The organism is Cryptosporangium phraense (assembly GCF_006912135.1).
GTDB classification, from domain to species: domain Bacteria; phylum Actinomycetota; class Actinomycetes; order Mycobacteriales; family Cryptosporangiaceae; genus Cryptosporangium; species Cryptosporangium phraense.
Map to the genome: position 1 here is coordinate 1 of NZ_VIRS01000004.1, position 57,671 is coordinate 57,671.

The window sequence follows — 57,671 nt, forward strand, 5'->3', positions numbered from 1 at the left end:
CGGCCCCGGCCCGCCAGCCCAGCCCCGGCCGGCCGGTCGGCGAGGCTCAGTTCGGGCGCTCGGCTGCCCGGACCTCTTCGGCGAACTTCCGGGCCGTGGCCCGCAGAGCCGCCTCCGCGTCCACACCCGGCTCCCCACTGGCCGCGACCAGCGCGAACAACAACTCCCCCACCGCATCCTCGTCACCCGGCGCCACCAGCCCCGGCGGCAGGGCCGGCGGCGTCACCGGCACTCCGGCCCGGCGGGCCCGGCTCAGGTACTTCGCGGCCAGTGATAGCGCAGGCTGCGACTGCGCGACCCCGTCCAGCGCCGAATCGCGCTTCTTCTCGGCCTTCTTGATCGCTTCCCAGTTGGTATCGACCTCGTCCGCGCCCGACACCGCGCGGTCGGCGAACACGTGCGGGTGCCTGCGCACGAGTTTCGCCACCAGATCGCCGGCCACGTCGTCGATGTCGAACCCCTCGTCGGGGTTCTCGGACGCGACCCGGGAGTGGAACGCCACCTGCAACAGGACGTCGCCGAGTTCCTCGCGCAGGGCCTCGAGGTCACCGTCGAGCAGCGCGTCGTAGGCCTCGTACGCCTCCTCCAGCAGGTACGGCCGGAGCGACTCGTGCGTCTGCTCGGCGTCCCACGGGCACCCGCCCGGGGACCGCAGCCGGTCCATCACCGCGGCGACGTCCAGCAGCCGCGCGCCCGGCGGATCCCACGAGCCGTACAGAATCTCGACCTGGAAGTCGAGCGCCGGGTCGGTCACCAGCCGCTGCGCGAGCAGCGCGGGCACCCCACGGTCGGGCGTATCCCCGTCCCCGGCCAGCCACACAACGGCCCCACCGCCGCCAGCTCCACCACCGCCGGCCACCCCGCCACCAGCCGCCCCGCCGTCGTCGTCAGCACGCGCCGCCGCCTCCAGCAGCCGGCTCAGCGCGTCCTCGGCGTCGTCGCCGACCTCGGTCACCAGGACGCCCGCCGCGCGCAGCGGATCGGCCAGCGGCAGCCACCCGGCCGCGAACACCGGATGGGCCCGGACCGCGTCCCAGGCGTCGGCGGTCAGCAGACCAGCGGGGAGCCTCGGCGACGTGACCAGGACGACGACCCGGCTCAAGACTGGACCGATTTGACCGCGACGTCGGAGCTGACCATCTGCGGGGCCTTGTTGAGGTCGAACTTGCCGTACCGCGGGTTCACGGTGACCGGGTTGGCCTTCTCGGCGTCCTGCAGCGCCTGGGTGTACTTCTTCGCTGCGGAGTTCTGGTCGGCGACGCCCTCCTTGGCCCAATCGCCCAGCTTGCCCTGGTACGCCAGAATGTCGGCGAGCTGGTCGAGCGGCAGCAGCGCCAGCTCACCGGTGATCTGCTGCCGCTGCGGCTCGAGCTCGGCCTTGGCCGCGGAGACCTCGGCCGGCGTGACCGCGGCGCCGACCTTCTCGGTCGCCGAGTGCAGCAGCTGGATGAACACGAGCATGCTGACCAGGTTCGGCTTGGCCGCGCCCGGGTTCTGCTGGACCTGCTGAGCCGAGACCGGGTCGGCCACGGCTTTCGCGTAGTAGTCATCGATCTGGTCGATGCTGATCACGTCGTCGCCCACATAGGCCGCGACGGTCGGATCGGACTTGCACGACGACAGCCCGATCAGCAGGAGGGACGCCGCAACGGCGGCCAGCAGACGACGGAACACCACACGCTCACAAACGCTCGAGGTCGGGTCGGTCCGGATCGTTCGACACCTTAGTGCCCTCGGCCGACAGAACGATGATCCGACCCCGGTTACGGGTGTGTTCGCCGGGACGTGTCAACGCATGACAACCTTGAGGCGTGCTGAGCCCAGGATCTCGCCTCGCGACGTACGAGGTGCGCAAGCGTCTCGCCGTCGGCGGCATGGGCGAGGTCTACCTGTGCCGGCACCGTCTGCTCGACCGGGACGACGCGGTCAAGGTGCTCCGCCCCCACCTGGTCGCCGATCAGGCGTTCCGGCGCCGCTTCCTGCGCGAGGCGCTGTCCGCGGCCCGGCTGCGTCACCCGCACATCGTCACGGTCTACACCGCCGACGAGGTCGACAAGCAGCTCTACCTGGCGATGGAGTACATCCCGGGCGCCGACCTGGCTGCGATACTCGACCGCGAGCAGGTCCTCGAGCCCAAGCGCGCGGTCCGCCTGCTCGACCAGGTCGCCGACGCGCTGGACGCCGCCCACCGGCTCCAGATGACCCACCGCGACGTGAAGCCGAGCAACGTGCTGGTCGAGCGTCCGGGCTCGCCCGACCTCGAGCCCGGCGGTCCGCACGGCGGGCCCGAGCATGCTTACCTGGTGGACTTCGGCCTGTCCAAGAGCGCCCAGGCGATGGACCAGGACATCACGATGACCGGCCAGGTCCTCGGCACGGTCGCGTACATCGCGCCGGAGCAGTTGCAGGGCGCGGTCACCGACGGTCGCTGCGATCAGTACTCGCTCGGCTGCATGGCGTTCGAGGTCCTGACCGGCCAGTTGCCGTTCCCCCGCGACAACCAGGTCGCGGTGATCACCGCGCACCTCACCGCTCCGCCGCCGTCCGCGGTCGCGCTCCAGCCGTCGCTGCCCCGCGCGGTCGACCGCGTGCTCGCGATGGCGATGGCCAAGACCCCGCAGGAGCGGTTCGGCACCTGCAAGGAGTTCATCGACGCGCTGCGCTCGGCCGTCGAGACCGGCGAGACCACTGTGGTCCAGAAGCCGCCGCCGCGGCTCGACCGGCGCACCCCGAGCGGCGCCGAGGCCCGTCAGGAACACGCCTGGGCGAACCCGGCGAACCAGGGCGCGGCGGTCGTCGCCGACGGCGAGTCCCGCCGGTCCCGCCGGTCGGCCGACCGCACCCCGCCTCCGCCGCCGTCGGCTCCGGTCGGAGCGCCCGCGCCCCCGTCGCACAGCGACGCGCCGGACGACCCGCCGTCGGCGGCCAACCCTCTCGATCAGCCGTTGGCGGACGTAGAACCCGCGGCCGGAAAACACGGCGCGGACGCCGAGCAGGCCGGCAGCGGGGGCGGACGGCACGCCGCCGAGCCGAGCGTGCCCGTCGCCGAGGAGACCGAGGCGCCGCCGAAGCCGGTCAGCTCCGACCCGGCTGCCCCGCCCGGGTTCACGCTGCCCGACGACACCCCGTTCGGGCTCGGTCACCTGCAGGAACTGCCCCCGGAGCGGGGCGGCAACCCGTACGGCACCACGCGCAGGCCGACGCCGTCCGGGTCGGCGCCGGTCTCGCCGTCCGGCCCGGCGCCGGTCTCCGGCGGGGGCTACCGGCCGTACACCGCGACCTACCCGGCCGGGGCCCCGCTGCCGACCAGCGCGCCCCCCGCGGCCGGGCGCGCACCGGAGAGCCGGCTCTACCTCGCGGTCGTCGGCGGCCCGGACGCCGGGCGGTTGATACCGCTGCCCGACGGCGAGCGGACGGTCCCGATCGGCCGGGTCGCGATCGGCTTCACCGTGACCGGCTGGACCGTGCAGGTCGCCGGCGACGCCGACACCCAGATCAACGGCGAGCCGCTGCACGGCGTCCGGCAGTTGGCGCCAGGCGACCTGGTCACGGCCGGGCCGTCGCTGATGGAGGTCCGGTCGGCCCGCCACCTGGCCCGGCTGGCCCCGAACGCTCCCCCGCCCGACCCGGTGACGCTCGACCGCGTGGCCCGCGACCGGCTGGCCGGCGCGGTGCGCGGCCCGCAGCATCCGCAGACGCTGGTGACGCGGATCGGGTGGCTGGCCCGGCGTCCCCCGGTGCCGATCGCGGTGCCGGTGGGCAGCGCAGGCGGGATCGCGATCCGGGGGCCGTTGCCGGCCGCGGTGCCGCTGGTGCGCTGGATCCTGACCCAGGCCGCGGTGCTGCACGACGCCCGTGACCTGTCGATCGCGCTGGCCGCCGGGCCGACCGACGACGAGCGCTGGGCCTGGGTGCCGTCGCTGCCGCACGCCCGGCCGGCCACGCCCCCGCTGTCGGGCACGCATGTCGCGACGACGCGGGACGGCGCGCTCGACCTGACGACCCGGCTGCGACAGTTGGTCGAGGTGCGGCGGGCGGCCGCGGGTGACCCGCGGGCACGCCAGTTGCTCGCGCTGCCCCGGGTCGTGGCCGTGCTCGACGACCGGCTCGGCGGCCCGGACTCCGAGTTCGTGACCGCAGCGGGCGGGAGCCTCGGCGTGCACGTCGTCCGGCTGCTGCCGCCGGAGGCCCGGCCCCCGGCGAGCTGCCGGCTCTGCATCGACCTCGACCCGCGCGGCCAGACGCTGACCGTCTGGGTCGCCGGGCGCAACGGCGCTCAGAGCGGGGTCCCCGACGGCGTCAGCGCGCTGTACGTCCGGGAGGTGGCGGACCTGCTGGCCGACAGCTAGCCGGCGACCGCGAGGCGGGCCACCAGCAGGTCGGTCCGCCGCTCGACGTCTTCCGGACGCAACCGGCCCGCTCGGGTCAGCGTGACCAGTCCGTGCAGGGCGGCCCAGAACACCTCGGTGAACAGCCCCGGGTCGACGCCGTCCCCGGCGACCTCGCCCAGGCATTCGAGCAGGGCGGAGAACGCGTCTTTCAGCGGTTCCGGGGTGTCGTCGCGGGCGAACGCCAGGCCGCCGTCGAGCCGGAACATCGCGTCGTAGACGGCCGGGTTCCGGTCGGCGAAGTCGAGGTAGGCGCGGGCGAGCGCGGTGGCCCGGCCGCGCGGGTCGTCGGCGGCGGCGGTCGCGGCTCGTAGCTCTCCGGCCATCTCGGTGGCGCCCTCGAGGGTGACGGCGCCGATGATCTCGCGCTTGCCGCGGAAGTGGCTGTAGAGCACGGGCTGGCTGTATTCGATGCGCTCGGCGAGCAGCCGGGTGGTGACCGCGTCCCAGCCCTGTTGCTCGGCGAGTTCGCGGGCGGTCGCCACGATCAGGCGCTCGCGCTCCGCCCGTTCGCGCTGCTTGCGTTCCTGAACCGACATGCTCGGAATTCTAGCGCCGCTAGACAACCGAGCGACAGTAGGTCTAGCGTTGATTTATCCGCTAGCAACGCTAGGAACGAGGCACTGCCATGCTCGAGGCACTCGAGGTCGTCACGATCGTGCTCGTCGGCCTGATGGTGGGCGTAGAGCTCGCTGTCGCTTTTGTACTGAATCCGATCCTCTACGGACTGCCCGGCGACAGCGGGTTGATCGGTCGCGCCCACGGCGGCCGGATGCTCGGCGCGCTGATGCCGTTCTGGTACGTCGGCTCGCTCGTGCTGGCCGCGATCTGGGCGGTGGCGGCCTGGCGCGACCCCGGGATCGAGCTCGTCGTCGTCGCGGCCGGGTTACTGATCGTGAGCGTCGTGATGTCGGTGCTGCTGCTCGTTCCGATCAACAACCGGAGCAAGACGTGGACGCCGGAGAACCGGCCCGCGGACTGGAAAGAACAGTCGCAGCGCTGGGACCGCTTCCACTACGTGCGCGTCGCGGTCATCGTCGCCGCCTTCGCTCTGCTGGCGACAGCCCTCGCCTGAGCCGCCGCACTGGACCGTTCCTGCGGTGGCTCGCCGGGAAGCGTAAAAATCAGGCAGTCACCAGTGATTCGAGACGTTCGGCAACGGCGAGCGCGCTCGACGGGCGTTCCGTGCGGTCGGCGGCGATCGTCCAACGGACGATGTCGGCGAGGGTCTCGTCGAGGCCGGGCGCGATGGTCGGGGGCGAGGAGAGGACCTTGCGGAGCGCCAGGACCGGGTCGTGGTCCGGGAGCTCGCCGTGGAGGCCCTGCTGGGTGAGCGCATAGTGCAGCGTGACGCCGAGGGAGTACACGTCGCTGGCCCGGGACGGGGGCTCGCCGTGCAGCACGTCGGGGTCGACGAACTCGATCGAACCCAGGGAACCCATGCCGGTCAGCGTCATGCCGGGGGCGAGCACCTGGGAGAGGCCGAGGTCGGAGAGGCGACCGCCCTCGGGGTGCAGCAGGACGTTGCCGGGCTTGATGTCGCGGTGGACGATGCCGGCCTCGTGCAGCGCGTGCGCGGCCCGGGCCGCGTGGGCGACGGCCCGCAGGGTCGCGGACTCGTCGAGCAGGTACGCGGGCTCGGCCAGCGAGCCGTCGGGCAGGTACTCCATCGAGTAGTAGAAGACACCGCCCTGCTGGCCCGCGTCGTACAGCGTGACCAGGAACTCGGAGCGGACGGCGGCGAAGGCCGCGAGCTCGCGCGTGGCGCGGCGGAAGACCTCCTGAGTGGTCGAGCCGGACAGCACTTTCACGGCGACCAGTTCGGCCTCGACCGGAAGGCGGGACGGAGTCTTGGCGAGGAAGAACTCACCGTGGTTGCCGTCGCCCAGGGACCGGACGAACTCGTAATCGGCGATTCCTTCCACGTGCCTCTCCTTTAAGTCCGTTTCCCGACGAACCCTCACTTCGGTCGGTCGGCGATGTGAAACTACCGGCCGGAGCCCACTGGATAGGTCGGCTACCGGACTCAGGACAGGAGCGACGCCGGTGACTGCGCACGATGTCGGGCTGCTGATGCTCGATCTGGCCCTGATTCTCGTGCTCGCACGGGTCGGCGGCTGGCTGGCCAGGAAAGTCGGCCAGCCCCCGGTGATCGGCGAGATCATCGCCGGTATCGCCCTCGGCCCGACGATCATCGGCCCGCACCTCTCGACGTTACTGGTACCGGTCGATCTCCGAGTGCCGCTCTCGGCGTTGGCGAACGTCGGGCTGGTGCTGTTCATGTTCATCGTCGGCTACGAGCTGGACCACACGCTGATCCGCGGGCGGGAGCGGGTGGCGGTCAGCGTCTCGGTCGGATCGATCATCCTGCCGTCGGTTCTGGGGATCACGCTGGCGCTGTGGCTGGCTGACCGGCACGGGGTCTCGGCCGACGACCGGCTGCCGTTCGTGCTGTTCCTGGGCGCGGCGATGTCGATCACGGCGTTCCCGGTGCTGGCCCGGATCCTGACCGACCGGGGTATGCACCGCACCCGGCTGGGCGGGCTGGCGCTGGCCAGCGCCGCGGTCGACGACGTGATCGCGTGGTCGCTGCTGGCGGTCGTCGTGACGGTGGCCGGGGCGTCGGCCGAGGCGCAGTGGCACGTGCTGCTCGCGCTGCCGTTCGTCGCGCTGATGTTCTTCGTCGTGCGTCCGCTGCTGCGCCGGTTGCTGCCGGTGCACGCGCGGGCGGGCCGGCTGACGCCTCCGGTGCTCGCGGTGATCCTGATCGGGCTATTGCTCTCGGCGTACGCGGCCGAGTGGCTGGGCGTGCACGTGATCTTCGGGGCGTTCATCTTCGGCGCGGTGATGCCCCGGGAGGGCGGCGAGGCGCTCCGGCAAGACATCCTGGAGAAGCTCGAGCAGGTATCGGTCCTGCTGCTGCTCCCGGTGTTCTTCTTCGTCTCCGGCATCAAGGTGGACCTGCGGAACGTCGGGCTGTCCGGGCTCGGCGAGCTGGCGCTGATCCTGGTGGTGGCGATCAGCGGCAAGTTCGTCGGGGCGTTCGTCGGGGCCCGGCTGCAGCGGGTGCCCCTGCGTCAGTCGTTCGCGCTGGCCACGCTGATGAACACCCGTGGGCTGACCGAGATCGTGATCCTGACCGTCGGGCTGCAGCTGGGGATCCTGGACTCGTCGCTGTTCTCGCTGATGGTCGTGATGGCGATCGTGACGACGGTGATGGCCGGCCCGCTGCTCTCGGCGTTCTACTCGAAGCGCCGGATCGAGCGGGACATCGCCGAGGCCGAGCGGGCGTCGCTGGGGACGGTGGCGGCTCGTCGCGTGTTCGCGGTCGTGGACGACCCGGCGACGCAGAAGGCGGACGTCGAGTTGGCGGCGGCGCTGGTCGGGGCGCAGCGGCCGGCCGAGGTCGTGCTGTCGCGGCTGCTGCCGTACCGGTCGCCGGCGTTGGAGGTCGGAACCGGGCTGTCGGGGGAACTGGCCGAGATGGCGCGCTCGCTGGAGGAGACCGAGCGGTTGGCGGCGCGGGTCCGGCGGGACGATCTGCCGGTGCCGGTCCTGTCGCGGTTCTCGAGCGACGTGGAGCACGACCTGGCGCTGCAGATCGAGGCGTCGGGGCCGGACGTGGTGGTTTTTCGTTCGTCCCGGCCCGGGATGGGTCCGGTGGTGGCCGGTGAGCTGGTGACGGTGGCGTCCGGGTTGCCGGAGCGGCCTTCGGCGGTGGGGGTTGGGTGGGGCACCGATGCCGATTCGGTGGCCGCGTTGCGGGCGGCGGCGTTGATCGCGGCCGCGCGGCGGTTGCCGTTGGTGATCTCGGATTCCGGGCGGCGGGCCTCGGCGGCGGCGACGGAGTTGACCCGGCACGGGGTGGCGACGTCGGTGGGGGCGGTGCCGTCGGATGCGTTGGTCGTGGCAGGTGGGGTGGAGTTGGCGGAGGGGGAGCACGTGGCGGTTCGGGCGGCGCTGGACGCGGATGCCTCTCCGATCGGGGACTGGATCGGGATGGTGCCGGTGGAGGTGCCGGTTCCGGCCTGATTCCGGATCCGGTCGCCGGCTGGCTGCCGGAGGCGGGCTGATCGGTGGAAGCGTCGGGGGGACGCTCTATCGTTCGGGGCATGGCGGAATCGTCGCGGGCGCCGTTGTCGGCTCTTCTCCGGCCGGGAGAGCGGCTCGGCTGGATGTTCCGTGACCGCAAGCTGTTCCGCCGCCCGTTCGGGCAGCCGCCGCCGACGCTCACCGAGGTGCCGCCCGAGGTGGTGGCGTCGGCCCGGGCGGCGAACCCGCACTTCCTCCGGAACATCGCGATCGCGGTACCGGCCGCGCTGATCGCCAGCTTCATCGTCGTCTGTGGGCTGAGCCTCGTCGTCTTCCGTGGGAACGGGGGCGGCTGGGGCTTCCTGGTGATGATCGTGCTCGTGCTGGTGATCTTCGGGCTGGCCGCCGGGGGCGTCTGGCTCGGCGCGCAGAGCGCCCGCACGGCGGCGAACCGGCCGAACGCGATGGCCGCCGAGCAGCGCGCCCGCTACGACCGCGAACTGGCCGACTGGCACTCCCGCAAGGCCCAGTTCGAGCAGCAGGAGCAGCAGCGCAGCGAGCAGTTCCCGGAGTGGTCACCGGCCGCTCCCCCGCCGCAGACCCGTCGAATCGACATCGTCGGCGGCACGCTCTGGGGCTGGGAGGGGCTGCTCACGGTCTTCGGTTCGTCCACTCTGGCCGGCGGCGGCCAGCTCACCGTGCTCGACCTGACCGGCGAGGGCGTCGTCCGCGAGCTGGCCGAGGTGGCCGGCGAGGCCGGCCTCTCCACCGACGTGCAACTGTTCCCGGCCGACCTGGCCTCGGCCGACGTGCTGGCCGGCCTCGACGAGCGTCAGTTCGTCGACGTGCTGGTCGAGGCGGTCCACGGTGGAGAGGGTGGCGACCGGTTCGAGCGTTCGGCCGACGACCGCGTGCTCGGCGCCGTCTGCGCGGTGCTGGCGCCGGGCGGGCTGACGGTGGCCCGGGTGCTGGCGTCCCTGCAGGTGCTGCTCGGGGAGGCGGCTGATCTCCCGGCCGAGGAGCAGGCGCGCGTTCTCGGGGCCTTCTCGGAGCAGTACCGGCACGAGATCGGGCCGCGGTTGCGTCAACTGGAGTCGCTGCTGCACCCGCTGGCACCCCTCGGCAGCGCGGCCCAGCCCCGGCCGCCGGCCCAGCTGTCGTGCATCGCGACGCTGAGCACCGGCAGCACCGCGCGCGACGAGGTGCTGGGTGACCTGGTGGTGCAGCGGCTGACCCGGGGCGCGGCCACCGGCGAGGCCGGCGGTGCCCCGCGCACGATCGCCGTGGTCGGGGCCGACGAGATCGCCCGCCGGCACCTGGAACGGTTGTCGGACGTGTGCGAGCGACGGGGCATCCGGCTGCTGTACCTGTTCCGGCACCTGCGGGGGACGTCGCTGCAGGTGCTCGGGGCCGGGGCGGTCGGCGTGATGCGGCTCGGCAATCACCAGGAGGCGAACGAGGCCGCGGAGTTCATCGGCCGCCAGCAGCGGTTCGTGCTGAGCCGGTTGACCCGTCAGCTCGGCGGGGCCGAGACGCACACGACCGGCGAGTCGGAGACGCTGACCAGGGGTAGTCGTCCGATGCCGTCGGTGCGCCGGCCGTGGCAGGCGCTGTCCGGGCTGGTGGGCAACTCGTCGCGCTCGTGGCGGACGACCGAGGGGCACGCCGAGGGCACGAACTGGAACAACGCCGAGACCTACGAGCGGGCGTCGGAGTTCACGGTGGAGCCGCGGACCCTGCAGGGGTTGCCCGACTATGCGATGTTGCTGGTGACGGCCGGGCAGCAGGGGCCGGTGGTGACGGCGGTCGAGTGCAACCCCGACATCGTCTCGTTGCCCCGGGTGGCGATGGAGCCGCTGCCTTCTTCGGGGGGTGGGTCGCCGATCGGGCAGGTGGCGCCGCCGATGGCGCTGCCCCGGCCGCCGACCCCGCCTCGGGGGCCGGGAAGCCCGCCCGCGCCGTAGGGCGATCGGGCGGGCGTCGGCGGTTACGGGTTGCGGTGGGACTCGTAGCGGAAGCCCCGGCGGCCGAAGACCACCCGGGTGCCCGGGGTCAGCGTCACTTTCTGGTTCGGGTCCAGGCGGGTCCAGGACTCGCTGTTCGGGGGCGCTATGTGCGTCCCGTTGGCCGACGCCAGATCGATGACGTTGACGTCCCAGCCGTCGAGTTCGATCCTCGCGTGGATTCGCGAGACCACGCCCTTCGGGTCGTCGATCCGGAGGGCTCGGGCCCGGCCCTGGAGGACGGCCTCGTCGCGTTCCGGCTCGCGTCCGACGACGTAGTCGGTGTCGAGGCGGAACGTTGCTCCGTCGTCGAGGACCAGGAGGCCCAGCGGCGGACGGGGACCCGTGCGCGAGACGTGCGTGAGCTGCGCCATCGAGATGCCGCAGACCGCGCAGTACGGCACGCGCGGATCGTTGAAGTGGTCGTTCTTGCAGTAGATGCCCAGCACGATCGGGCGGGCGTCCGCCTCCTCGGCCCCGTCGGCGGGAACCGGGCCCGGCGGCGGCTGGACGTCGGCCGGCGGCAGGGGGCCGGACGTCTGCGTCGGCTCGGCGTCGTCGCCGATGAGCAGGACCGCCTCGAAGGGGGCGCCCGGGTCGAAACCGGCCGGTCGCGGCGCGGCCGGTGGGGCCGACGACGGCTGGAGGGCCGGGTCGGGGACCGGCTGGTCCGGAAGTACCGGTGAGGGTCCGGTGGGCGAGTACGCCCCCGGGGCCGGGGGCGCATCGAACGGTGGCGCGCTGGACGGCGCCGCGCTCGACGGCGGGGCGCTGAACGGGGCCGGGGGCGCGCTGAACGGAGCCGGGGGCGCGCTGAACGGGGCCGGGGGCGGGCCGTCGGGGGCCGGGGGCATGGGGCGGTCGCCGTACGGCGCGTCCCCGTACGGCGGAGGCGGCGGGAGCGCCGGGTCGCCGTAGGATGCCGGGCTTCCGAACGGGGCGGGAGGAGCGGGCGGCGCGTCGCCGAACGGCGCCGGCTCCCCGAACGGCGCCGGCGGCGCGGACGACGGGGAGACCCCGTACGGCGCTGGCGGCGCGTCCCCGAACGCCTGCGGCGCAGGCGGCGGCGATTCGTCGCCGAACGGCCGTGGCGCAGGCGGCGGTTCGTCGCCGAGCGGCCGCGGCGGAGCGGAGTCGCCGAACGGAGAAGGCGGCGCGGAGTCGCCGAACGGCGCGGCGGGCGGCCGGTCACCGTGCGGCTCGGAGTCCCCGAACGGCACCGGCGGCGCGGATGCCGGAGAGTCGCCGAACGGCGCCGGCGGCGCCGATGACGGTGAGTCGCCGAACGACGGCCGGTCACCGAACGGAGCAGGCGGCGCCGAAGCCGGCGAATCGCCGAACGGCGCGGGCGGCGCGGGCGGCGCGGAATCGTCAGCCGGCGGCAGCAGCGGAGCGGACTCCGCCGGAGCCGAGAACGACGCCGGCGGCTCGTAGCCACTCCGCGACACCGCCGCCGCCCCCCGAGGCGGCACCGCGTCCGACTCCACCGACCCCGGCCTCGGAACGAACTCCGAATCCCCGTCGAACGGCGTGAACGCCTCCGTCCGCTGCAACGGCTCGTCGTCAACGTCGTCGTCGTCATCCACCGCCACGAGCGACGGCCGCACCCCGGAAGACACCGCCGTCGCGGTGACCGAAGGCGCCGAAACCTCAGAAACCACCACCGGAGCCACAGCCGGCGCCGGAGCCACGGCCGGCGCCGGACCCGGAGCCACGGCCGACGGAGGCCCGAACACGAACCCACCCGCCCGGACGACCCCACCATCGAGCCGCAACCACGGGTCAGCCGAACCCGCCCCGAGCGCGTCGAGCTCACCGCGGATCACCCGAGCCGGCGCCGCGATCATCCGGTCGACCCACGTCAACGCGTCCCGGCCGTCGAGCACGATCTCGCCGTCGTCGGTCACGACCGCGACCTGCACGTCCCCGTGCAGGATCACCGCCACGCCGTCGCCGACCGGACCGAACGCGGCCAGCGCCGGGAACTCGTCGGCCGCCGAGATCAGCAGCGACGCCAACCGGCGCCCGAGACGACGCCCGTCGCCGCCGGCCGCCGACGCGATCACATCGAGGATCGACGCCGTCCGCTCGTCGTCGCCCTCGGGCGCCGCGTAGAGCAGCACGAGATCGCCGTACCGGGCCAGCAGGCCGGAGCCGGCGACCGGCGCGAGCGTCCGGTCGTCGGGCTTCTCATCGGTGTTACCTGTGGTCACACGAACCTCCCACCCCGGAACCGCCAGTGGATCGAGAACACCCTCATCGGGCCGTTCGCGAAGGCCCAGACTGCCATCCAAACCAGGATGAAGAGAATCCAGTAGGAAAGTGACTGCAATCCGGTGAGCCCGTCGATGCCCGGGACGACGCCCGACAGCAGCAGCGCCCAGACGAGCAGCCCCTCGTTCACCAGCGTCAGCAGGCCGAACAGCGTCGGCCAGTCCTTCTCCCACCGCCACTGCATGAGGAAGTGGTACAGCAGCTCCCAGAGCACGCCGACGACCGTCACGGTCACGATCACGGTGTAGGCGATCCGGTATTTACTGCCGAGAGCCACCCCGAGCGGCAGGAACGGCGTCACGACCAGCGCCACCAGCCCGCCGATGACCAGCGTGAACACGATCCGCGACTGGATCCGGCCCCATAACGTGGGCAACATGTGAACAATCCCCTCAGATCTGCTTGTTTCGTGCCCACTTGAGCCACTGACTCACCGATCGAGCCGGCCCGATGCGACGAGCGAAGCCCCGCCGTGCGAGGTCGTCGGCGATCTCCTGCGCGGCCACCTGCAGGCCGAGGAACGTGTCCACACCCGGGAAGTACCCGCCCAGCGTCGGCGACCCGGACGCGTACATCCGGCCCTCGCCGTTCGCCGTGCCCTTCAGCTCGAACGACCGCTCCACGTCCAGGCGCCCGACCGGGTTGCGGCCGACACCGCTGTGGTCCATCAGGTCGGCCAGCAGCCGGTGCTCGCGGATGTCGGCCTCCAGGCCGGTGCAGTCGATGATGAAGTCGGCGGCGATGTCGGTGAACTGTCCGTTCCCGAGCTTCACGCGACTCGTCGTGCGCCCGTCCGGGCCCACCGACACCGCCTCCGCCGTGCCTTCGAGCGTGTGGTACCAGTTCTGCGCCCGGCCGGCGTTCATCTGGGCCTGCCAGCGCCGCCGCCACGGGGTGTTGGTGCCTCCCATGTCCTTGTAGGCCTGAGCCCGGTCGGCGCCCTCCAACTTCCGGACGCGCGCCTTGAGCTGACCGCCCCACACCGACTTCGGGTAGTTGAAGCCCTGATAAGCGAAGCCGTTGCCGCCCTTGCGACGCAGCCACGGCCCCTTGCCGTGCGATCCGCGGATGTAGGTGCGGAACAGGTGCACGATCTGCGTCTGCAGGCCGTACCTCTCCCGGTCGTCCATCAACCGCTGGAGAACCCGCGACGCGACGATGCCACCCCCGCGCACCAGCACGGTTCCTGGTCGCGAGCGCAGGAACGTATAGACGTGCTCGTGGTCCTCGTACGCGTTGACCACGTGGTGGAAGTCCTGGTGCTTCGTCCGGAAGTCCTGTAGCTCGGGCAGGAACTTCAGGCCCGGGTAGCCGACGCCGACGTGCACGTACTGCGACCGGTAGGCGATGCGCTTGGTCGCGGTGGCGCCGTCGGGGGGCGTCAGGATCGTGAAGTAACCGCCACCGTGACGGCGGCGCACCATCCGCACCTGGCCCTTGACCAGCATCTCCCACCAGCGGATGCGCTTGGCCTCCCGCTCCAGGTTCTCGAACACCATCCCGGCCCGCGGGGTGTAGTAGTCCGCGAACAGCGGCTCGACCAGGACTTGCCAGGCCGCCTTGAGCGATTTGTCGCGGAGGGTCTCCTCCATCGCGTACGACGGAAAGCCCCAGATGTTGTCGGGCCGCGACGCCGAGTCGGACCGGATGCGCTCCGGGCGGGGGATCTGCGAGACCCGGGTCAGGTACTCGTAGGTCTGCCACGGGGTGTCGATGTTGGACAGGATGCGGATCTGCTCGGTCGGGACGCCGGCGATGCGCAGGTAGTCCACCGTGACGAACGACCCGATACCCCCACCGATCGTGATGAACGGAACATCGACGATCGGGATGCCGGCCGCGGCCACCATCTGGTCCGACCAGATGCTGGTCTCGAGTAACTGCGGAGTGAGGTCGCCCCCGCCGGTCGGGGGGACCGACCTCGGCGGTGCGGCAACGGGGCCGGCCGCGTACCCGGGCCCCACACCGGGCGTCTGACCGGGATACGGACTGCTCATGACCCCTCACCATCTCGTTCGCAGCAACAAGAACCGCAGCGGGCAGGAGCCCGCTGCGGTCGGAACGCTAGGGGACGGAAGTCGCTCCCCGCCTGCTGTGACGCCTATGCGACTGGACCTTTGCTAGACCTTGGCCGGCTCCGGCGTCATCGCATCGAGAAAATCGGACGCCCAGTCAAGCAGAGCCGTGTCACGCAGCGGCTGGCCCCCCACCCGGGCGGTCGCCGGCCGGGGCACCAGCACCGCGTCCACCGCCTGCTTGTACATCGCGCCGGGGTAGAGCCGCTGCAGCCGCATGACCTTCGACTCCGGCAGCCGGAGCGGCGCGAACCGCACCTGCCGCCCCTGCAGCGACACCTCGGTCACCGAGGCCAGCCGGGCGCGCACCCGGAATGCGGCCACCGCGAACAGGTTCTCCACCGCCTCCGGCGGGTTGCCGTACCGGTCGCGGATCTCGTCACGCACGGCTTCCAGCTCCGACGCCGTCGTCACGCCGGCCAGCTTCCGGTAGGCCTCGAGCCGCAGCCGCTCCCCCGGGATGTAGTCGTGCGGCAGGTGGGCGTCGACCGGCAGGTCGACCTTCACCTCGGACTCGATCTCCGGCTTCTCGCCCTTGTACTCGGCGACCGCCTCGCCGACCAGCCGGACGTAGAGGTCGAAACCGACGTTCGCGATGTGCCCGGACTGCTCGCCGCCGAGCAGGTTGCCCGACCCGCGGATCTCCAGGTCTTTCATCGCGACGGCCATGCCGGCGCCGAGGTCGGAGTTCTGCGCGATCGTGGCCAGCCGGTCGTGCGCGGTCTCGGTGAGCGGCCGCTCCGGCGGGTACAGGAAGTACGCGTAGGCCCGCTCGCGCCCACGCCCGACCCGGCCCCGGATCTGGTGCAGCTGGGAGAGGCCCAGCACGTCGGCCCGCTCGACGATCAGCGTGTTCGCGTTCGGGATGTCCAGACCGGACTCGACGATCGTGGTCGAAACCAGGACGTCGTACTCCTTCTCGTCGAAACCGAGCATCACGCGTTCGAGCGCGTCCTCGTTCATCTGCCCGTGGGCCACCGCCACCCGGGCCTCGGGCACCAGCGACCGCAGCCGGGCCGCCGCCCGCTCGATCGACTCCACCCGGTTGTGCAGGTAGAACACCTGACCGTCGCGGAGCAGCTCGCGGCGCACGGCCGCACCGATCTGCTTCTCCTCGTACGGGCCGACGAACGTCAGCACCGGGTGCCGCTCCTCCGGCGGCGTGAGGATCGTCGACATCTCGCGGATGCCGGTCAGCGACATCTCCAGCGTCCGCGGGATCGGCGTCGCCGACATCGTCAGCACGTCGACGGCCGTCCGCATCTGCTTGAGCTGTTCCTTGTGCTCGACGCCGAACCGCTGTTCCTCGTCGACGATGACCAGCCCGAGGTCCTTGAACCGGGTCGAGGGCTGCAGCAGCCGGTGGGTGCCGACCACGATGTCGACTTCGCCCGACGCCAGCTTCGCCACCGTTTCGGAGGCCTCGGCGTCGGTCTGGAAACGGGAGAGCTGCGCAATGGAAACAGGGAACTGCGCCATCCGCTCGGAGAACGTCGTGAAGTGCTGCTTGGCCAGGATCGTGGTCGGGACCAGCACCGCGACCTGCTTGCCGTCCTGCACGGCCTTGAAGGCCGCCCGGACCGCGATCTCGGTCTTGCCGTAGCCGACGTCGCCACAGATCACGCGGTCCATCGGGTAGGGCTTCTCCATGTCGCCCTTGACCTCGTTGATCGCCTCCAGCTGGTCGGGCGTCTCCACGTACGGGAACGCGTCTTCCAGCTCGCGCTGCCAGGGCGTGTCGGCGTTGAACGCGAAGCCCTTCGTGCTGGTGCGGGCCGCGTAGAGACGGATCAGCTCACCGGCGATCTCCTTGACCGCCTTGCGGGCCCGGCCCTTGGCCTTCTGCCAGTCGGCCCCGCCCATCTTGTGCAGCGCGGGCTGCTCGCCGCCGACGTAGCGGGTCAGCTGCTCCAGCGCGTCGGTGGGCACGAACAGCCGGTCGCCCGGCTGCCCCCGCTTGCTCGGCGCGTACTCCAGGACCAGGTACTCACGCTCGCCGCCGTTGATCGTCCGTTTGATCATTTCGACGTAGCGCCCGACGCCGTGCTGCTCGTGCACGACGTAATCGCCCGGCTGGAGCTGCAGCGGGTCGACCGCGTTGCGCCGGCGCGAGGGCATGCGGCCCCGCTCGCGCCCGGAGCCGGCCCGGGCGCCGGTGAGGTCGGACTCGGTGAAGAGCAGCAGCCGGGCGCTCTCCAGCACGAACCCGCCGGCCAACTGCCCGGTGGTCACCAGTACCGACTGCGCCGACGGCTCGGCGTCGACGTCGGAGACCAGTTGCGCGCCGATCTCGGCCTCGCGCAGCGTCTCGGCGGCCCGCTGCGCGGACCCCGGCCCCTCGAAGACCAGCGCGACCCGCCAGCCTTCGGAGCTGCGCCTGCGCACCTCTTCGATGGCCCGCGCCGTGTCTCCGCGGAACGCGTCGACCGGCTTCGCGTCGATGGCCAGCGACTCCCGGGCTGCGCCCGGATCGTCCACCGTGGGGATCTGCACGTCGGTCGCGTCGTCCGCGTCGAACGATTCGGACGCGACGGGAGCCGCGGCCGTGCCGAACGGCGCCACGGTCCACCAGGGCAACCCACGACCGACGGCGGCCGAGCGCACGTCGGCGAGGCTGCGGAACGCGGCCGCGCCGAGATCGATCGGAGCCTCGCCACCACCGGCCGCGGCGGCCCACGAGGCGGCCAGGAACTCGGCGCTGGTCGCGACCAGGTCGCGGGCCCGAGCGCGGATGCGCTCGGGGTCGCAGAGCAGCACGTGGGTGCCGCCCGGCATCGCCTCGACCAGCAGCTGGAGCTGGCCCGAGCCTTCGAGCAGCGCCGGGGTCAGCGACTCCATGCCCTCGACCGGAATGCCGTCGGCCACCTTGTCGAGCATCTCGGCCAGCGCCGGGTGGTCCTTGGCCAGCTGGACCGCCCGCTCCCGGACCTCCGGGGTGAGCAGCAGCTCGCGGCAGGGCGGCGCCCAGAGGCCGTGGGTGGCGATCTCCAGCGAGCGCTGGTCGGCCACCGCGAAGTACCGCACCTCCTCGACCTCGTCGCCCCAGAACTCGACCCGGACCGGGTGCTCCTCGGTCGGCGGGAACACGTCGAGGATGCCGCCGCGGACCGCGAACTCGCCCCGCTTCTCGACCAGGTCGACCCGGGCGTAGGCGATGGCGACCAGCCGCTCGACGACCTCGTCGAGCGGAGCGGTGTCACCGGCCTGCAGGCCGACCGGTTCGAGGTCGCCCAGGCCGGAGAGCTGCGGCTGCAGGACGCTGCGGACCGGGGCGATCACGACGTCGAGCGGGCCGGTGGTCGGGTCGTCCTTCGACGGGTGCGCGAGCCGGCGCAGCACGGCGAGCCGACGGCCGATCGTGTCGGCGCGCGGCGAGAGCTTCTCGTGCGGCAGCGTCTCCCAGGCCGGGTACACCGCGATCCGGTCGGGCGGCAGCAGGCAGGTGAGGGCCGCGGCCAGGTCGTCGGCTTCGCGGCCGGTCGCGGTGACGGCCAGCACCGGCGCGCCGGCCGCGGCCCGGGCCTCGGCCAGCGCGGCGACGACGAACGGGCGCAGCGACTCGGGAGCGGTGAGGTCGAGCTCCCCGGCGTCGGGCCCGGCGGCGCGGGCGGCGGCCTGGGAAAGAGCGGGATCGGAGCGGGCAGCGGTGAGCAGACCACTGAGGCTCATGCAGATGCCTTCCAATTGCTAATGGACAGCACGAAGCCCCCGATCAGGAGAATCGGGAGGCGTGCCGTGCGTCTACAAGCCTACGCCGAGCGTCCGACAAAACGGATGGCCACGGGTCGGTCGCTGTGACCACGACCATCGTTTCCACCCGGGGTAGCCGGGCACCTGCGTAAGCGTGACGGAATGGCGGTCGTACGTGCGTCCGGGCCTGCTCATGGTGGGCGCGTTGGGCATCCAGCTGGCGTTCATCCTGTCGTACGTCGGCGCCTGGCACGCCCCGGAGGCCGACGGGTTACCGGTCGCGACCGTGTCGTCGGCCGCCGTCGAGGACTTCCAGGCCCAGGTCGACGCGAAGAGCGACGCGGTCGCCGCCCACGCGTACTCCCGCCGCGCCGACGCGATCGCCGCACTGAACGACCAGGACGTCTACGCGGTGCTGCTCTCCGGCCGGGACGGGCTCGAACTGCACCTCGCCTCGGCGAGCAACGGCGCGGCCGCGGAGGCGCTCACCCAGGTCTACGGCCGGGTCTCGACCGTAACCGGCACCGCGGTCAGCGTGTACGACGACCGCCCGCTGCCGGCCACCGACAACCGCGGGATCTCGCCGTTCTACCTGGTCGTCGGCTGGGTCGTCGGCGGGTACCTGGTGTCGACGCTGCTCTCGTTCATCGCCGGCGCGCATCCGGCCGCGCAGCGGGGCCGGATCCGGGTGCTGGCGCTGCTGCTCTACGCGGTGGCGTCGGGCGTCGGCGGCGCGGTGGTCGTCGGGCCGGTGCTCGGGATCTGGCACTCCAACCTGGTGCCGCTGGCCACGCTCGGGATCGTCGTGGTGTTCGGCGCCTCGATCACCTCGGCCGCGCTGTCGGCGCTGCTCGGCGCGGTCGGGACCGGGCTGACGATCCTTCTGCTGGTCGTGCTGGGCAACCCGGGGTCGGGCGGCCCGTTCGCGCCGGAGATGCTGCCCGGGCCGTTCCGCGAGCTGCACACCTGGCTGCTCACCGGCGCGGCCACCCAGGCGACCAGGGCCGTCGTCTACTTCTCCGGCCGCGGTCTGGCCGCCGACTACCTCGTGCTGTTGCTCTGGTGCGGGATCGGGACGCTGCTGTACCTGCTCGCGATCACCGTCCGCGGTCGTCGGCGTCCCACTACTTGATCGATGCGGGGTCGACCCCTCAAATCGTCGGATCCAGCCTCTAGGCTGGGTGAACACAGGACACCGCCGTCCTGCGCCAATCCCTCCAGAGAGCCGGGGAGCCGTCATGTCCGAAGCCGAGGCCGTGCCGTCCGACCTGTGGGGTCTGGGCAGCGTGACGCCCGACGCGGCGAACGAGGCCGATCGGGTGCTGCGGGCCGACATCCGGCGCATCGGCAACCTGCTCGGCGAGACGCTCGTCCGCCAGGAGGGGCCCGACCTGCTGGAGCTGGTCGAGAAGGTCCGGGCCGCGGCCCGCACCGACGCGGCGGCCGCCGCCGACGCGCTGTCGGGCACCGACATCCCGACCGCGATCCGGCTGGTCCGTGCGTTCGCGACCTACTTCCACCTGGCCAACATCACCGAGCAGGCGCACCGCGGCCGTGATCTGCGCCGCCGCCGGGTGACGCAGGGCGGCTGGCTCGACGGCGCGGCCCGCCGCATCAAGGACCGCGGGCTCACCGCCGACGAGATCGCGAACGGCGCCGAGCAGCTGGCGATCCGGCCGGTCTTCACCGCGCACCCCACCGAGGCGGCCCGCCGGTCGACGCTGGCCAAGCTTCGCCGCGTCGCCGACCTGCTCGACGCCGAGGCCACCGAGGCCGCGGTGTCCGGCCTGCCCGAGGGCACGGTCAGCGCCCAGACCAACCGCGAGCTCGCCGAGGTCGTCGACCTGCTCTGGCAGACCGACGAGCTGCGGCTGGAGAAGCCCGAGCCCACCGACGAGGCCCGCAACGCGATCTACTACCTGAACGACCTGCACGCCGACGCGGCGCCCGCGGTGCTCACCAAGCTCGCCGACATCCTGGGCGACCTCGGCGCCGAGGTGCCCCCCACCGCCACCCCGCTGACGTTCGGCAGCTGGATCGGCGGCGACCGCGACGGCAACCCGTTCGTGACGCCGCAGGTCACCCGGGACGTACTGAAGCTCCAGTACGAGTACGGCATCCGCGACACCGACGCCGATCTGGCCGCGCTGGTCGAGGAGCTGTCGATCTCCGACCACGTGGTCGACGTCTCCCCCGCCCTGCTCGAGAGCGTCGATCAAGACCTCGCGAACCTCCCCGAGCTGGAGGGGCGGTACCGGCGGGTCAACGGCGCCGAGCCCTACCGGCTGAAGATCCGGCTCATGCGGGCCAAGCTGGCCAACACCCGCACCCGGCTGGCCCGGAACACCCCGCACCAGCCCGGGCGCGACTACCTGGGCACCACCGACCTGCTGGCCGATCTCGAGCTGATGCGCCGCTCGCTGCTCGAGCACCGGGGCGAGCTGATCGCGAACGGCCGGCTCACCCAGCTGATCCGCACGGTGGCCGCGTTCGGCCTGCACCTGGCCACGCTCGACGTCCGCGAGCACGCCGAAGCGCACCACCAGGCGCTGGCGCAGTTCGTCGACCGGGTGGGCGAGCTGTACGAGCCGTACGCCAACCTGAGCCGCGAGGCCCGCACCGAGTACCTGGCCCGCGAGCTGGCCGGGCGCCGTCCGCTGGGCGGTCCGGATGCGCAGCTCGACGCGGCCGGCGCTAAGACGTTCGGCGTGTTCGGGGCGATCCGCGACATCCTCGACCAGTTCGGCCCCGAGGTGATCGAGTCCTACATCATCTCGATGACCGAGGGCGTCGACGACGTGCTGGCCGCGGCCGTGCTGGCCCGCGAGGCCGGGCTGGTCGACGTCCCCGGCGGCACCGCCCGCATCGGGTTCGTGCCGCTGCTCGAGCAGGTCGCTGAGCTCAACGTCGCGGGCGAGATCCTCGACCGGCTGCTCTCGATCCCGGCCTACCGGGCGATCGTCACCTCGCGTGGCGACGTTCAGGAGGTCATGCTCGGGTACTCCGACTCGAACAAGGACGCCGGCATCACGTCCAGCCAGTGGCAGATCCACCGGGCCCAGCGGGCGCTGCGTGACGTCGCCCAGCGCCACGGCGTCCGCCTGCGGCTGTTCCACGGCCGCGGAGGGACCGTCGGCCGCGGCGGCGGCCCGACGCACGAGGCCATCCTGGCCCAGCCGTACGGCACGCTCGACGGCGCGATCAAGGTGACCGAGCAGGGCGAGGTCATCTCCGACAAGTACGCGGTGCCGTCGCTGGCCCGGGAGAACCTCGAGCTCACGGTGGCCGCCGTGCTGCAGGCGACGCTGCTGCACACGACGCCCCGGCAGCCACAGGAAGACCTCGATCGCTGGTCGGACCTGATGGACCGGGTCGCCGCACCGGCGCAGCAGGCCTACCGCGACCTGATCCACGACCCCGACCTGCCCCGCTACTTCTGGGCCTCGACGCCGGCCGAGCTGCTCGGCGCGCTGAACATCGGGTCGCGGCCGTCGAAGCGGCCCGACACCGGGTCGGGGCTGGCCGGGCTGCGGGCGATCCCGTGGGTGTTCGGCTGGACGCAGTCCCGGCAGATCGTGCCGGGCTGGTACGGGGTGGGCACCGGGCTGGCCGCGGCCCGCGAGGCCGGGTTCGACGACCTGCTGGCCGACGCCTACGAGCGCTGGCACTTCTTCCGGGCGTTCGTATCGAACGTCGAGATGACGCTGGTCAAGACCGACCTGTCGATCGCCCGCCGGTACGTGGAGCGGCTGGTCGACCCGGGGCTGCGGCACATCTTCGACCTGATCGTCGCCGAGCACGAGCGCACGGTCGCGCAGATCCTGCAGGTCACCGGGGAAACCGCGCTGCTCGACGCGCAGCCGGTGCTGCAGCGGACGCTGGCCGTGCGCGACACGTACCTGCAGCCGTTGCACCACCTGCAGATCGAGCTGCTGGCCCGGTACCGGGCCAACGAGGAGGACCCGCAGCTCCAGCGGGCCCTCCTGCTCACGATCAACGGCGTAGCCGCCGGCATGCGCAACACCGGCTGAAAACTCTGTGTTAACAGGCCTCCGCAGGCGATCGGTTCGCCGATCGCCTGCGTAGGGTCGAATAACCCCCGTTCGGTCAGTGGCGATCGTGCGGTCCCCGTCCGGCCCGACGGAGGACAGCTCATGAGATCGAGACAACTCGGTGCCGACGGCCCGAACGTCAGCGCGGTCGGGCTCGGCTGCCTGGCCCTGAGCTGGACCCAGGACGACGACGTGTCGATCGCCGTGATCCGCTCGGCACTCGACCACGGCGTCACGTTCTTCGACACGGCCGACGTGTACGGCTCAGGGCACAACGAGGAGATCGTCGGGCGGGCGTTACGGCGGCACCGCTCCGAGGTGACGCTGGCCAGCAAGGTCGGGTTGCTGCCCGACCCGATGCGCACCGAGGGCTCCCCGCAGCACATCGAGACCGCGATCGACGCCAGCCTCTACCGGCTCGGCGACGACGTCATCGACCTCTACTACCTGCACCGGGTCGACCCGCTGGTCCCGCTGGCGGAGACCTGGGGCGCGCTGGCCGACCTGGTCGAGAAGGGCAAGGTCCGGCACCTCGGCCTGTGCGAGGTCACGCCCGAGCAGGCGGCCGAGGCGCACGCGATCCACCCGGTCTCCGCGGTCCAGTCCGAGTTCTCGCTGTGGATGCGCGATCCGCTCGACAGCGGCGTGATCGACTGGTGCGCCCGCCACGGCGCCGCCTTCGTGCCGTACGCGCCGCTCGGCCGCGGGCCGCTGACCGGCGCGGTCACCGCGGCCGACACCGACGACGGCGCGCTGAGCGCGATCCGGCTGGTGGCCGCGCGGCACCGCGCCACCCCGGCCCAGGTCGCGATCGCCTGGGCGCTGGCCCAGGGCGAGCACGTGATCCCGATCCCGGGCACCAAGCACCGCCGCTACCTGCAGGAGAACGTCGGGGCGGCCCGGCTCGCGCTCGAGCCCGACGACCTACACGCGCTGGAACCCCTGCTCCACCGCTGACCGGCGGAAGTACCCCAGGGCCAGCACCGCGAGGATCCCCAGGCAGAGCGCGCCGACTCCGCCGACCAGGTACAGCAGCGTCCGCGGCGGTCCGCTCGGCGCCACCGGCACCATCGCGGGCACGATCAGCTCGGCGACGACCTGGGGATCGTCGACGCTCTGGCGCACCCCGGCCCGGGCCAGCGCGTTGGCGACGTCGGCGCCGGCCTCGGCGTCCGGACCGCTCACCACGACCCGGATGTTCACGGTGGCCGGCTGCTGGGCCACCGTGGTGCTCTTGGCGACCGCGGACGGACGCTCGCCCAGCACCGTGGCGACGTCGTCGAGCGTCGCCGGGGCGGACAGGTACGCCACGTACCGGCTGGTCGCAAGCGTCAGGTCGTCGGAGCCGACCTCGCCGGGGTCGCGCGGCGAGAGGCTGAGCACGGCCGTGCTCGTGTACATGTCGGGCTGCGCGCGCACGTAGCCGACGGTCGTCGCGGCCAGGCACAGGATCAGCGCGACGACCAGCGCGAACGGTGACCCCCGGTTCATCGCGCGACCGCCCCCTCCAGAGGCCGCTCCACGGCGTCGGCCGGTGGCGCCTCCGGTGGGGAGGCCGGGCGCCGACGGCGGGCCGCCACCAGCCCGATGGCCGCCACCAGCAGCGCACTCACGCCGGCCCCGGCCAGCACCAGGGGCGGGAACACCGGCCCGAACACCGGGGCCGCGCCCGGCCGCCGGGTCACCGCCACCGACCCGAGCGGCGTCGGCACCTGTTCACCGGCCGTGAGCAGCGCCGACCCGTCGTCGGAGTAGGTGATCGCCTCGCCCTGCGGGGCGCGGCCGAGCGCGAGCCGCCGCGGAACGCCGTTACGCAGGGCCTGGACCACGTCCCCGTCGGGCGCGTCCCACTCCAGCGCCGCGCCGTGGGTCCGCACGACGAACCGGACGCCGTCCGGCGAGACCGCGCCGCCGGTGATCGCGAGCGCGGCGCCGGTGCGGCCGGGCAGCCACGGGCGGAGGTCGAGCGAGCCGGCCCGGCGCAGCGTCGTGACCGGCTGCAGCGGGGCGTCGGCCTCGTAGACCGGCGCGACCCCGGAGGTCGTCTTGCCGATCAGGACGATCTGCCCGGTCAGCGTCACCAGCATCGCCTCGACGTCGTGGGTGCCGTCCGGGTAGCGCAGGTCGTACCGGCTGACCGCGTTGACGGTCGGGATCGGGTTCTGGCGGGTCACCGGGATGCCGGCCCGGGCCGAGTCGAGCGTCCGCCCCGGTACCCAGCGGTAGAGCGAGACGGCCAGGCGCGGGCTGGTGTTGCCGCCGATGTCGCCGAGCCAGAGCGCGCCGTCGGCGGCCACTCCGACGTCCTCGAGGTCGACGGCCTTCTCGCCGTACCCGCGCAGGGTGGCGGCGGGATCGTGCGCGGCGGGCAGCGTGAGGATCGTCTGCCGGATCGCCCGGCACTGCGCGTCGAGCTGCCAGACCGTGACCGGCGCGGTGTCGTTGACGACGAACAGCGCGCCGCGGCTGGCCGCCATCCCGCTGATCTGGTCGAGCCGGGGATCGGTGACCGTGCAGCGCGTCGCGGGCCGGCCGTACGTCGTGTGCGTGTCGTCGGCGTGGGCCGGGGCCGGCAGCAGAGCCGGCAGGGCCATCAGCGAGGCGGCGACGAGCGACGTCAGGCGCCTTCCCGGAACGACCATCCGCGCGTTGCCTCCACGTGCCCGCGCCGGGCACGCCCGGCTACCCCTGGTGCGCCGCCAGGCTACCGTCTTCAGCCGTTTAGTGTTGCCCCGTACCTAAAAACGTATTTATGCGTTTGACTGTCCGAGTAGTACCAGTTCGTCACGTTTTGCGGCGGGGGGACGGATGATCGACCGGGGCGTCCGCAGGTCCAGCTGTGCCGAGGTGAAGCCGGGAGTCGGCAGATGACCGCTGAGCAGGTCACCGACACCCTCGTACTCTCCAGAATCGCGGAATCGCTCGATGCTCCATCGGTCGCCATCGCCGCCGACCGCCAAGACGCTCTGCGGCGGGCCGCGGTCGCGGCCTGCGACGCCGCCGCCGCCGTGGCCACCGCGCTGGTGCTGGGTTGGCTCGTCGACTCGCTGCCGCTGCGCGAGGCGCTGGCCGTGCCGGCCGCGTGGACGCTCACGGCCTGGTCGATCGGCGCGTACCACCGCCGTCGACTGAAGATCCGGCTGTCCGACGTGCGGGCGCTGCTGCTCACGACCGTGGTCCTGTGGGCGCTGATCGGCGTCTGCTCGGCCGCGCTGCCGCTGACCGGCACGCGTCCGCTGATGCTGATCGCCGTCCCGGTGACCGCGCTCGGGGTCGGCGTCGGCCGGACCGCCCTGACCCGGCTGACGCCGGTCGGGAGCGCTCTCGCGGCCGCGCCGGTCGTCGTCTACGGCCCGCAGGAGGCGGTCGGCCGGTACTGCGCGGCGGTCAGCCGCGACCCGCGGGCACCGATCGTCGCGGCCGCCTGCGTGACCGACCGGGAGTGGGGATCGCTCCCGCCCGGCCTGCCGGCCATCGACGTGGACCCCGATCGAGCGGTCGACGCCGTCGTGGAGGCGGTCCGGTCGACCGGCGCCGACACCGTCGTGGTGGCCGGCGCCTGCGATCCGGACGCTCTGCGCCGGCTCTCCTGGCGGCTCGAGGAGCACGCGGTCGGCCTCGCCGTCACCCCGCTGTGGCCGGTCAGCCCCGATCGGGTGACCGTCCGGGCCTACGGGGACGCCACGCTGGTCGAGGTCGCACCGCCCCGGTACGACGGAGCCCGGCTGGCCGTGCGCTCGCTCGCCGACCGGCTGATCGCCGCGACCGCCCTGATCGCGCTCTCGCCGCTGATCCTGGGCCTGGCCGCGACCGTGAAGCTGACCAGCCCGGGGCCGGTCTTCTTCAGCCAGCTGCGCACCGGCCGGGGCGGCCGCCGCTTCCGGCTGCTCAAGTTCCGGACGATGGTCGCGGAGGCCGAGCAGCTCAAGGACGCGCTGGCGGACGCCAACCAGTACACCGCCGGGACGCTGTTCAAGGTGCGCGACGACCCCCGGGTGACCCCGATCGGCACCGTGCTGCGGGCGCTCTCCCTGGACGAACTCCCGCAGCTGGTGAACGTCGTCCGGGGCGAGATGGCGCTGGTCGGGCCCCGGCCCACGGCGACACCGCCGGAGCAGATGCCGTCGGACTACCGGCGCCGGATGCTGGTGAAGCCCGGGCTGACCGGGCTGTGGCAGGTCAGCGGGCGGTCGAACCTGCCTTGGGAGGAAGCCGTCCGGCTCGACCTGCGCTACGTCGAGAACCGGTCGCTGGCGATGGACTTCGACATCGCCTGCCGGACGCTTCCGGCCGTGCTGTCCCGGGACGGGGCGTACTAGCGGCTGCTCGGGGAGATCGACCGGGCGATGACCGCGGCCGGGTCGAACGGCACGGTCACCTCGTCGTCGAAGGGGTCGTCCAACGACGCCATCTCGACCGTGTCCTCGGGCGGGATCGGCCGGGGCAGTGCGGCCGTCGCCAGCAGGGTGCCCGGCATCGAGCCGGGCATCGGCCGGGGCCCCGCCACCGGCGCCGGAGCGGCCGGATACCGGCGACGGACGTACCAGCGCACCCCGGCCGCGGCCAGCAGCCCGACCACGATCGCCGCCACCGCGGCCCCGCCGAGCAGCGTCGCCTGGCTCGGCCCGGCCGGGCTGGTCGGCACCGTCGCCCTGGCCAGCATCCGCCCGGCCAGCACCGGGTCGGCCGACGCCCGCTCGATCACCAGCGCCGCGATCCGGTTGGCGGCCTGCGCCGCGGTCGCCGCAGCCGTCGAGGAGACCGTGATCGCGACGTTCGCGGTCGTCGCCGGCATCGTCACGCTCAGGCCGTTCTGCAGGTCGGTGGAGGGCACCCCGGCCGTCGCCGCGGCCTGGCGCACCACGTACGGCGACGCCGCGTACGCGACGTAACGGGGCACCATCAGCGTCACCGACGTCGCACTGACCGGCCGCTCCCCCACCGGGACGAACGCGATGACCGCCTGGGCCGACCAGGCCACCGGCCTGGTCACCACGTGCGCGGCCGACCCGGCCAGCACGGCCAGGGCGGCGACCAGGAAGAACAGCCAGCCGCGCAGCAGGAGCGGCGGATGGGGGTGGGGCACGTCAGCGGTCCTCTCGGTAATCGAGACTCGATGTCCCTTTTACGCCTTTTCAGTAGTTTGACTCATCTTTGTCATTTAGGCTGCCGACCCGTGGCACCGTTCCTCTCGTCCGGGACCGCTGGATCGGTCACAACGTCGGATCTCCCCGTGGCTGCGCTGGATGCGCTGGCCGGCCTGGGCGTCCGGCCGGAGTCGCTCGCGCCGGGCACGTTCGCCGGGCCGCAGCGCCCGCTCCGGCGCTTCCTCGGCGCCGGGCTCGTGCTGGAGGTGGCGACCGGCGAGTCCGGGCGGCTCCGCCTGGCCCGGGAGCTCTGGGGCCGCGGCTGGGCCCGCCAGGTCGGCGTCCCGACCGTTCCGGTGCTCGACGCCGGCGAGGACGGCAGCTGGCTGATCGCGGAGTGGTGGAAGCCGTCGCCACCATCCGGCGAGGACTTCCTCGACGAGGCGCTGACGGCCGCGCTCCGGATCGCCGGGTCGCCGCCGCCGGAGCCCGGTCCGCCGCAGGCGCTCTGGGTCTCCGACCGGCGGGCCGCTCCGATCCGGCTGGCCCGCGGGGTGATCGGCGGGGTTCCGACCCGGCCCTGGCTGGCCGCCCGGCGGGCCGCCGCCGCGCTGCCGACCGTGCCGGTCGCGCACGGCGACTTCTACCACCGCAACGCGCTCTGGTGCCCCGAGCGCGGCGGGCTGCACGTCGTCGACTGGGAGTACCTCGGGCCCGGGCCGCGCCACGGCGACCTGGTACGGCTCTGGACGCTGCTGCCCAGCCGGTCCGACCGGGACGCGCTGCTGACCCGGATCCTGGCGCTGGCGCCGGAGGCCGAGCACCGCGAGATCGGCGTGCTGGCGCTGTACCTGGCCCTCCGGCTGCTGGGCGAGAACGTCAAGGGGCCGCGCCGGGACCGGCACCGCGCGGACATCGACCATGCCCGCGCGATCCAGCCCGAGGCCCGGGCCCTTCACAACGCGCTGAGCTGCAGCACCTCGCCGTAAAGATCGAGCAGCCGGGACGCCGAGTCGTCGCCGATCGTCAGCGACGCCCGGCGGCGGCCGGCGTCGGCGGCGGCGCGGGCCGCCTCGGTGTCGCTGAGCACGGTCACGACCGCGCCGGCCAGCGCGGCCGGGTCCTCCGGCGGCACGATCCAGCCGGTGCCCGGCGGCACCGCCTCGGCCATCCCGTCCACGGCCGTGACGACGAGCGGCCGGCCCAGCGCCATCGCCTCCAGCGGCACCAGCGACATGCCCTCCCAGCGCGACGGGCAGACGACCACGTCGGACGCGTACATCCAGCTCAGCGCCGTCTCCCGGTCCACCGGGCCGGTGAACTGGACGCCCTCGGCACCGGCCCGCTCGACCGCCGCCTCCAGGGCCGGGCGGGCCACCCCGTCGCCGACCAGCACGAGCCGCGCGCCCGGCACCGCGGCCCGGACCGCCGGCCAGGCGTCGATCAGCACGTCCTGGCCCTTCTGCCGGGCCAGCCGGGCCGCGCACACCGCCACCGGAACGCCGTTCTCCAGGCCGAGTTCTTCGCGCACGGAAACACGCGGCCGGGCCCGGATCGGCTCCACCGACCCCGGCAGCACCGCGTTCGGCAGCACCTCCATCCGGCCGCTCAGGCCGTGCGCGATGCCCGTGTCCCGCTCCGCCGCGCTGACGCACACGACGACGTCGGTCCAGCGCAGCGCGTACCGCTCCCAGGCCAGCACCGCGCGCCGCAGGGCCCCGTCGACGGCCTGGAACGACCAGGCGTGCGGGCTGAACACGGTCGGCACCCGGCCGCGCAGCACCATCCGGCCGATCAGCCCGGCCTTCGCGCAGTGCAGGTGGACGACGTCGGGGCGGACGTCCTCGAGGATCCGCCGGAACTGCTGCGCCTCGGCGAGCATCCCCGGGCCCGGGCCGCGGACCGCCCGCCAGGTGACCACGTCGGCGCCCCGCGCGCCGGCGAGCGCGGCCAGGCGCCCGCCCGGACACGCCACCGTCACGTGGACGCCGTGCTTGGCCTGGTAGTCGACGTAGTCCCCCACGCAGTGGGCCAACCCGGTGTTCACCGCATGGGACACATGAAGAACCTGGACGGACGACACTAATAACCCTCCAGAGCACACAATGAGGTCGTTCTTGCTTTTATCAGCGTAAAGAGACTAAAACGACCCAGGCGACCCTGCCGGGAGGACAACACGATGGCGCTTTCCGCGATCACCCCGCCGCTGCGAGCTCTGGTCGTCACGCCCAGCGGCGTCCTCGGTGGAGCGGAGTCGTGGTTGCTGGCGATGCTCGACCACACCGAGCGGCTGGCCCCGTGGGTGGTGATGCTGGCCGACGGCCCGCTCCGCACCGAGCTGCTCGACCGGCGCGTCCCGACGATCGTCCGGCCGACCGGGCGCACCCCGGGCGCGCTGGCGACCGGCGCGGTCTGGCTGGCCCGCACGCTGCGCGAGCTCGATCCCGACGTCGTGGTCGGCAACGGCGTGAAGGCCCAGTGCGTCGTGGCACCGGCCGCGCACGCGGTCGGCGTCCCGTCGGTGTGGGTCAAGCACGACTACAGCTACGACCGGCGGCTGGCGCGCTGGCTGGCCAAGGCGTCCGGCCGGGTGGTGGCGACCGCCGAGGACGTCGCGGTCGCGGCCGGGCGGCCGGACACCGTCGTGATCACGCCGCCGCGCCCGGCCGACCCGGTCCCCCGGGCCGAGGCGGTCGACCACCTGCGCTCGCTCGACGTGCCGGCCGGCGACCGGTTGCTGCTGGCCATGCCGACGCGGCTGGTGCCGTACAAGGGCGTCGACACCGCGATCCGGGCCCTGGCGCAGCCGAACGCGGCCGGCTGGGACCTGCTCGCGGTCGGCCCGGACGACCCGACCCGCCCGGACGAGCGCGAGCGGCTGGCCTCGCTGGCGGCCGACTGGGGCGTCGCCGACCGGGTGCACCTGCGCCGGAGCATCCCGGCCGTCGGCCGGCTCCTCACCGGCGCGGACGCGGTCGCGGTGCTCACCCGCCCGGACGGTCCGCGGACCCCCGGGCGCGAGGGATTCGGCCTCACCGCGCTGGAAGCCCAGCTCAGTGGCGTCCCCGTGGTGGCCGTGGACGACGGGGGGCCGGTCGCCCGGCGGATCGGACCGCAGCCGGTCGGCACGGTCAGCGCGGTCAGCTCCTCGGCCGGGCTCCTGGTGCCGCCGGCCGATCCGACCGCGGTCGCGGGCGCGCTGGCCGCGCTGTCCGATCCGGCGATCCGGAAGGCGCTCGGCGCCGAGGGTCACCGGCGCTCGGCCGACCACCCCGACGCCGCCACCCAGGCGGCCCGGTTCGCCGCGCTGCTGGCCCAGGTCGCGCACCGGCCCGGCGCCGGGCTCGGCAGCCCCCCACCGATCAGCGTGGTCAGCCCGGTGCTCGACGAGGCCCGGGTGATCGACGGCCTGATCGGGACGATGGCCGCCCAGCTCGGCCCGGACGACGAGTACGTGCTGGTCGACGGCGGGTCGGTGGACGGCACCGCGGAGCGGATCGCGGCCTGGGGCGCCGACGACCGGCGGATCCGGCTGGTCCGGCACGGCGGCGGGACCATCGGGCACTCGCGCAACGTCGGGGTCGCCGCCGCCCGCCACTCGTTCATCGCCTGCACGGACGCCGGCTGCACGCCGTCGGCGAGCTGGCTGAACGGGTTCCGGGCGGCCGCGGCCGAGACCGCGGCCTCGGCGCAGCGCCTGCGTTCCGACGGCACCACGTACCCGAGCGAGCTGCCGATCGAGCTGTACGTCGGGGTGTACTCGGCCGCGGTCCGGCCGGGGTCCTGGTTCGAGCCCGCGATGGCCGCGATGAACTGGCCCGACCCGGTCGAGCTGCGTCGCCGGACCGCGCTGCGCGCGCTCTACGGACGGCTGTTCGGGCGCGCGTTCTCGGCCGCCCGGGTCGACGGCCGGTCGGTCGGGTTCACCCGGGACGTCTGGGCCGCCGCGGGCGGCTTCCCCGAGCACCTGCGGACGGCCGAGGACGAGGCGTTCGGCCGGGCAGTGCGGGAGATCGGGGCCCGGACCGCGCTCACTCTGGACGCCGCGGTGACGTGGTACCAGCGGCAATCGCTGCCGGCCGCGTTCGCGCAGTTCCGGGGCTACGGCCGGGGCGGCGGCACCGGCGGGTCGGGCTGGCTGCTGCGCCGGGACGCGATCCGGCTGGCCGGCTACGTCGGCGGGGCGGCCGCGGTGACGTGGGGTGGCCGGCCCGGGCGGGTGCTGACCGCGGTGGGGGCGGCCGCGTACTTCTCGCTGCCGCTGGCGCGGGTGGTTCGTCGGCGGCAGTCGCTGTTGGTGGTGCCGCTGGTGCCGGTGGCCGCGCTGGTCAAGGACGGCGCCAAGCTCGTCGGCACGGCCGAGGCGCTGGCCGCCCGGTTGCTGCGGCGCCCGCCGATCGCGCGGTTGCTGGGACGCCCGCCGGCCGCCTGGTTGGGAGGGAGCCCGGTGACCGCGCGGTTGCTGGGGCGCCCGCCGGCCGCGTCCGATCGCGGGGAGACCCCGCCGCCGGGGTACCGCGCCCGCCACCGGGCGCACGGGCCGCGGCTGGCCGCGCTTCCGGCCAAGCCGATCTCGAGCGTGGGGCCGATCTCGAGCGGGGGGCCGATCTCGAGCGGGGGGCCGATCGTGCACGGTGCGCCGATCGCCTCCGACGGATCCGTTTCGCACGGCGGGCCGATCTCCCACGGCCCCGGGCCGGACGGCCGGATTCCCGCCGCGGCCGGGCGGATCATCGAGGCCGAGCCGTGAGCCTGCTGTCGAAGTTCCGGGCCGATCACCTGCCGATCGCGGCGGTCGCGCTGGTGTTCGCGGCCCCGGCGGTCGGCGATCGGCCGATTCCCGGGGGCGGCGGCGAACTGCAGGTCGTCCACGTCGTCTGCGTGTCGGCGATCGCGGTCACCGGGCTGTGGGTGCTGGCCGGCCGGCTGCCGATCCGGTCGGCGCTGCGCCGGCCCGAGATCCGGCCCCCGCTCTGGTTCGGCGCCGGGCTCGTCGCCGCGGCCGCCGCGTCCACGTCGATGGCCGCGGACCCGGTCCGCGGTCTCAAGGTCACCGCGACCTATGCCGCCGGGTGGCTGGTGCTACTCGCGATCCTGCTCGTCGCCAAGTCCCTCGGGCGTCTGCGGACGCTCGTGGGCGCGGCGGTCGTGGGGTCGCTGGCCGTGACGCTCCCGATTCTGAGCCAGGCCGAGCGGTTGAAGCCGGTCTACGGCGGCGCGGTCGTGCGTAATCGCGCCCAGTCGATCTTCGCCGACCCCAACCAGTTCGGGTGCTACGCGGCGCTGATCGTGCTGCTCGCGGTCGGGTGGTTCCTGGCCGCGTCGCAGCGGTGGGAACGGGTGCTCGCGGTGGCCGGTGGGTCCGGGGCGCTGGCCGCGCTGGTGCTCTCGTTGAGCCGCGGGGCCTGGCTCGGTACCGCGGCCGGGCTGGTCACGGTCGCGGTGCTGCACCCGGGGGTACGGCGGGCGCTGGTGGCCGCGGTGGCGGTGAGCGCGACGCTGCTCGCGGCCGGGCTGCTCGTCTCGCTGACCGCGCCGGCCGAGGTGCGGGGTGGGCCGGCGGCCGGGCTCGTCGAGGTGGTCGTGGATCGGCTCGCGGTGATCGACGACCGGGCCGCCAACCCGCACGACGTCCGGCCGATCACCTGGCGGGAGGCCGTGCGTCAGTTCCGCGAGCGGCCGGTGCTGGGGAACGGGCCGGGGTCGTTCAGCCGGCTCGCGGCCGAGTCGCCGTCGGTTCTCCAGTTCGCGCCCCGGCTGCACGCCCACAACGTGTTGCTGCAGCTCGGGGCCGAGACCGGGGTGGTCGGGCTGGCGGCCGGGGTCTCGTTCGCCGGTAGTTGCGGCCTGGCCGCGCTGGCCGCCGCCCGCGAACTCCGCCGCCGCGCGGATGGCCGAACGCTCGGGCTCGTGGCCGGCGCCACCGGCGCCCTGGTGGCCCTGTCGGTGCACCTGATGGTCGACTACCCGATCCGGAACCCGGTGCTGATGATCTTCGCCTGGTCGGTCGCCGCCCTGCTCCTCGCGGCCCACGCGGGCGTTTGCCGCCAAGAGCCCGCTTCAGCCGGCCATTTGACGTTGACTTCTCGGCAAACGGCGGACGCATGACGGCCACCCTGCCCACGGACGATCTCCGCGGGATCGCGCGGGCCGGGTCGATCAGCCTGGTCGGGTCCGGGGCCTCGGCCGTGCTCGGGTTCCTGCTCGTCGTGCAGGTCAGCCGGGGGCTCGGGGCGGCCGGGGCCGGGGCGTTCTCGGTCGTCGTCGCGGTGGCGATGACGCTGGCGGTCGCCGGGCGGTTCGGCACCGACACCGCGCTGGTCCGGATGGCCCCGCGGCTGCGGGCGCTGGGCCGCACCCGCGACATCGGCGCGGCCGCCGTGGCCGCGCTCGCGCCGGTGTTCGCGGGCACCACGCTGCTGGCCGTGATCGCCTGGTGGGCGGCACCGCACCTGGTCGGCGTCGTGTTCGAGCACCCGGCGCCGCCGGCCGCGGTCTGGCTGATCCGGATCGCGGTGGCCACGGTCCCGCTCGGCGCGACCGGGTTCGTCGCGCTCTCGCTCACCCGGGGGCTCGGCAGCGTCGTCCCGCTGACCGTCGTCGAGAGCATCGCCAAGCCGACGCTGCGCTGCGCGTTCGTCGCGGCCGCGCTGGCGATCGCGCACTGGAAGTGGCCCGGCGCGACCGCCGGCCCGGTGATCTGGACGACGGTCGCCTGGGCGGTCCCGACCCTGATCGGCGGCGTCTGGTCGGCCGTGCTCGCGTACCGGGCACTGAAGCCGGTCTGGGCCGAGCCCCCGGTGCCCCCGTCGGACGAGGCCGGCGTGGCGGCGACCTGGCGGGAGCTGTGGCAGTTCGCGACTCCCCGGGCGGCGGCCAGCGCCTGCGAGATCGCCGGCATGCACGCCGGGATCGTGCTGGTCAGCGCACTCGCCGGGGTCGCCGACGCCGGCGTCTACAACGCGGCGCTCCGGCTCGCGCTGGCCGGCACGCTGGCCCTCCAGGCGCTCCGGCTGGCCATCGCCCCCACGCTGGCGCGCCTCCTCACGGTCGGCGACCTGGCCGGCGTCGAGCATCTGCACCGGACCGCCTCGGTCTGGATCACGGTCGTCTCGTTCCCCCTCTACCTGGTGTTCGTGGCCTGGCCCGGCGAGGTCCTGCGCCTGTTCGGCCCCGGCTTCTCGGCCGGCGCCGTCGCGCTGGCCATCCTGGCCGGCGCGACGCTGGTCAACCTGGCCACCGGCCCGGTCTCCACGCTCCTGTTGATGAGCGGGCGCTCCACGCTGACCCTCGCGGTCACGCTCACGTCGCTGAGCGGCAGCGTCGCGCTCGCCGCCGCGCTGATCCCGCACTTCGGCGTCACCGGGGCCGCGCTCGCCAAGGGTGCGGCCGTCGTCGGCGAGAACATCGCGGTCACGGTCATCGTCCGCCGGACGGTCGGCGTCCGGACGCTGTCCCGTCCGCTGTGGCTGGCCGCGGCGGGCGGCGCCGGCTGCTTCGTCGTCCCCGTAGTGCTGTTCGACGTGGTGAACGGACACGCCGCACCCGACTTCGGCGCGGCGGCCGTCCTGGTGCCGCTGGGCACCGTCGCCTACCTCGGCCTGCTCTGGCGGTGGCGTCGAACGCTCGCGCTGGCCGAACTGGCCGAAGCGCTCCCCCGGAAGTTCCGCCGGACCGCAGCTACCCCCGAGGAGTCCCCGTGAACAGCATCCTGCGCCACGTCGAGGTGCCGGATCCGGTACGCGCCGCCAAGAAACGGATCCCGCGGCCGGTGAAGCGGGCCGTGCGCCGGGCCGTCCGCCGGTACGGCGAGCACACCGCGGACGCCCGGACGCTGCCGGACTTCCTGATCATCGGGACGAAACGCGGCGGGACGACGTCGGTCTGGAACTGGTTGGTGCGGCACCCGAACGTCGCCCCGATGTTCCCGGCCCTCCAGCAGATCAAGAGCCCGCACTACTTCGACGTGCACTACCAGCGCGGCGAGCGCTGGTACCGGTCGCACTTCCCCACCGAGGCCGCGCTCGAACGGGCCGCGCAGCGCACCGGGATCCGGCCGCTGACCGGCGAGGCGAGCCCGTACTACCTGTTCCACCCGCTGGCTCCGGAGCGGGTGCAGCACACGGTGCCGAAGGCGCGGCTGATCGTCCTGCTGCGCAACCCGGTCGACCGGGCCTACTCGAACTACTGGGAACGGCGCGGCTCGAACGCCGAGCCCCTCCCGACGTTCGAGGCGGCGATCGACGCCGAGGAGGAGCGGCTGGCCGGCGAGACCGAGCGGATCCTCACCGAACCCGGCTACCGCTCGTACCACCACGACTGGCACAGCTACCTGGCCCGGGGCCGTTACGTCGAGCAGCTCACCGGCTGGCTCGACCGGTTCGGCCGGGACCAGGTGCTGGTGCTGCCGTTCGACGACCTGCGCCGGGACGCGAACGGCGCCTACCGGGTGGTCCAGGAGTTTCTCAGCCTGCCGGTGGTGGAGCCACCGCGGCTGGCGCATCACAACAAGCTCCCGGTGCCCCCGATGGCCCCGGCGACCAGGGCGCGGCTCGTCGAGTACTTCCGCCCCTGGAACGCCCGTCTGACCGAATTGCTCGAGACCCCCTTCGACTGGGATCGCTGAGCCATCCCCCATAGGAGAAAAGTGCGTCCTCCCTCTGCCAGAACCCGCCGCGCGCTCGCCGCGCTCGCGCTCGTCGGGGCCCTGTTCCCGACCGCGCACCCGGCTGTGGCCGCCGGTACGGCCGCCACCAAGGTCTTCACGGCCGACGCCCAACCGACCTGGCAGACCAACGGCACGGTCTGGGCGGTCACGATCGTCGGCGGGGTGGTCTACATCGGCGGCAACTTCTCGGCCGTGCGTCCGCCCGGCGCGCCCGCGGGCACCCGCGAGGTGGCCCGGGACAACCTGGCCGCCTTCGACGCCCGCACCGGCAACCTGCTGCCGCTCTCGCACACGTTCGCGTCGCCGCGCTACGCGTTCAGCGTCTCGAAGCCGGACGTGTCCTGCGACGTCGACTGGGATTCCGAGTACTACAGCTGCGACACGATCTACCGGATCAAGGCCTCGCCGGACGGGTCGAAGATCTACGTCTCGGGCGACTTCAGCAGCGTCGACGGGCAGGCCAGGAGCAAGGTCGCGGCCTTCCCGACCGCGGGCGCGGCCAGCGCCAACCTGCCGCTCGACCGCACGTTCGCCCCGAGTGGCATCAACTCCCGGGTGCGGGCGTTGGCGGTCGGGGCGAACTCGGTCTACGTCGGCGGGATCTTCACCCAGGTGGGCGGTCAGTCCCGGGAGCGGCTCGCGGCGCTGAGCGCGCGCACCGGCGTCGTCCTGCCGTTCGCCGCCCGCGCGGACGGCGAGGTGCTCGCGCTGTCGCTGGCCGCGAACGGTCACCGGCTGGTCGTCGGCGGTAACTACGACACGCTCAACGGCGTCGCCCAGCACGCGCTGGGGGCGGTCGACCCGGCCACCGGGGCGAGCACGGCCTGGGCCTGGCGGGGCGTCCCCCGGACGTCGTACATCACCGACATGGCGGTGGACCGCAACGCGGTCTACGTCTCGTCCAACGGCGAGGGCACCTGGGACGGCCGGGCCGCGGTGGATCCGCTGACCGGGGTCCTCAAGTGGTTCGACAGCTGCCTGGGGGCGACCTGGGCGCTGGCGCTGCACGGGGACCTGCTCTACAGCGGGTCGCACGCGCACAACTGCAACGACACCGCCGGGGGCTTCCCCGAGCAGGCGACCGACCTGCCCGAGCCGCGCTACTACCGGCTGATGGCGCAGACCACCCGCGGGAGCCGCACGACGATCCAGTACTGGTTCCCGTCGACCAACGGAGGTGACCCGAACGTTCCGGCGACCCGGTCTCCGTCGAAGCTCGGCCCGCGGGCGATGGCCAGCGACGGGCGGTCGCTGTGGGTCGGTGGTCAGTTCACGACCGTCAACAACGTGCCGCAGCAGGGCCTGACCCGCTTCACGACGACCGCGACGTCCAAGGCCCCCTCGACGCCGCTCGCGCCGACGATCGCCAACAGCGGCGCCAACGCGGTGACCGTGACCTGGCGCGGAGTCGAGGACCTGGACGACCCGGTCGTGACGTACGAGATCTACCGCGGCTCGTCGATGGTGTACCGCGGGCGGGCGTCGGCCAAGCCGTGGGAGACGTCGAAGAGCTACCAGTTCACCGACCGGGGCCTGACCGCCGGGACGAGCGTGCAGTACCGGGTGCGGGCCGTCGACGGACGGAACACCGCCGGGGCGTTCTCGCCGATCGCCACCGCCACCGTCGGCCAGAGCGCCGAGCCGGCCGAGACCTGGCCGAACGACCCCTGGACCAACACCGGCTGGCAGCCCCGCCAGCGCGATTCGTGGTTCGACTGGGGCGGCTGGTAGAAGCCCTAGCCCCTGCTGGCAGCGATTGCTGCTAGCAGGGGTTCGGACAGCTCGGGGCGACAGATCAGCAGGTCGGGCTGGTACGGGTTCGGGCGGTTGTAGGACAGCGGCGAGCCGTCGACCCGGGACGTGTGCAGGCCGGCCGCCCGGGCCACCACCACCGGGGCAGCCGAGTCCCACTCGTACTGGCCGCCGTCGTGCAGGTAGGCCTCGGCCTGGCCGCGGAGCACCGCCATCGCCTTCGCGCCGGCCGAGCCCATCGGCACCAGCTCGGCGTCGAGCTTCTCGGCCACCGCCTCGGCGTAGGCCGGCGGGCGGCTGCGGCTGACCAGGATCCGCGGCCGGGCCGGCGCCGGACGCAACGCGGGCGGGTTCTCGCTGCTCAGCGTCGGCCCCAGACCGGGCAGCGCGACCGCGCCGGCGGCCAGCTCGCCGTCTTCCCAGAGCGCGACGTGGATGGCCCAGTCGTCGCGGTCGATCTCGGAGTACTCGCGGGTGCCGTCGAGCGGATCGACGATCCAGACCCGCCGGGCCGTCAGCCGGGCCTCGTCGTCCGTGCCTTCTTCGGAGAGCACCGCGTCGCCGGGGCGGAGCTTGGCCAGTGCGGCGGCCAGGAAGTCGTGCGAGCGACGGTCACCCTCGGCCTTCAGCCGGCTGGCCGGAACCGGCCGCCGGGTACGCAGACGGAGCAGGATCACGCCCGCGTGCGTCGCCAGGAGCCGCGCTAACTCGACGTCGGAGTCGCACGTCATTCGCTCCGCGACCGTATCCGCGTCAGTGCTCACCTGCGAAACCCCCTGACCGGCGCCGTTGGCTCGACCACCCCGAGGCTAGCGGCTGGATCAGCCCGTGAACACCGGGTGGTTCTCCACCGGACGGTTGAGATCACAACCGGACCCACGACGTCTGCAGCGGCTTGGCCTGCGGCGAGCGCAGGGGCCGGAGCACCAGGCTGAACAGCCCGATCGGGACGTCGAACTCGGCGTGACCGTCGTCGTCGGTGGTGACCGTGAACGTCGAGCCGGTACAGCGCACCTCGGCCGAGGCCCGCTGGGCCGGGAGCACCTCGAGGCTGACCCGGCGCCCGTCGCCGGAGTCGGTGACCCGGAGGTCGGCCCCGCCGTTCCGGTGGCCGAACCGCATCGTGCGGACGGTCGGGTCGGCGGCGGCCCGCCGGTCGTGGTCGAGCACCGAGTCGAACATCAGGTCCGCGACGAGCGTGTCGACCGGACGGGCCTCGAATGCACGACGCGCTGCCGCGCGCACCGAATCCGGCACGACGTTCACGGGCCCTCCCTCGTCCACCCGGACGTCCCACGGGCGGGCGTGCTCCTCGGCGGAGTGGGCCCTGCGCAACGGTTCCGGTGACACTGCTACCTCCTAGGAAGAGCCGGCAGCAGCCGGATTGATACCTGCGTCCTCGACGATCGCCCGGAGTTTCTCCAGGCAGCGGCCTCGAGTGGGGCCGATGCTGCCGATCGGGATGTCGAGTGCGGCCGAGATCTCGTCGTAGCTCGGGGCCGGGTCGAGCAGCAGCAGCTGCAGCAGTTCGCGGCAGCGCGGGGTCAGCCGGCCGAACGCGGTCCGCATCTCGGCGTCGCGCTCGGCGGCCAGCAGCGCGGCGTCGGCCTCGGGGGTGGCGAGCCGGAGCCGGTCGGAGCCGGGGTCGAGCTCCTCGCCGGAGAGCACCGTGCGCTTGGACCGGCCGAGCAGCCGCAGGCACTCGCGGCGGGCGGTGGTCGCGAGCCAGGCGCCGACCCGGCTGGGCTCGCTGAGCCGGTCGATGTTCTCCACCAGCCGGAGCCAGGTCGTCTGGCTGACGTCACCGGCGTCGCCGGGGCTCAGGCGGTGGTTGCGGGCCACGGTCCAGATCAGGCCACCGTAGGCGTCGACCAGCGCGTCCCAGGCCGCGTGGTCGCCCCCGGCCGCCGCGCCGACCAGCATCGCGGCCTCGTCGGGCGTCAGCGTGATGCGTCGGCCGGGGATGCGGACCGGGGGTGCGTCCTCGTCGGCGGCGGGTTCGTCCATCAGGTCGGTCAGGCCGGCGACCTCGTCCGGCTCGAGGATCGGCGGGAGCTCAGCGGGGTCGTCGTCCGGCAGCGTCGCCGGGCCGATCCGGGAGACCGGCCGGGTCATCGGGTGGGGCCGGCCGAGTCGGCCGGAGCGAAGCCCGGGGCGAGTCGGACGACGCCTCCGTCGGCGAACAGGGACTCGCGGCCGCGGCGCTGCTCGTCGCGGACCCAGGCGTCGACCTCGGAGCGGGCGGTGTGCAGGATCCACTCGTCGACCTGGGTGGTCGGCTGCTCGACCGGGTGGCGGGCCGGGTCCTTCGCGTTGGCCAGCGCGCGGACGGTGGGCCAGCGCTCGGCCATCCGGAGCCAGGTCAGCTGCGAGACGACCGCCGCTTCGGTCCGCTCCAGGCCGGCGGTGGTCGCGATGCCCCAGATGCTGTCCATGTGCTCGTCGACCAGCACGTCCCAGAGCTCGTCCCCCGACATAAGGGACAATATAGCTGTTACTTGGCGTGGAAAGTGTTCTGCGCAGTGGCTAGGTCATTGCTGAACAGCGCTTCCACGGCGTCGGCGGCAGTGTCGACCAGGAACGGCAGATCCTTGCGCTCGACCGTGCTGAAGTCACGGAGCACGAAGTCGGCCGGATCCTGCCGGCCGGGCGGGCGGCCGATGCCGACCCGCACCCGGAGGTAGTCCTTCGAACCCAGCGAGCTGGAGATCGAGCGCAGCCCGTTGTGTCCGTTGTCGCCACCGCCCTGCTTGAGGCGCACGGTGTCGAACGGGATGTCCAGCTCGTCGTGGACGACGATCGTCCGCTCGGGCGGGATGCGGTAGTAGCTGCGCAGTCCGGCGACCGGGCCGCCGGACTCGTTCATGTACGAGAGCGGCTTGGCCAGGATCACCCGGTGGCCGCTCAGGCGGCCTTCGACGACCTCGGAGCGGGACTTGTGCTTGGCGAAGCGTCCGCCGGCCCGCTCGGCGAGCAGGTCGACGACCATCTGGCCGACGTTGTGCCGGTTGCCGGCGTATTTCGGGCCGGGGTTGCCCAGCCCGACGACGAGCCACGGGTCGTCGGCCATGTGCCCTTCCCTCGAGACGAGTCCGGCCGGAGCCCGTGCGGGCCCCGGCCGGATCTACAGCTGATTACTAGGCGTCGGCGGTCTGCTTCTCGTCGCGGACGACGCCGGCCTCGGCCTCGGCCGCCTCGATCTCGGCCTCGGCCTGCGCGGCGCTCTGCTGGGCGACGACGCCGACGACCGCGGCCTCGGGGTCGGTGACCAGCGTGACGCCCTTGGGCAGGGCCACGTCCTTGGCCAGCAGCTGCTTGCCGATCTCCAGACCGTCGATGTTGACCTCGACGCCGTCCGGGATGTTGGTGGCCTCGGCCTCGACCAGGAGCGCGTTCAGGTCCTGGTTGACCAGGCCGCCCCGCTCGACCTCGCCGACCAGGACGATCGGGAGCTCCACGTTCACCTTCTCGCCCTTGCGGACGAGCAGCAGGTCGACGTGGTCGATGGTGGACTTGATCGGGTCGCGCTGGACGGCCTTGGGGAGCGCGAGCTCCTTGCCGCCATCGATCTCGATCGTGAGCAGGGTGTTCGCACCGTGCTTGATGGCGTTGGTGAACTCCCGCGCCGGCAGTGCGATGTGCCGAGGCGCCTGCCCGTGCCCGTACAGCACGGCGGGGATTTTCCCGGCCCGGCGCGTGCGGCGTGCGCCGCCCTTGCCGAACTCAGTGCGCGGCTCGGCGGCGATTCGGACCTCGGACACGACTTAACTCCTCGAACGCAAGCGTGAATGTCGATTGGCGTGCTGGGCGAGGGGCCGTGTCGTGGGCACCGCAGACGACGCAACCACGAATCAGCGCGTCGATCACGGAGCCTGCGACACAGCCCCCTCGCCGGGCAACCTGACTATCGTAACGCGACCGGCCACCTTACGACGAACCCGGGGGGCTAGCTAGCACCACCGAATAGGGAAGTGACCGAGCCGTCGTCGAAGACTTCGCGGATCGCCCGGGCGATCAGCGGGGCGATCGACAGCACCGTGAGCTTGTCGAGCTCCTTCTCCGGCGGGATCGGCAGCGTGTTGGTGAGGATGACCTCGCTGATCGGGCCGTTCTTCAGCCGCTCGGTCGCCGGGTCGGACAGCACCCCGTGCGTCGCCGCGACCACGACGTCGGCCGCGCCCTCGGCCTTGAGCGCATCCGCGGCCTTGGCGATCGTGCCGCCGGTGTCGATCATGTCGTCGACGAGGATGCAGGTACGGCCCTCGACCTCACCCACGACCCGGTTCATGACGACCTGGTTCGGCACCAGCGGGTCCCGCGTCTTGTGGATGAACGCCAGCGGCGTCCCGCCGAGGACGTCGGTCCACCGCTCGGCCACCCGCACCCGCCCGGAGTCCGGGGCGACGACGGTCAGCTCCCGGCCCGCGTACCGCTCCTTGACGTAGTCGGCCAGGAGCGACAGCGCGAACAGGTGATCGACCGGGCCGTCGAAGAAGCCCTGGATCTGGGCGGTGTGCAGGTCCACGGTGAGGATCCGGTCGGCGCCCGCGGTCTTGAGCAGGTCGGCGACCAGCCGGGCCGAGATCGGTTCGCGGCCCTGGTGCTTCTTGTCCTGCCGCGCGTACGGATAGAACGGCACGACGACCGTGATCCGCTTCGCCGAGCCGCGCTTGGCCGCGTCCAGCATCAGCAGCAGTTCCATCAGGTGGTGGTTCACCGGCGCGCACATGCTCTGGACGATGAACGCGTCCGAACCGCGGACGGACTCCTCGAACCGGACGAACAGCTCGCCCGATGCGAACTCCACGGCCCGGGTCGGCGTCACCTCGGTTTCGAGATCGACAGCGATCTCCGCGGCCAGCTCCGGAGCTGCCCGACCGCTCAGGAGCACCAAGCTCTTCCGGCTCTTGGCGTGAATTGCCATCGGTTCTGCGTCGCTTTCAGTGCGCCGGGCGGCAGCGGTCCGACCGGTGAGGGGGACGTTCCGGAAATCTAGTGGTCGCTGCCCGTTCCGGGGATTTCGGTCGTGGCAGGAGGTATCGACGATTCGACGGTACCCTCCTCGGACGCGACGCGCCGAGCAGCCGCCGCCGCTTCCGCCGCGGGCGTGCCGGGACGGCGCCGCTCGACCCAACCTTCGATGTTCCGCTGCCGGGACCGGGCCACCGCCATCGCGCCCGGAGGCACGTCTTCGGTGATCACCGAGCCGGCCGCGGTGTAGGCGCCGTCGCCCACGCTCACCGGAGCGACGAACATCGTGTCGGACCCGGTCCTGGCGTGGTCGCCGATCACGGTGTGGTACTTCTTCACGCCGTCGTAGTTGACGAAGACGCTCGAGGCGCCGATGTTCGACTGCTCGCCGATCGTGGCGTCCCCCACGTACGTGAGATGCGGCACCTTCGAGCCTTCGCCGATCGTCGCGTTCTTCGTTTCGACGTACGTCCCGACCTTGGCCTTGCGGGCGAGGACCGACCCGGGCCGGAGGTAGGCGTACGGGCCGACGGAGGCCTCCGGGCCGATCTCGGCCTGGAGCGCGTGCGCGCGGACGACCGACGCGCCGGTGCCGACGCGGGTGTCGACGAGCGTGGTGTCCGGGCCGACCTCGGCGCGGTCCTCGATCACGGTCGCGCCGCGCAGCTGCACGTTGGGGTGCACGACGACGTCCCGGCCGAGCCGCACGTCGACGTCGAACCAGACGCTGGCCGGGTCGACGACCGTCGCACCGGCGCGCATCGCCGCGGTGACCAGCCGGTCGCGGAGCAGCGCGCGCAGGCCGGCCAGCTCGACCCGGTCGTTGCAGCCGAGCGTCTCGCGGTAGTCGGGCGCGACCATCGCGGCGACCGGGTGGCCGTCTTCGACGAGCAGCCCGAGCACGTCGGTCAGGTACTCCTGGCCCTGGTCGTTGTCGGTCGTGAGCCGGTCGAGCATCGCGTGCAGGTGCTTGGCGTCGAACGCGAACATGCCCGAGTTGATCTCGGCGATCGTCCGCTCCTCGGGCGTCGCGTCGCGGTGCTCGACGATGCGGCGCACGTGCCCGTCGGCGTCCCGGACGATCCGGCCCAGGCCGGTGGGGTCGGGCACCGACGCGGTGAGCACGGTGGCCGCGTTGCCTTTTTCGACGTGGGTGGCGACCAGGGCCTGCAGCGTCTCGCCGGTGAGCAGCGGGGTGTCGCCGTTCAGCACGACGACCGGACCGTCCAGGTCGGGCAGTTCGGCCAGCGCGCAGCGGACCGCGTGACCGGTGCCGAGCTGCTGGTCCTGGACCGCGGTGACGACCCGCGGATCCTGCTCGGTGACGTGCGCGGCGACGCGGTCACGCTGGTAGCCGACGACGACCGCGAGGTGGGCCGGCTCGAGCGCACCGGCGGCCGCGAGCACGTGCCCCACCAGGCTGCGTCCGCACAGCTCGTGGAGGACCTTGGGGGTGTCGGACTTCATCCGGGTTCCCTCGCCGGCGGCGAGGATCACGACGGCAGCCGGGCGGGCCGGGCTCGTCACAACGGTCTCCTGAGGAATAGGCGGGTGCGTACCTGCCGCATGTTAATGAGGCATCCGCAGAAGAGGAAAAGCTCGGCCGCCAGGACTCGAACCCGGACAAGCGACACCAAAAGACGCTGTGCTGCCTATTACACCACGGCCGAAGACAGTTCGATTCTTCCACAAGCGCGCTCGCGCAATCCTTCCGCGCGGAGACTTGCCAAACTTACGGGTGCGTAGGTTACGCTTCCGTAAGCGTCGGTTTCATCGACGCGACCCGATGCTGAAGGGATGATCCATGACTCCGACGACCGCCGCGGCCGCGGAAGCGGCGACTCCGGCCCCGGAGACCCCGGACACCAAACGTGCCGGGCAGCGCCCGATCACGTTCGGGCGTAAGGGCAACATCGAGATCGCGTTCCTGTGGTTCTTCGTCGTCGTCCCGTTCGTCGCGGTGATCGCCGCCGTGCCGTGGGCCTGGGGCTGGGGCCTCACCTGGGTCGACGTGGCGCTGTTCGCCGTCTTCTACGTCGTCACCGGCTTCGGGGTGACCGTGGGCTTCCACCGGTACCTCACGCACGGTGCGTTCAAGGCCAAGCGCTGGCTGCGGATCGCGCTGACGGTCGCGGGCACGATGTCGGTCGAGGGTGCGCCGATCCGCTGGGTCGCCGACCACCGCCGGCACCACCAGTACTCCGACCAGGAGGGTGACCCGCACTCGCCGTGGCGTTTCGGCGAGTCGACCAAGGGGCTGTTCAAGGGCCTGGTCTGGGCGCACGTCGGCTGGCTGTTCGAGCGCGACAACTCCAACGCGCGCCGGTTCGCGCCCGACCTGATCCGCGACAAGGACATCCGCCGGATCCAGCAGAACTTCGTGCCGATCATGCTGTTCTCGCTGTTCGGCCCGGCCGTCATCGGCGGGCTGGTCACCTGGTCGTGGTGGGGCGCGCTGACCGCGTACTTCTGGGCCGGGCTGGTGCGGGTCGCGCTGGTGCACCACGTCACCTGGGCGGTGAACTCGGTCTGCCACGTGGTGGGTGAGCAGCCGTACCGCTCGAACGACAAGGCCCACAACTTCTGGCCGCTGGCGATCCTGAGCTTCGGCGAGTCGTGGCACAACTCCCACCACGCCGACCCGACCTGCGCGCGGCACGGCGTCGACAAGGGTCAGATCGACACGTCGGCCCGGCTGATCTGGCTGTTCGAGAAGGCCGGCTGGGTCTGGGACGTCCGCTGGCCCAAGCGCGAGCGCTTCGAGGCGCGACGCGTCGAGAAGGTCGCCGCCTGACGTTCCTGAACGGCCCCCGCCACGGCGGGGGCCGTTTCTGTGACGGTGCGCGCGGTCCGTATGACTCGCTGGGCGATCCTGACAGGATGCAAAGGTGAGTGACGACGAACGCAGGCCCTCCGGCCGCGGATCCCGGGTCCGGATGACCGGCAAGGAGCGCCGCGAACAGCTGCTCGCGATCGCCCGCAAGCTCTTCGCCGACCGGGGTTTCGAAGCCACGTCGATCGAGGAGATCGCCACCAGAGCGAGCGTCAGCAAGCCGGTGGTCTACGAGCATTTCGGCGGCAAGGAGGGCCTGTACGCCGTCGTCGTCGACCGCGAGATGCGCCACCTGCTCGACAGCATCACGAACGCGCTCACCGGCGGCCACCCGCGCGTCCTGCTGGAACAGGCCGCGCTGGCGCTGCTCACCTACATCGAGGACGAGACCGACGGCTTCCGGATCCTCGTCCGGGACTCCCCCGTCGCCACCTCGGCCGGCACGTTCTCGAGCCTGATCAGCGACATCGCCAGCCAGGCCGAGTACATCCTGGCCGGTGAGTTCAAGCGCCGGGGCTACGAGAGCAAACTCGCCGGGCTGTACTCGCAGGCACTCGTCGGCATGGTCGCACTGACCGGTCAGTGGTGGCTGGAGGCGCGGAAGCCCAACAAGGAAGAGGTCGCCGCGCACCTGGTGAACCTGGCCTGGAACGGGTTGTCCAACCTCGAGACCAAACCGCGGATCCGCGGCAAGGAATGACGAAGGCCCGGCTCTTCCGAGCCGGGCCTTCGAGAAGGTTCAGTGCGCGGCCGCGACCTTCTCCTTGGTGGAGTCGGACGACGACGGGCGAGCCACCGGCGTCGCCGTGCTCACCGAGCTGTACAGGCCGCCGGTGAACCAGAGCGTGCCCAGCAGGTACATCGCGCAGACGCTGGTCACCGAGAACGCGAGGAAGTTGTCGCCGTTCCGGATCAGGATCAGGCCGACGGTGCCGACCACCCAGAGCACCGGCCCGACGACCACGTTGATCTTGGCATCGACGTTGCGGCCGATCAGCGAGGTCAGCACGACGATCGCGCCGACGACGATCCAGAAGACGCCCTGCGCCGGGTTGGCCGTCATCAGGCCCCAGACCTTCTCGCCGACGTTGTCGGTGAAGCCGTTGCCCGACGTCGTGGCGAGCGCGGTGCCGCCGAACGCGATGCACGCGGCGCCGGTGACGATCGTCAGGCCCCGGTACAGGCCACGAAGAGGATGGTCGACCGGTAGGTGGGACATTGGGGGGCCTCCCTGTGATACGGCCGAACGGTCGTCGGCCAGATTCTGCCCGAACACATCGGCGGACCGACGACCAGGTGTCGACAATCCGGTGAACCCGTGCGGTGGATCACACCTGTTCGGAGAGCTCCAGCCAGGATTCTTCGGCGGCTTCCCGCTCAGATTGAACGGTACGCAGCTCGGAGTCCAGCTCAGCGACCTTCGCGAAGTCCGTGGCATTGGCCGCGAGCTGGTCGTGCAGTGTCTTCTCCCGGCCTTCCAGCTTGGCGATCTGCCGTTCGAGCCGGGTCAGTTCCTTCTTCGCCGCCCGCGCGTCGGCGGCCGACAATCCGCTCTCGGTGGGCGTCGCGCCGACTGCCGGGGAGACGGCCGGGGCGCGTTCGGCGGTCGCCGCCGCCCGGCGGGCCAGGTACTCGTCGATGCCGCCGGTCAGCATCCGTAGCGCACCGTCGCCGAACAGCGCGTACACCTGGTCGGTGACCCGCTCGACCAGGTAGCGGTCGTGGCTGACCACCACCAGCGTCCCCGGCCAGCTGTCGAGGAGGTCCTCCAGCGACTGGAGAGTGTCGATGTCGAGGTCGTTCGTCGGCTCGTCCAGGAGCAGCACGTTCGGCCCGGTCATCAGCAGCCGCAGGAGCTGCAGCCGCCGCCGCTCCCCGCCCGAGAGGTCGCCCACCGGCGTCCACTGCCGGGTCGAGGAGAATCCGAACATCTCGGCCAGCTGGGACGCGGTCAGGTCGCGGTCGCCGACGGTCAGCCGCTGCGCGACCTCCTGCACCGCCTCCAGCACCCGCTTGGTGGGCGGCAGCTCGGTGACCTCCTGGGAGAGGTAGGCCGCCTTCACGGTCTTGCCGACCTTCACCTCGCCCGCGTCGGGGTGCCCTTGCTCGGCGAGCAGCCGGAGGAGGGTGGTTTTGCCGGCCCCGTTGACGCCGACCAGCGCGTACCGGTCGCCGGGGCCGATCCGCCAGGTGACCCGGTCGAGGATCTTCCGGTCGCCGAAGCTCAACGACACGTTCTCGACGTCGTAGACCTGCTTGCCGATCCGGGTGCCGGCCAGCCGCTTGAGCGAGACCGTGTCGCGCGGCTCGGGGACATCGGCGATCAGCGCGTTGGCCGCCTCGATCCGGAACCGGGGCTTGCTGGTGCGGGCCGGCGCACCGCGGCGCAGCCAGGCCAGCTCCTTGCGCATCAGGTTCTGCCTGCGCTCCTCGGACGCGGCCGCCTGGCGCGACCGCTCGGCCCGAGCCAGCACCCAGGCCGCGTAGCCGCCGTCGTACTGCTCGACCTGACCGTCGGTGACCTCCCAGGTCCGGGTGCACACCGCGTCGAGGAACCAGCGGTCGTGGGTGACGACCAGCAGCCCACCGCGCCGGTCGACCAGGTACCCGGCCAGCCAGGCGACGCCCTCGACGTCCAGATGGTTAGTCGGCTCGTCGAGGACCAGCAGGTCGGAGTCGCGGATCAGCAGCGCGGCCAGCGCCACCCGGCGGCGCTCGCCACCCGACAGCGGCTTCACCGGAGCGTCCAGACCGATCGTGTGCAGGCCGAGGCCGTCGAGGACGGCGCGGATCCCGGCGTCGCCGGCCCATTCGTGCTCGGCGCCGAAGGCGTCGCCCAGGACGATGTCGCGGACGACCGCGTCGTCGGGGAAGGTGACCGTCTGGGTCAGGTGACCCAGACGGAGACCACCGCGGTGGGTGACCCGACCGGAGTCGGGTTCCTCCTCCTTCGTGAGGACGCGGAGGAGGGTCGACTTGCCCGCGCCGTTGAGTCCGACGACGCCGATCCGCATGCCTTCGCCGAGGCCGAGCGAGACCTGGTCGAGCAGGGTGCGGGTGCCGAACGTGACGCTGACGTTCTCGACGTTGACGAGGTTCACGGACACAAGCGTGCGCCTTCTACCGAGCCGTGCGCGACGCGGACGGCGCTGACGCCGGGCACTTCGGCGATCCGGAGCCGGTTGGCGATGTGTTCCGCGCGCTCCGGGTCGGGGGCGAGGAACGCGCAGGTCGGGCCGGAGCCGGAGACGATGCCCTGGAGCGCGCCGGCTTGTTTTCCGGCTTTCAGGACCTGCTGCAATCCGGGACGGAGCGAGAGTGCGGCGTCCTGCAGGTCGTTGGTGAGCGCGTCGGCCAGCGCGTTCGGGTCGGGGTCGTCGAGCGCCTTGATGACCGCGGCCGGGTCGGAGGCGGTCGTCCTTCCGCCGCGGTCGAACTCGGCATAGACGGCCGGGGTCGACAGTCCCTCGCGGGCGGTGGCCAGCACCCAGTGGCGGCGGTAGGGGTGGGTGAGCGGGGTCAGCTGCTCGCCCCGGCCGAGGCCGAGCGCGTCGCCGCCGTGGAGCGCGAACGGCACGTCGGAGCCGAGTCGGGCCGCGAGCGCGTGGAGCGTCTCGGGCGGGAGCGCGAGGTTCCAGAGCGCGTCGCCGGCGACCAGCGCCGCGGCCGCGTCGGCGGAGCCACCGGCCATGCCGCCGGCCACCGGGATGCCCTTGCGCAGCCGGATCGTGACCGCGGGCTCGATGTTGACGTGGTCGGCCAGCATCTGGACAGCCCTTGCCGCCAAGTTCGTGCGGTCGACGGGGACGCCGGTGTGGGGTTGCTCGAGGATCAGCCGGATGCCGGGCGGGCCGGGCTCCAGGGTCAGCTCGTCGACGAGTGACACCGCGTGGAAGACGGACGCCACATCGTGGAAGTTGTCATCGCGGAGCGGCCCGACGCCCAAGTGCAGGTTGATCTTGGCCGGGACCCGCACGCGAACCGCGGAACGGGACGAAACGGTCAGCGGAACACTCCTCCATCAAACGAACGCACGCCCCCAGGCTACCGAAAGGCGCTGCACGCTAGTTGCCGGGAAGTCGCCGGGTCCAATGGGGTGGCACCCGACAGCGTCCCGGCGGTCCGCGCGCCTGTGGATGACCGGAGCGGCTCCGGCGCCGCGGAGACCATCCTCGCGATCATGAGGGCAACGATCGCGCCCGAGCTCCGCGGGCGGGTGTTCCGGGGCTCGGACGCCGTCCGCGCCGGGGTGGCGACCCCCGGCCGTCTACGGAGCAAGGCCTACCGCCGTCTCTACCGCGACATCTATGCGGACGCAGCGCTGCTGGACACGCACAAGCTGCGCAGTGAAGGCGCGATTCTCCTGGGAGATCGCGCGCGAGCCGGATCTCGTCGAGTCGGTGGCCGCGCTGGACGTGCTGCTGAGGCATCGGCACGTTCGGGCGGGGATGCTTCGCGCCCTGGCCGCCGAGCACCCGCGCAGCCGGGCCTCGACGGCGATCCGGCTGGCCGACGGACGGGCGGAGTCCCCGTGTTGCACGCGACGGCCGCAGATCTGGCCGATCCGACGGCGTTCGAGCGGCTGGTCGGGCAGCTCCGCGGCGCACTCGGCGCGAAGTGACGGGAAGTCGTCGGGTGGCACCGCGGTGAACCCGACTGCTTCCCGGTAAGACGTGAACGGGGCCCACCCCCAAGAGGGTGGGCCCCGCGTGGACTAGCTCAGCGTCGTTTCATCAACGAGGCAGCGGCCAGTCGCCGGTCTTGCCGAACTGCACGGTGTCCATCTCCGCGAAGTACCACTTGTTCTCCGAGGGACGGAAGAGGGCCAGGTCGTTCTGGCCGTCACCGTCGAAGTCACCGGCGAGCGGGATGTCGGAGCCACGGCCCCAACGGACGCTCTTGCCGCCGTAGAAGTACCAGGTGGCGTTCGACGGACGGAACACGACCATGTCGTCGTTCCCGTCGCCGTTCCAGTCGCCCCGCAGGACGATGTCACCCTTGGCACCCCACTTGAAGCTGCCGACGCCCTTCACGTACCAGGTGGTGTTCGACGGACGCCAGACCGCGAAGTCGTCCTTGCCGTCACCGTTGTAGTCGGCCACGACCGGGACGTCGCCCGCCGCGCCGTACTGGACGCCGGCCGCCGGGCCGCCCTTCCAGTACCAGGTGCCGTTCGACGAACGGAAGACCGCGATGTCGGTCTTGCCGTCACCGTCGAAGTCGCCCGAGACCGGAGTGTCGGTCGACTTGCCGAACGCGACCGCAGCCTCGTGGTCGATCACCCAGGTGTTGCCCCGGACGACGGCCATGTCGGACGCCTTGTCGTCGTCGAAGTTGCCGACGATCGCGCGGTCACCGGCCTTGCCGAACATCTCCTGCTTGCTCATCCAGTTGAACGAGCCGTCGGAGGGCCGGAAGGTCGCGATGTCCGACTTGCCGTCACCGTCGTAGTCGGCCCAGGCGACGTTCGTCGGAGTCGGGTGGCCGGCCACCTTCACCGTGAGCTTGGCCTTCGTCGAATACTCGACGTTGTTGGCGGCGTCGGTGATCTTCACCTGGAAGACGGTCCCGTCCTGGGACGCCTTGGCGTCGTGCAACGTGTACGACGCGCTGGTCGCACCCGGGATCGACTCGAACGAGGCGTCGGCGCCGGTCTTGCTCCACTGCCACTGGTAGGACAGCGCGCTGTTGCCGGTCGCCATCACCGCGAAGGTGGCGTTGCCACCCTCGTCGACGGTCTGGTCCTCAGGCTGCTTGGTGACGTTGATGACCTGCGGCGTGACGGTCAGCGTGGCGACGTTGCTGGTCGCCGTGCCGTTGGAGTTCGTCAGCACCGCACGGTACTGGTAACCGCTCATGTCGAGCATCGGCTTCGGGACGGTCAGCGTGGCCTTCGTCGCGTCCGGGATGTTGGTCCAGGTCGCGCCGCTGGCCGGGCTGAGTCCCTGCCACTGGACGGTAGCGTCCGGCTCACCGGCCCAGGCCACGGTGAACGACACCGGGCTGTTCACCGAAACCGTCTTGCTGTCCGGGTTCGTCGTGACGACCGGGGCGCCCGCATAAACGGTCACGACCGTGGTCGGCGTGCTGGTCGCGCTCTGCCCGTAGGCGTTGGTCACGACCGCCCGGTACTGGTAACCGGACCGCGCCAGCGAGGCCCGGAACTGGTAGGTCGATGCCGTCGCGTCCGGGATGTTGGTGAAGTTGGTGCCGTTGTAGGGCGCCCACTGCCACTGCACGGTCGGGGCAGGCACGCCGCCGATCGTCGCCGTCAGCGTGACCGACGTACCGGAGGTCACGGCGCTCGAGCTCGACGCGACCGTCACCGTCGGCGCCGTCGGCACGACGGCTTGACCGCTGGAGACGTCGGTTCCACTGGTGTTCCAGGCACCGAAGTTCAGGCCGGTGGCGGACGCCATCAGCGGCCGCGCGTTGACCGGAATGTCCGGCGACCAGACCGCCGATCCGTTGTTGAACGTCGTGTCCGCGAGACCGTTGACGCCGTACCGGACGAACTCCGGCTTGCTGCCCGCGCAGGTCCGGTCGACCGCGAGGTAGTACCGCGTCGGCGTCGTGGCATTGTCCAGCGCGATCTGCGGTGCCCCACTGGCGCACGATGCCGTCACCGGCTGGCCGATGCCCTGGGTACCGAACGTGGTGTCCAGTGTGGTGGCCGTGTTCGCGCCGACCCGGGTCAGGAAGTAGCTCGAGCTGGTCCGACCGGCGACCAGGAACTGGGCGCTGCCGGTGCCCGCACCGAGCTCGACGATGTCGCTCAGCATTTCATTCGACATGCCCGCCGTGTCCGACGCGGTCTCGAATGACGTGACCGGGTAGGCGGTGACACCGGTCGGCGCAGCCGCGACGGGGCTGACCTGGAACAGCTGCGACTGGGTGTCGGCGCCGGTCGTGTTCTCCGGAGCCAGCGTCATCGTTCCGACGATGCCGGTCGGGTTCACCGTGTCGGTGGTCCCGCGGACGACGATGCCGCCGACCATCGTTGCCGGTGTCGCGCCGCTCATCACCTGCCAACGACCCGCCGTGCCGAAGTTCGTGTCGAGGTTGCCGGCTGTCGTGGTGCCGGTGGCCCGTAGCAGCCAGGCGGTGTTCGTCGTCGTCGTGCCGGAGACCGTGGTCACGTTGATCGCGACGACGACACCGTTCGCGTCGTCGGCCGCCGCGCCGGTACCGCCGGTCGCCGCGTCCGAGCCCAGCGACGAGTGGAGCTTCGCGTCCGCGATCGTGAACGTGGTACCGGTTCCGCTCAGGCCGGTCGACAGCGTGGCGATGCCCGTTGACCCGTAGGTCGCCGCCGCGCCGGTGGCGTCCACCTTCGCGATGATGACGTTGAAGCCGTTCTGCCCAACGACGTACAGGTTCGTACCGTCGGTGAGAAGCCGGCTGACCACCGTGTTCGCCGGGAGGCCGGTGAGTACGACCTTGCCGTTACCACCGCCGAACGCGGTGTCGGCAACGCCGGTCGGCAGTAGACGCACGAGCGTGACCGGCCAGGTGCCCGACTTCTGCTGCGCCAGGACGTAGCGGTAGGTGATGCTCGGCGTGCCGGTGGCCAAGGTGACCGCATCTACACCGGGCGTGTTGGTGAGGCCGGCGGTGGCAACGCCCTTTACTGCAGCGTTGGCACCCCCGTAGTTCGGGTCGAGGACGAACGCGGGCGCTGCGGCGGATGCGGGCAGCGGGCCAGCGAGCATCGCCGCGACCGTGCCCATACCCGCCGCGGCCGCTACCAACGGCGCTGTGCGGCGGGCGGCACGGCGTGCGTGTACCCCCATGCTGTTTCCCCCCAAATCGTGTAACCCCCCTCCCGACGGTGATCGGGAGTTCTGGTCGCACGCTAGCATCATCCGGACATAAGTGACTTATAGGATTCTTACGCCACGCATATCCGTCTATTTCGCTACGGCAGTTCGTTTGAGTCAACGCCGTTAAGCAGACGGCCCGGTTCCGACGATCGTCGGAACCGGGCCTCTAGCAGCAGGAACTACAGGACCGTCAACAGCGACGGCTGTGACGTCGCGGTCTCGGAGCCGTTCGTCGCTACCGCCCGGTAGCGGTAGCCGGTCAACGAGGAAACCAGGCCCGACAGCGTCAGCTTCGGCGTCGTCGCGCCGCTCACCGTGCTGCTGTTGGTGACCGGCGTCCAGGTCGCCCCCAGCGCCGGAGCCAACTGCTGCCACTGGACCGTCGGCGCCGGATCGCCACCGAGGGTCACCGACAGCGATACCGCTCCGTTCGTCGCTCCGGTCACGGTCGACGTCGGGTTCGTGATCGACAGCGGGCTACCGGCCACGGTCAGCAGCGCCGAGTCCGACACCGCGGGCGTGTCCACACCGTTGGTCGCCACGACCCGGTACCGGTTGCCGTTCTGGTCCTTGGTCAGACCGGTCAGCGTCAGCGTCGCCAGGTTGCCGACCTGCGCGGCCAGCGCACCGGAGCCGAGAGCGACGTTCGCCCAGCGGGCGTTCGACCCGGTCCCCAGCACCTGCCAGCGGGTCGTCGGCGTCGGGTCACCGGACACCGTCGCCGAGAACGTCGCCGCCCCGAGCGCCGCGGTCTGCGCCGTCGGGTTGGAGACGTCGGCCGCGGTGCCCACGGTCAGCGTCGCCGCGTCGGACACGACCTGGCCGACCGTGTTCTTCACGACCGCCCGGTAGCGGGCGGCGTTGGCCGCGGACGTCAAACCGGACAGCGGCAGCGTCGCCACCCCGGCCGACACCGAGCCCGAGGCGGCCGGCAGATCCTCCCACGTGGACCCACCCGGCGAGCGCCGCTGCCAGGTCACGGTCGGCACCGGGTCACCGGTCACGTTCACCGAGAACGACGTCGCGCCGGACGAGGCGATCTTGTCGACCGGGTTGGTGACGGTCGGCACCGCCCCCACGGTCACGGTCGCCGCGTCGGAGACCACCGTGTCGATCGCGTTCTTCACGACCGCCCGGTAGCGGGAGCCGCTCAGCACCGACGTCAGGCCGGAGAGCGGCAGCGAGGCCGTCACGCCGGACGAGCCGGCCGACGCGGTGGTCCCGAGGCCCGGCAGGTCCTCCCACTGCGACCCGGTGGCCGGCGAACGCCGCTGCCAGGTCACGACCGGCGTCGGGTCTCCGGTCGCGGTGACCGACAGCGTGACGCCGCCGCCGATCGCCAGCTTGTCCACCGGGTTCGTGACCGTCGGCTTGGAGCCGGCGACGGTCAGTGTGGCCGGGTCGGACTGCGCGTTCTCGCCGTAGACGTTCGACGCGACGACCCGGTACTGGGCCCCGCTGTCCGCGGTCGTCAGCTTGGACAGCTTCAGCGTGGCGACGCCGTCCGCGAAGCTCGTCGCCGCGTTCTCCGAGGCCACGTCCAGCCACAGGCCACCGACCGAGACCCGCCGTTGCCAGCGCACCGTCGGCACCGGGTTACCGGTGATCGTCGAGGTCAGCGTCGCGTTCCCGTCGACCGCGGTCTGATCGGCCGGGTTGGTGACGGTCGGCTTCACCCCGACGTCGATCTTGACCGGGTCGGAGATGTCGACGCCGACCTGGTTCGTCACGACCAGCCGGTACGAGTTCTTGGCGACGTCTGTCGTCAGGTTCGAGAGCAGCAGGGTGCCGGTGCGCGCGCCGGAGACCGTCGAGCTGTTGGTCAGCGACGCCCAGCGCGGCACGACCAGGCCCGAGGCCGGTCGCAGCAGCTGCCAGCTGTAGGTCAGCGGCGTCATCCCGACCGGGACGGTGGACGTCAGATGGACGCTCCCACCGGTCACGACCCGCGACTCGGACTGCGAGACGTTGCTGATCAGCGGTGGGTCACCGACGACCGGTGTGACCGAGTCCGACGTCGTCGACCCGCCGTTGGTACTGCTGACGACGACGCGCAGCCCGATGTTGTTCAGCGCGGACGTCGCGTTCTTGATCGTCAGCGTGTTCGAGTCGGCGCCGGTGTAGCCGAGGCCGAGGATGTCGGCCGAGCCCAGCGCGGGCAGCCAGAGACCCGAGCCCTTGAGCAGCTCGTACTGCCACTGGTAGGTGAGGGACCCGTCGTCGGTCGGCGTCGCCGACACGGACAGTTGGACGTCGGAGCCGGTCGGCGTGGCCTCGACGGTTGGTGCGACGGTGATCGTGGGCGGCGACGCCAGTGCCGGTGTCGGTACCCCGACGAGCGCGACGGCGAGGGCGGTTCCGGCCGCTAGGGCCAGCCCTCGGCGCGCCCGATCGGACGCCAGTCTTTGCATGCTTCTTCCCCCCGAAAGCGGTCATATAGACACACACTTCGGGCGAAGGTTAGCACTGTATGCTCTTTTAACAGATTATGCCCTATTGGCGGCAATACGAGCGAACGTCGCTATGTCGACCGTCTCACCGCGCGCCGTCGGTGGCACCCCGGCCGCGACCAGCGCCTGCTCGGCCCGGTCGGCCCCGCCGGCCCACCCCGCCAGCGCTGCGCGCAGCGTCTTCCGCCGCTGCGCGAACGCCGCGTCCACGACCGCGAACGTCTCTTCGCGCGACGCCCCCGTCGGCGGTTCCCGACGCACCATGCGGACGAGTCCCGAGTCGACATTGGGCACCGGCCAGAACACCGCCCGCGGAACGGCGCCGGCCTTCGTCACCGCGCAGTACCAGGCCGCCTTGGCGCTCGGCACCCCGTAGGTGCGCGAGCCGGGCGGGGCCGCCAGCCGGTCGGCCACCTCGGCCTGCACCATGACCAGCCCGGTCCGCAACGTCGGCACGGTCTCGAGCAGGTGCAGGACGACCGGCACCGCGACGTTGTACGGCAGATTGGCCACCAGCGCCGTCGGGCCGGGCTTTATCGTCGCTCGGAGAGCGTCCGCATGAAGGACCGTGAGCCGATCGGCGAGGTGCGGCAGGCGCTCGGAGACCGTGGCGGGCAGCGCCCCGGCGAGAACCGGGTCGATCTCGACCGCAACCACCGCCCCGGCCGCCCCGAGCAGGCCGAGCGTGAGCGACCCCAGCCCCGGACCGACCTCCAGCACGACATCGTCCGGACCGACTTCGGCGGTCCGGACGATGCGTCGAATCGTGTTCGGGTCGTGCAGGAAGTTCTGCCCCAGGGTCTTGGTGGGACGAACCTCGAGGCGCTCGGCCAGCGCGCGAATCTCAGCCGGGCCGAGCAGGTCGTTGGGCACGCCAGCGACCCTAACTGAATAAGCGGGACCCACAGACCGGCCACTGACCGGCGCCGGACCGGGCGTAGAGCATCTGCGCCCGCATCGTCTGCTCCGACGACGAGGCCTGACTGGGCAGACCCGAGCCGCCCATCGACTGCCAGGTGCCCACGCTGAACTGGTAGAGCCCGTGGTAGGTGCCGCCGGGCGAGACCGCGCCGGGGTTGCCGCCGGACTCGCACTTGGCCAGCGCGGCCCAGTTCAGGCTACCGCCGCCGGTCGGGTACGACTTCGTGACGGCCTTCTTGGTGCCCTTGACCACGACGGTCGTCGTGGCCGCGGTGACCACGGTCTTGGAGACGACCTTCTTGCTGGTCACCTTGCCGTCGGTGTAGACGACCCGGACGACCTGCCGGGCGCTCCCGTCGCGGCCCTGCGTCACCGTGCGCCGGGTTCCGGCGGTCATGCTCGAGTCGGTGCGCGTCTTCACCGGCGACGGGACCGCGACGGTCTGCGTCACGTTCCTCGTGAGGATCCGCTGCACGGTCACCTTCTGGCCTTCGGCCAGGATCGTCGCGACCGCGGGCGTCGCCTTGTCGTCGGCGTCCAGTGTGAGTCCGCGCTCGTCGAGCAGTTCGTCCACGGTCGCCGCGTACGTGGTGGCGGTGGTCGTCCGGCCGTCCGCGGTCAGCGTCACCTGCTTCGGTGTATTGACGCTGAG

At 72.3% G+C, this 57,671-nt stretch carries 44 protein-coding genes and 1 tRNA gene (1 of these 45 running past the window's edge); 17 read left to right on the plus strand and 28 right to left on the minus strand.

The window, feature by feature from the left end; translation table 11 throughout:
* Window positions 1-46: 46 nt before the first annotated feature.
* Together FL583_RS07005 and FL583_RS07010 are read right to left on the minus strand one after the other, a co-directional pair.
* Window positions 47-1,102, minus strand: a complete 1,056-nt coding sequence (locus FL583_RS07005) for a nucleoside triphosphate pyrophosphohydrolase (protein ID WP_205751904.1) — start codon at window positions 1,100-1,102, stop codon at window positions 47-49.
* Window positions 1,099-1,677 (minus strand): hypothetical protein, encoded by a 579-nt coding sequence (locus tag FL583_RS07010; RefSeq protein WP_142703658.1) that lies wholly within the window; start codon window positions 1,675-1,677, stop codon window positions 1,099-1,101. Before FL583_RS07010 ends, FL583_RS07005 begins: the two co-directional genes overlap by 4 nt.
* A gap of 134 nt (window positions 1,678-1,811) precedes the next feature.
* Here FL583_RS07010 and FL583_RS07015 point away from each other — a divergent pair, with 134 nt between their 5' ends.
* Window positions 1,812-4,349: a protein kinase domain-containing protein gene (locus FL583_RS07015; protein WP_142703659.1), complete on the plus strand. Its 2,538-nt coding sequence runs from the start codon at window positions 1,812-1,814 to the stop codon at window positions 4,347-4,349.
* Here the strand turns inward: FL583_RS07015 and FL583_RS07020 are convergent.
* Entirely contained in the window at window positions 4,346-4,927 is a 582-nt protein-coding gene (locus tag FL583_RS07020) for a TetR/AcrR family transcriptional regulator (protein WP_142703660.1), read from the minus strand. The genes FL583_RS07015 and FL583_RS07020 overlap by 4 nt on opposite strands.
* A gap of 89 nt (window positions 4,928-5,016) precedes the next feature.
* Between FL583_RS07020 and FL583_RS07025 the strand changes: the two genes are divergently transcribed.
* A complete protein-coding gene (locus FL583_RS07025) occupies window positions 5,017-5,463 on the plus strand; it encodes an anthrone oxygenase family protein (RefSeq protein WP_142703661.1) in 447 nt (148 codons plus the stop codon).
* Between the two features lie 49 nt (window positions 5,464-5,512).
* On the opposite strand, the gene FL583_RS07030 is transcribed toward FL583_RS07025, so the two are convergent.
* Window positions 5,513-6,313 carry a serine/threonine-protein kinase gene (locus FL583_RS07030; protein ID WP_142703662.1) on the minus strand — a complete coding sequence of 267 codons (801 nt, stop codon included), beginning with the start codon at window positions 6,311-6,313 and terminating at the stop codon, window positions 5,513-5,515.
* 121 nt (window positions 6,314-6,434) lie between these two features.
* Between FL583_RS07030 and FL583_RS07035 the strand changes: the two genes are divergently transcribed.
* Both FL583_RS07035 and FL583_RS07040 read left to right on the plus strand, forming a co-directional pair.
* Window positions 6,435-8,420 carry a cation:proton antiporter gene (locus tag FL583_RS07035; RefSeq protein WP_142703663.1) on the plus strand — a complete coding sequence of 662 codons (1,986 nt, stop codon included), beginning with the start codon at window positions 6,435-6,437 and terminating at the stop codon, window positions 8,418-8,420.
* 80 nt (window positions 8,421-8,500) lie between these two features.
* Window positions 8,501-10,384, plus strand: a complete 1,884-nt coding sequence (locus tag FL583_RS07040) for a hypothetical protein (protein WP_142703664.1) — start codon at window positions 8,501-8,503, stop codon at window positions 10,382-10,384.
* Window positions 10,385-10,407: 23 nt separating this feature from the next.
* Here FL583_RS07040 and FL583_RS07045 read toward each other — a convergent pair whose 3' ends face one another.
* The 4 genes from FL583_RS07045 to mfd form a co-directional block, all read right to left on the minus strand.
* Window positions 10,408-12,636: an FHA domain-containing protein gene (locus FL583_RS07045; RefSeq protein ID WP_142703665.1), complete on the minus strand. Its 2,229-nt coding sequence runs from the start codon at window positions 12,634-12,636 to the stop codon at window positions 10,408-10,410.
* Entirely contained in the window at window positions 12,633-13,076 is a 444-nt protein-coding gene (locus tag FL583_RS07050; protein ID WP_142703666.1) for a hypothetical protein, read from the minus strand. The genes FL583_RS07045 and FL583_RS07050 overlap by 4 nt, the downstream gene beginning before the upstream one ends.
* Window positions 13,077-13,089: 13 nt before the next feature.
* Window positions 13,090-14,694, minus strand: a complete 1,605-nt coding sequence (locus FL583_RS07055; protein ID WP_205751905.1) for a hypothetical protein — start codon at window positions 14,692-14,694, stop codon at window positions 13,090-13,092.
* A 123-nt stretch (window positions 14,695-14,817) separates the two neighbouring features.
* Entirely contained in the window at window positions 14,818-18,441 is a 3,624-nt protein-coding gene (mfd, locus tag FL583_RS07060; protein WP_142703667.1) for a transcription-repair coupling factor, read from the minus strand.
* A gap of 175 nt (window positions 18,442-18,616) precedes the next feature.
* On the opposite strand from mfd, the gene FL583_RS07065 reads away from it, so the two are divergent.
* The 3 genes from FL583_RS07065 (at window position 18,617) to FL583_RS07075 (ending at window position 23,471) form a co-directional block, all read left to right on the plus strand.
* Entirely contained in the window at window positions 18,617-19,594 is a 978-nt protein-coding gene (locus FL583_RS07065) for an ABC-2 transporter permease (RefSeq protein WP_142703668.1), read from the plus strand.
* Between the two features lie 106 nt (window positions 19,595-19,700).
* Window positions 19,701-22,493, plus strand: coding sequence for a phosphoenolpyruvate carboxylase (gene ppc / locus FL583_RS07070; RefSeq protein WP_142703669.1), 2,793 nt, complete (start codon window positions 19,701-19,703; stop codon window positions 22,491-22,493).
* A 123-nt stretch (window positions 22,494-22,616) separates the two neighbouring features.
* Window positions 22,617-23,471, plus strand: a complete 855-nt coding sequence (locus tag FL583_RS07075) for an aldo/keto reductase (protein ID WP_142703670.1) — start codon at window positions 22,617-22,619, stop codon at window positions 23,469-23,471.
* On the opposite strand, the gene FL583_RS07080 is transcribed toward FL583_RS07075, so the two are convergent.
* On the minus strand, window positions 23,439-24,005 hold the full coding sequence (locus FL583_RS07080; protein ID WP_142703671.1) for a YveK family protein: 567 nt from the start codon (window positions 24,003-24,005) through the stop codon (window positions 23,439-23,441). The two genes, FL583_RS07075 and FL583_RS07080, sit on opposite strands and share 33 nt — an antisense overlap.
* Window positions 24,002-25,156, minus strand: a complete 1,155-nt coding sequence (locus FL583_RS07085) for a hypothetical protein (protein WP_142703672.1) — start codon at window positions 25,154-25,156, stop codon at window positions 24,002-24,004. The genes FL583_RS07080 and FL583_RS07085 overlap by 4 nt, the downstream gene beginning before the upstream one ends.
* 225 nt (window positions 25,157-25,381) lie before the next feature.
* Here FL583_RS07085 and FL583_RS07090 point away from each other — a divergent pair, with 225 nt between their 5' ends.
* Window positions 25,382-26,833 (plus strand): exopolysaccharide biosynthesis polyprenyl glycosylphosphotransferase, encoded by a 1,452-nt coding sequence (locus FL583_RS07090; protein WP_142703673.1) that lies wholly within the window; start codon window positions 25,382-25,384, stop codon window positions 26,831-26,833.
* Here the strand turns inward: FL583_RS07090 and FL583_RS07095 are convergent.
* Complete coding sequence (locus FL583_RS07095) at window positions 26,830-27,600, minus strand: YveK family protein (RefSeq protein ID WP_142703674.1); 771 nt, start codon at window positions 27,598-27,600, stop codon at window positions 26,830-26,832. The genes FL583_RS07090 and FL583_RS07095 overlap by 4 nt on opposite strands.
* Window positions 27,601-27,747: 147 nt before the next feature.
* Between FL583_RS07095 and FL583_RS07100 the strand changes: the two genes are divergently transcribed.
* Complete coding sequence (locus tag FL583_RS07100) at window positions 27,748-28,590, plus strand: phosphotransferase (protein WP_142703675.1); 843 nt, start codon at window positions 27,748-27,750, stop codon at window positions 28,588-28,590.
* Here FL583_RS07100 and FL583_RS07105 read toward each other — a convergent pair.
* Entirely contained in the window at window positions 28,557-29,660 is a 1,104-nt protein-coding gene (locus FL583_RS07105) for a glycosyltransferase (protein WP_205751906.1), read from the minus strand. The two genes, FL583_RS07100 and FL583_RS07105, sit on opposite strands and share 34 nt — an antisense overlap.
* Before the next feature lie 120 nt (window positions 29,661-29,780).
* Here FL583_RS07105 and FL583_RS07110 point away from each other — a divergent pair, with 120 nt between their 5' ends.
* From FL583_RS07110 to FL583_RS07130, 5 genes are read left to right on the plus strand one after another with little or no spacing between them, the layout of a single operon-like run.
* Window positions 29,781-32,351 (plus strand): glycosyltransferase, encoded by a 2,571-nt coding sequence (locus FL583_RS07110; protein WP_142703677.1) that lies wholly within the window; start codon window positions 29,781-29,783, stop codon window positions 32,349-32,351.
* The gene (locus FL583_RS07115; protein ID WP_142703678.1) at window positions 32,348-33,709 is read left to right on the plus strand and encodes an O-antigen ligase family protein; all 1,362 of its coding nucleotides are present in this window, start codon (window positions 32,348-32,350) and stop codon (window positions 33,707-33,709) included. Before FL583_RS07110 ends, FL583_RS07115 begins: the two co-directional genes overlap by 4 nt.
* Window positions 33,706-35,304 (plus strand): oligosaccharide flippase family protein, encoded by a 1,599-nt coding sequence (locus FL583_RS07120; protein ID WP_142703679.1) that lies wholly within the window; start codon window positions 33,706-33,708, stop codon window positions 35,302-35,304. Before FL583_RS07115 ends, FL583_RS07120 begins: the two co-directional genes overlap by 4 nt.
* On the plus strand, window positions 35,301-36,227 hold the full coding sequence (locus tag FL583_RS07125) for a sulfotransferase domain-containing protein (protein WP_205751907.1): 927 nt from the start codon (window positions 35,301-35,303) through the stop codon (window positions 36,225-36,227). Before FL583_RS07120 ends, FL583_RS07125 begins: the two co-directional genes overlap by 4 nt.
* Window positions 36,228-36,248: 21 nt before the next feature.
* Window positions 36,249-38,000: a PQQ-binding-like beta-propeller repeat protein gene (locus FL583_RS07130; RefSeq protein ID WP_142703680.1), complete on the plus strand. Its 1,752-nt coding sequence runs from the start codon at window positions 36,249-36,251 to the stop codon at window positions 37,998-38,000.
* A gap of 5 nt (window positions 38,001-38,005) precedes the next feature.
* Here FL583_RS07130 and FL583_RS07135 read toward each other — a convergent pair whose 3' ends face one another.
* The 9 genes from FL583_RS07135 to FL583_RS07175 form a co-directional block, all read right to left on the minus strand.
* Entirely contained in the window at window positions 38,006-38,752 is a 747-nt protein-coding gene (locus tag FL583_RS07135; protein WP_142703681.1) for a 3'(2'),5'-bisphosphate nucleotidase CysQ, read from the minus strand.
* Window positions 38,753-38,885: 133 nt separating this feature from the next.
* Window positions 38,886-39,287 (minus strand): hypothetical protein, encoded by a 402-nt coding sequence (locus FL583_RS07140; RefSeq protein ID WP_142703682.1) that lies wholly within the window; start codon window positions 39,285-39,287, stop codon window positions 38,886-38,888.
* A 93-nt stretch (window positions 39,288-39,380) separates the two neighbouring features.
* Window positions 39,381-40,136 carry an RNA polymerase sigma factor gene (locus tag FL583_RS07145; RefSeq protein WP_205751908.1) on the minus strand — a complete coding sequence of 252 codons (756 nt, stop codon included), beginning with the start codon at window positions 40,134-40,136 and terminating at the stop codon, window positions 39,381-39,383.
* Window positions 40,133-40,498 carry a glycogen/starch/alpha-glucan phosphorylase gene (locus FL583_RS07150; protein ID WP_142703683.1) on the minus strand — a complete coding sequence of 122 codons (366 nt, stop codon included), beginning with the start codon at window positions 40,496-40,498 and terminating at the stop codon, window positions 40,133-40,135. Before FL583_RS07150 ends, FL583_RS07145 begins: the two co-directional genes overlap by 4 nt.
* A gap of 17 nt (window positions 40,499-40,515) precedes the next feature.
* The gene (pth, locus tag FL583_RS07155; protein ID WP_142703684.1) at window positions 40,516-41,091 is read right to left on the minus strand and encodes an aminoacyl-tRNA hydrolase; all 576 of its coding nucleotides are present in this window, start codon (window positions 41,089-41,091) and stop codon (window positions 40,516-40,518) included.
* Window positions 41,092-41,158: 67 nt separating this feature from the next.
* Entirely contained in the window at window positions 41,159-41,782 is a 624-nt protein-coding gene (locus tag FL583_RS07160) for a 50S ribosomal protein L25/general stress protein Ctc (RefSeq protein ID WP_142703685.1), read from the minus strand.
* Window positions 41,783-41,967: 185 nt separating this feature from the next.
* Window positions 41,968-42,945 carry a ribose-phosphate diphosphokinase gene (locus tag FL583_RS07165; protein ID WP_142703686.1) on the minus strand — a complete coding sequence of 326 codons (978 nt, stop codon included), beginning with the start codon at window positions 42,943-42,945 and terminating at the stop codon, window positions 41,968-41,970.
* A 68-nt stretch (window positions 42,946-43,013) separates the two neighbouring features.
* The gene (gene glmU / locus FL583_RS07170; protein WP_142703687.1) at window positions 43,014-44,519 is read right to left on the minus strand and encodes a bifunctional UDP-N-acetylglucosamine diphosphorylase/glucosamine-1-phosphate N-acetyltransferase GlmU; all 1,506 of its coding nucleotides are present in this window, start codon (window positions 44,517-44,519) and stop codon (window positions 43,014-43,016) included.
* 71 nt (window positions 44,520-44,590) lie between these two features.
* A tRNA-Gln gene (locus FL583_RS07175) sits at window positions 44,591-44,662 on the minus strand.
* Between the two features lie 134 nt (window positions 44,663-44,796).
* On the opposite strand from FL583_RS07175, the gene FL583_RS07180 reads away from it, so the two are divergent.
* Both FL583_RS07180 and FL583_RS07185 read left to right on the plus strand, forming a co-directional pair.
* Entirely contained in the window at window positions 44,797-45,786 is a 990-nt protein-coding gene (locus FL583_RS07180; RefSeq protein WP_142703688.1) for an acyl-CoA desaturase, read from the plus strand.
* Between the two features lie 142 nt (window positions 45,787-45,928).
* Window positions 45,929-46,525 (plus strand): TetR/AcrR family transcriptional regulator, encoded by a 597-nt coding sequence (locus FL583_RS07185; RefSeq protein ID WP_142704007.1) that lies wholly within the window; start codon window positions 45,929-45,931, stop codon window positions 46,523-46,525.
* Window positions 46,526-46,564: 39 nt separating this feature from the next.
* Here the strand turns inward: FL583_RS07185 and FL583_RS07190 are convergent, their stop codons facing one another.
* The 3 genes from FL583_RS07190 to FL583_RS07200 form a co-directional block, all read right to left on the minus strand.
* Window positions 46,565-47,044: a hypothetical protein gene (locus FL583_RS07190; protein WP_142703689.1), complete on the minus strand. Its 480-nt coding sequence runs from the start codon at window positions 47,042-47,044 to the stop codon at window positions 46,565-46,567.
* 109 nt (window positions 47,045-47,153) lie between these two features.
* Window positions 47,154-48,926, minus strand: coding sequence for an ABC-F family ATP-binding cassette domain-containing protein (locus FL583_RS07195; RefSeq protein WP_240746610.1), 1,773 nt, complete (start codon window positions 48,924-48,926; stop codon window positions 47,154-47,156).
* The gene (locus tag FL583_RS07200; protein WP_240746611.1) at window positions 48,923-49,801 is read right to left on the minus strand and encodes a 4-(cytidine 5'-diphospho)-2-C-methyl-D-erythritol kinase; all 879 of its coding nucleotides are present in this window, start codon (window positions 49,799-49,801) and stop codon (window positions 48,923-48,925) included. Before FL583_RS07200 ends, FL583_RS07195 begins: the two co-directional genes overlap by 4 nt.
* A gap of 370 nt (window positions 49,802-50,171) precedes the next feature.
* On the opposite strand from FL583_RS07200, the gene FL583_RS07205 reads away from it, so the two are divergent.
* The gene (locus tag FL583_RS07205; RefSeq protein ID WP_142703691.1) at window positions 50,172-50,495 is read left to right on the plus strand and encodes a hypothetical protein; all 324 of its coding nucleotides are present in this window, start codon (window positions 50,172-50,174) and stop codon (window positions 50,493-50,495) included.
* A 63-nt stretch (window positions 50,496-50,558) separates the two neighbouring features.
* Here the strand turns inward: FL583_RS07205 and FL583_RS07210 are convergent, their stop codons facing one another.
* From FL583_RS07210 to FL583_RS07225, 4 genes are all read right to left on the minus strand, one after another.
* Entirely contained in the window at window positions 50,559-53,537 is a 2,979-nt protein-coding gene (locus FL583_RS07210; RefSeq protein WP_170323530.1) for an FG-GAP-like repeat-containing protein, read from the minus strand.
* A 290-nt stretch (window positions 53,538-53,827) separates the two neighbouring features.
* The gene (locus FL583_RS07215) at window positions 53,828-56,059 is read right to left on the minus strand and encodes an immunoglobulin domain-containing protein (protein ID WP_142703693.1); all 2,232 of its coding nucleotides are present in this window, start codon (window positions 56,057-56,059) and stop codon (window positions 53,828-53,830) included.
* 75 nt (window positions 56,060-56,134) lie between these two features.
* A complete protein-coding gene (gene rsmA / locus FL583_RS07220) occupies window positions 56,135-56,971 on the minus strand; it encodes a 16S rRNA (adenine(1518)-N(6)/adenine(1519)-N(6))-dimethyltransferase RsmA (protein WP_205751910.1) in 837 nt (278 codons plus the stop codon).
* 10 nt (window positions 56,972-56,981) lie between these two features.
* Window positions 56,982-57,671 carry the 3' portion of a resuscitation-promoting factor gene (locus tag FL583_RS07225; protein ID WP_142703695.1) on the minus strand. Its footprint extends 318 nt past the window's final position, so 690 of the gene's 1,008 nt are visible here — the last part of the coding sequence; its start codon lies beyond the right edge, outside the window; its stop codon occupies window positions 56,982-56,984.

Coding starts and splice junctions, on each gene's coding strand:
- FL583_RS07040 (WP_142703664.1), top strand. CDS start 8,501: ATGGCGGAATCGTCGCGGGCGCCGTTGTCGGCTCTTCTCCGGCCGGGA.
- FL583_RS07075 (WP_142703670.1), top strand. CDS start 22,617: ATGAGATCGAGACAACTCGGTGCCGACGGCCCGAACGTCAGCGCGGTC.
- FL583_RS07165 (WP_142703686.1), bottom strand. CDS start 42,945: ATGGCAATTCACGCCAAGAGCCGGAAGAGCTTGGTGCTCCTGAGCGGT.
- FL583_RS07185 (WP_142704007.1), top strand. CDS start 45,929: ATGACCGGCAAGGAGCGCCGCGAACAGCTGCTCGCGATCGCCCGCAAG.
- FL583_RS07050 (WP_142703666.1), bottom strand. CDS start 13,076: ATGTTGCCCACGTTATGGGGCCGGATCCAGTCGCGGATCGTGTTCACG.
- FL583_RS07055 (WP_205751905.1), bottom strand. CDS start 14,694: ATGAGCAGTCCGTATCCCGGTCAGACGCCCGGTGTGGGGCCCGGGTAC.
- FL583_RS07145 (WP_205751908.1), bottom strand. CDS start 40,136: ATGACCCGGCCGGTCTCCCGGATCGGCCCGGCGACGCTGCCGGACGAC.
- FL583_RS07210 (WP_170323530.1), bottom strand. CDS start 53,537: ATGCTCGCTGGCCCGCTGCCCGCATCCGCCGCAGCGCCCGCGTTCGTC.
- FL583_RS07180 (WP_142703688.1), top strand. CDS start 44,797: ATGACTCCGACGACCGCCGCGGCCGCGGAAGCGGCGACTCCGGCCCCG.
- FL583_RS07215 (WP_142703693.1), bottom strand. CDS start 56,059: ATGCAAAGACTGGCGTCCGATCGGGCGCGCCGAGGGCTGGCCCTAGCG.
- FL583_RS07025 (WP_142703661.1), top strand. CDS start 5,017: ATGCTCGAGGCACTCGAGGTCGTCACGATCGTGCTCGTCGGCCTGATG.
- FL583_RS07135 (WP_142703681.1), bottom strand. CDS start 38,752: ATGACGTGCGACTCCGACGTCGAGTTAGCGCGGCTCCTGGCGACGCAC.
- FL583_RS07110 (WP_142703677.1), top strand. CDS start 29,781: ATGGCGCTTTCCGCGATCACCCCGCCGCTGCGAGCTCTGGTCGTCACG.
- pth (WP_142703684.1), bottom strand. CDS start 41,091: ATGGCCGACGACCCGTGGCTCGTCGTCGGGCTGGGCAACCCCGGCCCG.
- FL583_RS07090 (WP_142703673.1), top strand. CDS start 25,382: ATGACCGCTGAGCAGGTCACCGACACCCTCGTACTCTCCAGAATCGCG.
- FL583_RS07150 (WP_142703683.1), bottom strand. CDS start 40,498: ATGTCGGGGGACGAGCTCTGGGACGTGCTGGTCGACGAGCACATGGAC.
- FL583_RS07085 (WP_142703672.1), bottom strand. CDS start 25,156: ATGGTCGTTCCGGGAAGGCGCCTGACGTCGCTCGTCGCCGCCTCGCTG.
- mfd (WP_142703667.1), bottom strand. CDS start 18,441: ATGAGCCTCAGTGGTCTGCTCACCGCTGCCCGCTCCGATCCCGCTCTT.
- FL583_RS07120 (WP_142703679.1), top strand. CDS start 33,706: ATGACGGCCACCCTGCCCACGGACGATCTCCGCGGGATCGCGCGGGCC.
- ppc (WP_142703669.1), top strand. CDS start 19,701: ATGTCCGAAGCCGAGGCCGTGCCGTCCGACCTGTGGGGTCTGGGCAGC.
- FL583_RS07080 (WP_142703671.1), bottom strand. CDS start 24,005: ATGAACCGGGGGTCACCGTTCGCGCTGGTCGTCGCGCTGATCCTGTGC.
- FL583_RS07190 (WP_142703689.1), bottom strand. CDS start 47,044: ATGTCCCACCTACCGGTCGACCATCCTCTTCGTGGCCTGTACCGGGGC.
- FL583_RS07020 (WP_142703660.1), bottom strand. CDS start 4,927: ATGTCGGTTCAGGAACGCAAGCAGCGCGAACGGGCGGAGCGCGAGCGC.